The organism is Chthonomonas sp. (assembly GCA_016788115.1).
Lineage (GTDB): Bacteria > Armatimonadota > Fimbriimonadia > Fimbriimonadales > Fimbriimonadaceae > UBA2391.
Genome location: JAEURR010000008.1, coordinates 1 through 57671 on the forward strand (window position 1 = coordinate 1; position 57671 = coordinate 57671).

Annotated in this window: 52 protein-coding genes and 2 tRNA genes (1 of these 54 running past the window's edge); 26 read left to right on the forward strand and 28 right to left on the reverse strand. The window is 58.8% G+C overall.

The annotated features are described in order from the left end of the window. Positions 1–179 precede the first annotated feature (179 nt). From JNM85_09420 to JNM85_09430, 3 genes are all read left to right on the forward strand, one after another. Complete coding sequence (locus JNM85_09420) at positions 180–1178, forward strand: PEP-CTERM sorting domain-containing protein (protein ID MBL8088270.1); 999 nt, start codon at positions 180–182, stop codon at positions 1176–1178. Positions 1179–1332: 154 nt separating this feature from the next. Next, a tRNA-Thr gene (locus tag JNM85_09425) sits at positions 1333–1407 on the forward strand. A gap of 126 nt (positions 1408–1533) precedes the next feature. Next, the gene (locus tag JNM85_09430) at positions 1534–2145 is read left to right on the forward strand and encodes a hypothetical protein (GenBank protein MBL8088271.1); all 612 of its coding nucleotides are present in this window, start codon (positions 1534–1536) and stop codon (positions 2143–2145) included. A 65-nt stretch (positions 2146–2210) separates the two neighbouring features. On the opposite strand, the gene JNM85_09435 is transcribed toward JNM85_09430, so the two are convergent. Beyond that, a complete protein-coding gene (locus tag JNM85_09435) occupies positions 2211–3503 on the reverse strand; it encodes a phosphotransferase (GenBank protein MBL8088272.1) in 1293 nt (430 codons plus the stop codon). A gap of 75 nt (positions 3504–3578) precedes the next feature. On the opposite strand from JNM85_09435, the gene JNM85_09440 reads away from it, so the two are divergent. Then, entirely contained in the window at positions 3579–4184 is a 606-nt protein-coding gene (locus tag JNM85_09440; GenBank protein MBL8088273.1) for a hypothetical protein, read from the forward strand. Position 4185: 1 nt separating this feature from the next. Here JNM85_09440 and JNM85_09445 read toward each other — a convergent pair whose 3' ends face one another. The 3 genes from JNM85_09445 to JNM85_09455 form a co-directional block, all read right to left on the reverse strand. Then, positions 4186–5142, reverse strand: coding sequence for a rhodanese-related sulfurtransferase (locus JNM85_09445; GenBank protein MBL8088274.1), 957 nt, complete (start codon positions 5140–5142; stop codon positions 4186–4188). Between the two features lie 83 nt (positions 5143–5225). After that, positions 5226–5375 carry a hypothetical protein gene (locus JNM85_09450; protein ID MBL8088275.1) on the reverse strand — a complete coding sequence of 50 codons (150 nt, stop codon included), beginning with the start codon at positions 5373–5375 and terminating at the stop codon, positions 5226–5228. Then, positions 5375–6208 carry a prepilin-type N-terminal cleavage/methylation domain-containing protein gene (locus JNM85_09455; protein MBL8088276.1) on the reverse strand — a complete coding sequence of 278 codons (834 nt, stop codon included), beginning with the start codon at positions 6206–6208 and terminating at the stop codon, positions 5375–5377. Before JNM85_09455 ends, JNM85_09450 begins: the two co-directional genes overlap by 1 nt. 224 nt (positions 6209–6432) lie before the next feature. On the opposite strand from JNM85_09455, the gene JNM85_09460 reads away from it, so the two are divergent. From JNM85_09460 to dnaN, 3 genes are read left to right on the forward strand one after another with little or no spacing between them, the layout of a single operon-like run. Beyond that, the gene (locus JNM85_09460; protein MBL8088277.1) at positions 6433–6978 is read left to right on the forward strand and encodes a sigma-70 family RNA polymerase sigma factor; all 546 of its coding nucleotides are present in this window, start codon (positions 6433–6435) and stop codon (positions 6976–6978) included. Then, positions 6975–7259, forward strand: coding sequence for a hypothetical protein (locus JNM85_09465; protein MBL8088278.1), 285 nt, complete (start codon positions 6975–6977; stop codon positions 7257–7259). The genes JNM85_09460 and JNM85_09465 overlap by 4 nt, the downstream gene beginning before the upstream one ends. 37 nt (positions 7260–7296) lie before the next feature. Then, the gene (gene dnaN / locus JNM85_09470; protein ID MBL8088279.1) at positions 7297–8397 is read left to right on the forward strand and encodes a DNA polymerase III subunit beta; all 1101 of its coding nucleotides are present in this window, start codon (positions 7297–7299) and stop codon (positions 8395–8397) included. A 27-nt stretch (positions 8398–8424) separates the two neighbouring features. On the opposite strand, the gene JNM85_09475 is transcribed toward dnaN, so the two are convergent. The 7 genes from JNM85_09475 to JNM85_09505 form a co-directional block, all read right to left on the reverse strand. After that, the gene (locus tag JNM85_09475) at positions 8425–8895 is read right to left on the reverse strand and encodes a MerC domain-containing protein (GenBank protein ID MBL8088280.1); all 471 of its coding nucleotides are present in this window, start codon (positions 8893–8895) and stop codon (positions 8425–8427) included. Between the two features lie 100 nt (positions 8896–8995). Continuing rightward, positions 8996–10543, reverse strand: coding sequence for a hypothetical protein (locus JNM85_09480; GenBank protein MBL8088281.1), 1548 nt, complete (start codon positions 10541–10543; stop codon positions 8996–8998). Between the two features lie 219 nt (positions 10544–10762). Beyond that, the gene (locus tag JNM85_09485) at positions 10763–12256 is read right to left on the reverse strand and encodes a hypothetical protein (protein MBL8088282.1); all 1494 of its coding nucleotides are present in this window, start codon (positions 12254–12256) and stop codon (positions 10763–10765) included. Between the two features lie 149 nt (positions 12257–12405). Then, positions 12406–13611: a trypsin-like serine protease gene (locus JNM85_09490; GenBank protein MBL8088283.1), complete on the reverse strand. Its 1206-nt coding sequence runs from the start codon at positions 13609–13611 to the stop codon at positions 12406–12408. Positions 13612–13767: 156 nt separating this feature from the next. Next, positions 13768–14616 carry a 6-carboxytetrahydropterin synthase gene (locus tag JNM85_09495; GenBank protein MBL8088284.1) on the reverse strand — a complete coding sequence of 283 codons (849 nt, stop codon included), beginning with the start codon at positions 14614–14616 and terminating at the stop codon, positions 13768–13770. A 4-nt stretch (positions 14617–14620) separates the two neighbouring features. Next, a complete protein-coding gene (locus JNM85_09500) occupies positions 14621–15103 on the reverse strand; it encodes a hypothetical protein (protein MBL8088285.1) in 483 nt (160 codons plus the stop codon). Continuing rightward, the gene (locus JNM85_09505; GenBank protein ID MBL8088286.1) at positions 15090–15806 is read right to left on the reverse strand and encodes a VanZ family protein; all 717 of its coding nucleotides are present in this window, start codon (positions 15804–15806) and stop codon (positions 15090–15092) included. The genes JNM85_09500 and JNM85_09505 overlap by 14 nt, the downstream gene beginning before the upstream one ends. Positions 15807–15841: 35 nt before the next feature. Between JNM85_09505 and surE the strand changes: the two genes are divergently transcribed. Further along, positions 15842–16630, forward strand: a complete 789-nt coding sequence (gene surE / locus JNM85_09510; protein MBL8088287.1) for a 5'/3'-nucleotidase SurE — start codon at positions 15842–15844, stop codon at positions 16628–16630. Here the strand turns inward: surE and JNM85_09515 are convergent. Both JNM85_09515 and carA read right to left on the reverse strand, forming a co-directional pair. After that, entirely contained in the window at positions 16580–17239 is a 660-nt protein-coding gene (locus JNM85_09515) for a hypothetical protein (protein ID MBL8088288.1), read from the reverse strand. The genes surE and JNM85_09515 overlap by 51 nt on opposite strands. A gap of 37 nt (positions 17240–17276) precedes the next feature. Next, on the reverse strand, positions 17277–18386 hold the full coding sequence (gene carA / locus JNM85_09520; GenBank protein MBL8088289.1) for a glutamine-hydrolyzing carbamoyl-phosphate synthase small subunit: 1110 nt from the start codon (positions 18384–18386) through the stop codon (positions 17277–17279). A 158-nt stretch (positions 18387–18544) separates the two neighbouring features. On the opposite strand from carA, the gene JNM85_09525 reads away from it, so the two are divergent. From JNM85_09525 to JNM85_09560, 8 genes are all read left to right on the forward strand, one after another. Further along, positions 18545–20350, forward strand: a complete 1806-nt coding sequence (locus JNM85_09525) for a hypothetical protein (protein MBL8088290.1) — start codon at positions 18545–18547, stop codon at positions 20348–20350. A 29-nt stretch (positions 20351–20379) separates the two neighbouring features. Then, positions 20380–21876: a DUF853 family protein gene (locus JNM85_09530; GenBank protein ID MBL8088291.1), complete on the forward strand. Its 1497-nt coding sequence runs from the start codon at positions 20380–20382 to the stop codon at positions 21874–21876. Positions 21877–22010: 134 nt separating this feature from the next. Then, entirely contained in the window at positions 22011–26738 is a 4728-nt protein-coding gene (rpoC, locus tag JNM85_09535; protein ID MBL8088292.1) for a DNA-directed RNA polymerase subunit beta', read from the forward strand. Positions 26739–26854: 116 nt separating this feature from the next. Further along, entirely contained in the window at positions 26855–29080 is a 2226-nt protein-coding gene (locus JNM85_09540) for a bifunctional (p)ppGpp synthetase/guanosine-3',5'-bis(diphosphate) 3'-pyrophosphohydrolase (protein ID MBL8088293.1), read from the forward strand. Then, positions 29077–29538 (forward strand): D-tyrosyl-tRNA(Tyr) deacylase, encoded by a 462-nt coding sequence (locus tag JNM85_09545; GenBank protein MBL8088294.1) that lies wholly within the window; start codon positions 29077–29079, stop codon positions 29536–29538. Before JNM85_09540 ends, JNM85_09545 begins: the two co-directional genes overlap by 4 nt. A 4-nt stretch (positions 29539–29542) precedes the next feature. After that, entirely contained in the window at positions 29543–30289 is a 747-nt protein-coding gene (locus tag JNM85_09550; GenBank protein ID MBL8088295.1) for an SDR family oxidoreductase, read from the forward strand. Beyond that, a complete protein-coding gene (locus tag JNM85_09555) occupies positions 30267–31412 on the forward strand; it encodes an insulinase family protein (GenBank protein ID MBL8088296.1) in 1146 nt (381 codons plus the stop codon). The genes JNM85_09550 and JNM85_09555 overlap by 23 nt, the downstream gene beginning before the upstream one ends. Beyond that, on the forward strand, positions 31409–32605 hold the full coding sequence (locus JNM85_09560) for an insulinase family protein (protein MBL8088297.1): 1197 nt from the start codon (positions 31409–31411) through the stop codon (positions 32603–32605). The genes JNM85_09555 and JNM85_09560 overlap by 4 nt, the downstream gene beginning before the upstream one ends. Here JNM85_09560 and JNM85_09565 read toward each other — a convergent pair. After that, positions 32565–33374 (reverse strand): PD-(D/E)XK nuclease family protein, encoded by an 810-nt coding sequence (locus tag JNM85_09565; protein MBL8088298.1) that lies wholly within the window; start codon positions 33372–33374, stop codon positions 32565–32567. The genes JNM85_09560 and JNM85_09565 overlap by 41 nt on opposite strands. Positions 33375–33498: 124 nt before the next feature. Between JNM85_09565 and JNM85_09570 the strand changes: the two genes are divergently transcribed. Beyond that, positions 33499–33696, forward strand: a complete 198-nt coding sequence (locus JNM85_09570; GenBank protein ID MBL8088299.1) for a hypothetical protein — start codon at positions 33499–33501, stop codon at positions 33694–33696. Positions 33697–33774: 78 nt separating this feature from the next. On the opposite strand, the gene rpoB is transcribed toward JNM85_09570, so the two are convergent. From rpoB to JNM85_09615, 9 genes are all read right to left on the reverse strand, one after another. After that, a complete protein-coding gene (gene rpoB, locus JNM85_09575; GenBank protein ID MBL8088300.1) occupies positions 33775–37824 on the reverse strand; it encodes a DNA-directed RNA polymerase subunit beta in 4050 nt (1349 codons plus the stop codon). Between the two features lie 63 nt (positions 37825–37887). Beyond that, the gene (locus JNM85_09580) at positions 37888–38205 is read right to left on the reverse strand and encodes a hypothetical protein (protein MBL8088301.1); all 318 of its coding nucleotides are present in this window, start codon (positions 38203–38205) and stop codon (positions 37888–37890) included. Then, the gene (locus JNM85_09585) at positions 38202–38477 is read right to left on the reverse strand and encodes a hypothetical protein (GenBank protein ID MBL8088302.1); all 276 of its coding nucleotides are present in this window, start codon (positions 38475–38477) and stop codon (positions 38202–38204) included. The genes JNM85_09580 and JNM85_09585 overlap by 4 nt, the downstream gene beginning before the upstream one ends. A gap of 40 nt (positions 38478–38517) precedes the next feature. Continuing rightward, positions 38518–39240, reverse strand: coding sequence for a 1-(5-phosphoribosyl)-5-[(5-phosphoribosylamino)methylideneamino]imidazole-4-carboxamide isomerase (gene hisA, locus JNM85_09590; protein ID MBL8088303.1), 723 nt, complete (start codon positions 39238–39240; stop codon positions 38518–38520). Further along, positions 39234–39824 carry an imidazole glycerol phosphate synthase subunit HisH gene (gene hisH, locus JNM85_09595; protein ID MBL8088304.1) on the reverse strand — a complete coding sequence of 197 codons (591 nt, stop codon included), beginning with the start codon at positions 39822–39824 and terminating at the stop codon, positions 39234–39236. Before hisH ends, hisA begins: the two co-directional genes overlap by 7 nt. 2 nt (positions 39825–39826) lie before the next feature. Continuing rightward, positions 39827–40432: an imidazoleglycerol-phosphate dehydratase HisB gene (hisB, locus tag JNM85_09600; GenBank protein ID MBL8088305.1), complete on the reverse strand. Its 606-nt coding sequence runs from the start codon at positions 40430–40432 to the stop codon at positions 39827–39829. Positions 40433–40532: 100 nt separating this feature from the next. Continuing rightward, a complete protein-coding gene (locus tag JNM85_09605) occupies positions 40533–40940 on the reverse strand; it encodes a DUF4332 domain-containing protein (GenBank protein ID MBL8088306.1) in 408 nt (135 codons plus the stop codon). A 59-nt stretch (positions 40941–40999) separates the two neighbouring features. Further along, the gene (locus JNM85_09610) at positions 41000–43576 is read right to left on the reverse strand and encodes a hypothetical protein (protein MBL8088307.1); all 2577 of its coding nucleotides are present in this window, start codon (positions 43574–43576) and stop codon (positions 41000–41002) included. Continuing rightward, on the reverse strand, positions 43537–44685 hold the full coding sequence (locus JNM85_09615; protein ID MBL8088308.1) for a hypothetical protein: 1149 nt from the start codon (positions 44683–44685) through the stop codon (positions 43537–43539). Before JNM85_09615 ends, JNM85_09610 begins: the two co-directional genes overlap by 40 nt. Positions 44686–44718: 33 nt before the next feature. On the opposite strand from JNM85_09615, the gene JNM85_09620 reads away from it, so the two are divergent. Beyond that, a complete protein-coding gene (locus JNM85_09620; protein ID MBL8088309.1) occupies positions 44719–45453 on the forward strand; it encodes a polysaccharide deacetylase family protein in 735 nt (244 codons plus the stop codon). On the opposite strand, the gene JNM85_09625 is transcribed toward JNM85_09620, so the two are convergent. Then, positions 45444–45809, reverse strand: a complete 366-nt coding sequence (locus JNM85_09625) for a DUF393 domain-containing protein (GenBank protein MBL8088310.1) — start codon at positions 45807–45809, stop codon at positions 45444–45446. The two genes, JNM85_09620 and JNM85_09625, sit on opposite strands and share 10 nt — an antisense overlap. A 51-nt stretch (positions 45810–45860) precedes the next feature. Between JNM85_09625 and JNM85_09630 the strand changes: the two genes are divergently transcribed. The 5 genes from JNM85_09630 to JNM85_09650 all read left to right on the forward strand — a co-directional run bounded on the left by JNM85_09630 (position 45861) and on the right by JNM85_09650 (position 49627). Beyond that, a complete protein-coding gene (locus JNM85_09630; GenBank protein MBL8088311.1) occupies positions 45861–46898 on the forward strand; it encodes a hypothetical protein in 1038 nt (345 codons plus the stop codon). 18 nt (positions 46899–46916) lie between these two features. After that, entirely contained in the window at positions 46917–48002 is a 1086-nt protein-coding gene (locus tag JNM85_09635; protein MBL8088312.1) for a glycosyltransferase family 2 protein, read from the forward strand. An 18-nt stretch (positions 48003–48020) separates the two neighbouring features. Beyond that, entirely contained in the window at positions 48021–48476 is a 456-nt protein-coding gene (locus tag JNM85_09640) for an OsmC family protein (protein ID MBL8088313.1), read from the forward strand. 1 nt (position 48477) lies between these two features. Then, the gene (locus tag JNM85_09645; GenBank protein MBL8088314.1) at positions 48478–49281 is read left to right on the forward strand and encodes a triose-phosphate isomerase; all 804 of its coding nucleotides are present in this window, start codon (positions 48478–48480) and stop codon (positions 49279–49281) included. Positions 49282–49550: 269 nt separating this feature from the next. After that, positions 49551–49627: transfer RNA gene (locus JNM85_09650), tRNA-Glu, on the forward strand. 120 nt (positions 49628–49747) lie between these two features. Here the strand turns inward: JNM85_09650 and JNM85_09655 are convergent. From JNM85_09655 to JNM85_09670, 4 genes are all read right to left on the reverse strand, one after another. Beyond that, a complete protein-coding gene (locus JNM85_09655; protein MBL8088315.1) occupies positions 49748–50854 on the reverse strand; it encodes a hypothetical protein in 1107 nt (368 codons plus the stop codon). A 36-nt stretch (positions 50855–50890) separates the two neighbouring features. Beyond that, a complete protein-coding gene (locus JNM85_09660; GenBank protein MBL8088316.1) occupies positions 50891–51970 on the reverse strand; it encodes a nitroreductase in 1080 nt (359 codons plus the stop codon). A 327-nt stretch (positions 51971–52297) separates the two neighbouring features. Further along, positions 52298–53485, reverse strand: a complete 1188-nt coding sequence (locus JNM85_09665; protein MBL8088317.1) for a HAMP domain-containing histidine kinase — start codon at positions 53483–53485, stop codon at positions 52298–52300. 26 nt (positions 53486–53511) lie between these two features. Next, positions 53512–54183, reverse strand: a complete 672-nt coding sequence (locus tag JNM85_09670) for a response regulator transcription factor (protein MBL8088318.1) — start codon at positions 54181–54183, stop codon at positions 53512–53514. A 115-nt stretch (positions 54184–54298) separates the two neighbouring features. Between JNM85_09670 and JNM85_09675 the strand changes: the two genes are divergently transcribed. The 3 genes in view from JNM85_09675 to JNM85_09685 are tightly spaced (each overlapping or abutting the next) and all read left to right on the forward strand, a layout consistent with a single transcriptional unit that may run on beyond the window. After that, positions 54299–55783, forward strand: coding sequence for a metallophosphoesterase (locus tag JNM85_09675; GenBank protein ID MBL8088319.1), 1485 nt, complete (start codon positions 54299–54301; stop codon positions 55781–55783). After that, complete coding sequence (locus JNM85_09680; protein MBL8088320.1) at positions 55780–57120, forward strand: YHYH protein; 1341 nt, start codon at positions 55780–55782, stop codon at positions 57118–57120. The genes JNM85_09675 and JNM85_09680 overlap by 4 nt, the downstream gene beginning before the upstream one ends. Continuing rightward, positions 57117–57671, forward strand: partial view of a metallophosphoesterase gene (locus JNM85_09685; protein ID MBL8088321.1) — the 5' end (the start) only. 807 nt of this gene lie beyond the right edge of the window; 555 of the gene's 1362 nt are visible here — the first part of the coding sequence; its start codon is at positions 57117–57119; its stop codon lies beyond the right edge, outside the window. The genes JNM85_09680 and JNM85_09685 overlap by 4 nt, the downstream gene beginning before the upstream one ends.

Consider the following 57671-nt stretch of genomic DNA (forward strand, 5'->3'; position numbering starts at 1 on the left):
TGCGTCGCCGACGTCGCGCCTGAGACTGGGTCGCTCTTTCTGGATCGCCGAGGCGACGCGACGCGGACCGCCTCGGTTTTCTTCAGCTCTTGACGGTAGAACTTGACACAGGGGTGAGATACTCATTGAAAATTTCTCTGCCGAATCATCAATGATGAGTTAAACTGAATGACATGGAGATGAGGCAGCTTTCCGTTTTTGTCGTTCTCGGGTCTTTGACTACCGTTTCTATGGCGAGCTACGAGCTTGCGATGTTCACGAACGGATCCCTTGGGATCAGCCGATATGATCCGGTGAATCGGGTATCGCTTGGTACCTTTGGTACCAATTCTTTGGGGCAGTACTCAGGCCCTGTGATAGGCACCGACCCGCTTCGTCCAGGTCGGCTGTCCGTTTTCAATGGAGACGGTGCGGTACGCATCTTTAACTACAGCACGGGCATCTTGACGGGTCAATTCGGCACGGTGGATACCACGTACTATGGAAATGGTCCCCTGCGTTTCACTGCGATGACCAATGGCAACTACGCGATCACGGGGTACAGCGGAGCGTCTCCTGCCCAAAAGACTAGAATCTTGACGACCGGTGGTAGCCTGATCAGCACACTGAGCCCGTTCGGTTCATTGTACTTTCCCCTCTCCACGGCTCAGGGCACGGACAATCGCATCTACCAACTGGTTCGCTACGATCTTTCAGGAGGCAACTACGCTTACTACAGCTTTGTCTTTGATGCCGTTGGAAGCTATCAAGGGTACAACGATCTGGGAACCGTTGCCGATGCAAATGCCTACGGAAACGTCGTCGCGGCGAATGGCCGGGTGTACTACTCCTCCGGAGCGGGAACTAGTAGTCTTAACTTCAAGTGGCATCCAAATGGTGCTTCCCAAACTGTCTCCGGTTTGAGCGGATATAACTACTTCATTACGAACGGTTGGACCAATATGGTGGTGGGTCACAACGGAAACCTCCACCTTATCCAGTCCAGCTACAACGGCACCAACTATACTAATCGCTGGTACACCTATGATGCTGGAACCAACTATATGAGTGTAAATCACCAGATGGCTTCGACGGAGTACATCGGATCGCTTGCGATGGTGATAGCTCCAGAACCTGCGACCTGGGGAGCCCTGGCCCTCGGCTCGCTTGTCCTCATCCGTCGCCGCAAAAAAGGGTGAGATAGATAGTGCCGTTGATATTAGGGGAGGTGCCTTGCAACAGGTGCCTCTCTTGCTGCAAGGACCGTGTCTCGGACCCGCGGGCAGGGAAGTGAGCCTCGTACGGCCCCTTGAAGAATTGGCCGGACTTTGCCCATAATAAGGTTCGAAAACCGCCGATGTAGCTCAGTGGTAGAGCAGCTGTTTCGTAAACAGCAGGTCACCGGTTCGAATCCGGTCATCGGCTCCAGCCCATTCTTGCACCGCATTCTTCGCTTGCTGAAGAGGGCGGTGTTGTTTGTGTTCGGTGCCGCTGCAGGGAACTCGGTGAGTCTCTGCGCATTCCTGTAAAGTAGAATCAGGGAAGGAGCAATCTATGATCACCACACTACTCGCAAGTTCTGCCATCCTCTTGGGCGGAGTTACCGTCAAGCCGACCACTTGTCCTGTGATGGGCCATGGCGATGCCAACGCTTCCGTGTCCACTGTGGACTTCCGCAGCACCCGGTATTCGTTCTGCTGCAACGGTTGCCCGACCGCTTTCGCCGCGAACCCTGACAAGTATCTGAAGAACCCGGAGCTGAAGGGCAAGACCATCGGGACCTTCCTTTTCGACCCGGTAAGCCGCACTGCAATCACCGCCGGCACGGCCTCGGCTTCGATGGAGTACCAGGGCGTTCGCTATCTCTTTGGAAACGCCGCGAACCTGGCGAAGTTCAAGAAGAGTCCGGCGACCTACACCGCGATGCCCGCAAAGGAAGTTCTGCAGTGCCCGGTCGCCAATGAGAAGCTCAATGGCTATGCTGGCGCCTACGCGTACCAGGATGTGAAGGGCGTTCGCTACTTCATCTGCTGCCCCGGCTGCGTGCCGAAGTTCCAGAAGGAGCCGGCCAAGTACACGGCTGGCGTGGCGAAGCTGATCTCCGCGGCGAAGCCGTTCACGCTCAAGGCGGGCGAAGTTCCTGCTTCTGAGTGCGTCGAGAAGTAACTCAACCTCTCTGAACCGACGACGGCCCCGAAGGAATCCCCTCGGGGCCGTCTTGTTTAGATCGGTTAGGCGATGCTTGGACGCGCCGCGCGCGCGATGAGTTGTCGCGCTTCGCTCTCATAATCCATGAGCGATTGAGCGAGGGTGAGTTGCACAGCCGCGCGGGTGAGGTTGAGAATGCGCTTGCCCTCGGGGACGCGGAAGTACGTGTCGCCGCGCAAATAGTCGGTCAAGAATCGCGCGCCAAGCTCAAGCGTGATCGAGATCACCGCGTCAACCATCAAATCAACTTCTGCTTGGGAGATGAGGGAGCTGGCGCTCAAGAAACCCTTGGCCACGTTTTCGTAAGTGTCGCGGCAGACCTCGACCTTGCTGAGGTCGGACTCGCACTCGCCCGCGTGGTTGACCATGGACCGAACCATGTCCCCCCAGTCCGACAGCCATGTGCCGGGGACGATCGTGTCCAGATCGATCAGAGACTTGACCCGAAGCGTGTCCTTGCAGAAAAGGAAGTTCTCGATCTTCGTGTCGCCGTGAATCATCATGCGGCGGACGTTGCCCTGCTCCAAGTTGTGGAACAGCGTCATCGCGCGGCCTCGATGGGCATTGAGAAACTCGATCCACGGGGTCGCCATTTCGCGCCTAGCGGCTGCCTCTTCTGGCGAAAGGTGGATCATGTAGTGAAGACCCGTTGCTTCGCGCAGCTCCTCGCTCTCGGGGAGGTAGCTCATCGCTTGGTCAGGGCTGCGAACACCTTGCAAAACCGCATCGAGCTGAGCGAAATAGATATCGGTGTGCCGGTACCCGGGCAGAGGGCTCGCGAGCTCGGTCGGCATGGCCGAACTCAGGTCCCCGTGCAGCGCGAGGCCACGCCCCACCTCAAAAGCCACCTTAGTTCGCTGGTCTTCGGCGACTTCGCCCAGGCTCTTGAACGAAACGACGTCCTGGATCCGGTGCATGAGCCGCCAGACGGACCAGCCGTGCTCATCGCTAATGTCCAGATAAGAGCCACCTTGTCGATTCGGGACAAGGGTAATCGGTTCCCAGAACTCGGGTCGGTCGTTGAGTGCGCCGCGTTGCGCGGCGATACACGCCAGCATGGAGTCCATGACTCGGTACGGCCGAGTGAAGACGCTGCTGTTGACCTTCTGAAGCAGGAACTCTGAGCCGGTCCCATCTTTCACCCAATAGGTGTGAAGGTTAATATTGCCTTTCTGAGGGAAGTCGTCGAGATGGATCGGTAGTTCCACCTGGAATTGGGACACGATGTACGCCATGTCGTCCGGGGAATAGCTAAGGGTCCCGCCGTTGAGTGCCCGCGGCCGCGGGGGCGCATCGTGAATGAACGTTAAGGCCATATGAACCTAAGTTCAGAAAGTATACGCCATGGGGACACCGGGAAGAAGCGTATTGAAACCGGGTTTCGATTCTTCATGGGTAACCTCGCCCGCATGGAGCTTGTCGTCCGCGAAGGGCAGGGTGCTCAGTTGTCGATCAAATCGTATGCGTGGCAGCCTACGGAAACTTGGCGTCCAGACACTCAGGTGCTGCTTGCGCATTCGCCAGTGGGTGTGTTGGTTGCATTTGAAGTCCACGATCAGTTCTTGCTTGGACGGTATCAAGGGTACGACGATCCGGTCTATCAGGACAGCTGCGTCGAGTTCTTCTTCAACCCACTGCCTGGTCGATTGGAGGGGTATTACAACATCGAAGTTAACGTGTCTGGCGGGGTCAAGTTCAACTACCAGCGCAGCCGTGGTGTTGATCGCCGCACGATGCCGGAGGGGCTGCTACGAGACTTGCGGGTGGACCCGGGAGTGATCATCGACCCCGAGCACGGAGAACCTATGGTGTGGCGGGTGAGCTACGTCGTGCCGTGGGAGGCAGTGAGCTCGGAGGACAGCCGCGATTGGCGGGCGAACTTCTACAAGTGCTGTGAGGACAATTCGCATCCGCACTTCGGGAGTTGGTCACCTATCGAAACGGAATCGCCGGACTTCCATCGACCCGAGTTCTTCGGCACGCTCCGATTCGAGTGACTTACGATGAAAGCAGCGGACTAATTCGTGTCGCTGGCGCTCGCTTTCGCGCTCCCTTCGGCTTGGGGAGCTTCGCCCCTGGCTCACGGCGGAAATCGGCCTCCTGGCATGCGGGGCTGCATGACGCATTGCATTCGCGTTCGCACGCCTCGCAACAGGCAAACAGCCGATTGCACTCGACGTTGAGGCAGTTCACGTATCGCTCACAGGGCTGGTTGCAATGGACGCAGTGGGTCAGCGGCTGGGCGTTTTCGGTGCGGTTGATCGGCACGGCGATACGGTCGTCGAACACATAGCACTGGCCGACGAATCCCTTGCCCTGAACTTCGGGGTCTTGGCCGTACGTGACAATTCCGCCTTGAAGCTGCCAGACGTTCGTGAATCCTTCCATTCGCATCCAGGCCACCAGCTTCTCGCAACGGATTCCTCCGGTGCAGTACGTCAAGATCTGAGCGTCCTTGGACTCGGCTAAGTGGCTCCGGATCCAGGCGGGGAAGTCGCGGAAGTTCTCGACCGGCGGGCACAGGGCCCCTTCAAAATGGCCGATATCGGACTCGTAATCGTTCCTACCGTCAATTACGATCGTGCCAGCTTCATGCAGTCTGCGCTCAAATTCGACGGGAGACAGGTGGTTGCCGAACGCATCGGCGGGTGGCTGCTCACCGAGCGAGATGATCTCGGGGCGAACTCGGACGAAGAGCTTCTTGAACCGGTGTTCGACGTCGGCGTCCTCTTTGAACACCATGGTCTCGAACCCAGCCTGCGCCCATAGCTCGGCCTTATAGGCATCGCACGCTTCGGCGGTCCCGGAGCACGTACCGTTGATCCCTTCACTGGCGACGATGATACGCCCGCGCAAGCCTAGGGATTGGCACAGATTGAAATGCTCATCGCGAAACCGCTCGACATCGTCGATCGGCGCAAAGTGATAGTACAGCAGGACGCGATAGTCACCCATTCGATCCTATTATGAAAGAAGTTCAAAGCACGTACGGCCCACCCTGACGGATGAGCCGTACTGCGCGTCGTGACGATGCGGAGTTACTTCTGCTGGCTTGCGCCACCGGGAGTCCCGGAGTAGTCGCCTTCGTTCACGCTCTGACCGGCCTTCGAGTCCCCTTTGCTGCAACCAGCGAGGGAGACCGCGAGGGCCATCGCGAGGATCCAAAGAGCAAGAGTCTTGTTCTTCATTAGAATCCTTGTGCTTGACTGTCGTAGCCCGTCGGACACGTGGTCGTCGTCGTTGCTTCGGGCTTGGTCTTCGCAGCGGGAAAAGCGGCCATGTAGAGGCCGTTTGGTCCTGCGCCGGAAACCGGATCGTTGCCCTTGGTCAGCTTGGCGTACGCAGCGTGCCCATCAACGTAGTTGAAGTTTGCACCACCGGCGTAACCGCCGCCATCGATGCCGCCCCAGAACTCGTAGCCCCACTGCCATGAACCGGCCGGTGGCTTGCTGACGTTCCAGACGAGGTCGGTCGTCGTGGCGTTGCGTCGGCAGGTGCTCCAGTTGTACCAGTTGGGTGACGGGCCCATCAGGACGGTGCCCGCGACGTTTGGGATGGCGGTCTGCGAAGCCGACTTTGGAGCGGTAACCGGAGCGTCCGAGTGCGTGATATACGCATTGAACGTGTAGGTCACGCGGTAGAGCCGCGAAGCGGTGGTGTCGGTCAAGCTCGTTGCGCCTGGTCGCCAGTAACCATCATCTCGGTAGAGAGTCTGTTGGTTCGATGCGTCGGCCATGATCTGCTTGTTCTTGATGAACGGTTGCAGCCGGTCAGCCCAGTGCGGGCCCATGTCGCGGCCGGATCCGCTGGCGAATGGGATGGCAGGGAAGCGGTCGTCGTCGCCGTCAATGTACATCATCGAAGCCAAGCCTATCTGCTTCATTCCGCTCAAGTCGGCGGTCTTCTTTGCAGCGTTCTTCGCCTGTGCGAAAACCGGGAAGAGGATGGCAGCGAGGATTGCAATGATGGCAATGACAACGAGGAGCTCGATCAAAGTAAAGGCGCGTCGTCGCGGGGTCATGATTTCACCTCAATATATCAGGATGCCGGAATTATGCGGCCTCCTACATATTAGACGCTTGTTGGCCTGGCATCGTTGGCAACGGTTGCGGGGTTCGCCTCAATCTTGCACGTGCAACTGCCAAGTGTACGATTTCAGCACAATGGCCCGGTGGCACCGGTGCTGGCAATTCTCACGGGATATAATGAACGGCGCGTCGTTTGACCGACCCGCAACGTCATCTTATGTCGAGCGATCAACTGCAGGACACACTGGCTGAAAAGCGGTGGCTCAGCGCCTTGGCCAAGGGGGATCCCCAGGCCTTGGGTGCGATCTATGAGATGTACGGTGAGCGGATTTTCCGCTACGCATATCGAATGCTGAGCAACCGATCGGATGCCGAAGATGTCACTGCAGAGACGTTTTTGCGGGTCTTGCGACGATCGAGCGAGTTGCGTGCCGATGGCGCGTTTCGCACTTGGATTTTTCGGATCACCCGTAATCTGTGCATCGACAAGATGCGGCAACACAAACTGATTGAGTTGCCACCCGATGCGCAGTACAATAGTTCGGAAGACCGGACGGCTCTGCGGCTGACCGTGCAGCAAGCATTGCGCGACCTGCCTGCGGAATACCGTGAACCGCTCGTTCTCTGTGACCTAGAAGACATCTCTGCCAAGGAAGCGGCGGAGGTACTGAATATCAGCGTACCGGCGCTTAAATCGCGCTTGTACCGGGGCAGGAGAGCCCTAAGAGACAAACTCGGAGGAACGCTAGAGCACCGACCATGAAGAATCTGTACGACAAATTGGTTGACCTCTACGCTGGTGACGAGTTGCCGGCCGAACTCAAGGAAGAGTTGGAAAGCGCGGCAATGAAAGACCCTGCGTTGAGTCACGAAATGACATCCCTGAAGCTCACTGTGGATGCGCTACACAACGCGGATGACCCCAATTTTAACGAGGAATCGTTCCAGCGCGTCTTGATGAAGATGTATGCGCGGGGCGCGACTCTCGAAACGCGCGAGCCCGAATCAAATCCGTGGCAACTCAGATTGCCCTTGAACGGCTAACGCGATCGTATCCTTCTAAGGAGATCCCTGAACCCACGTGAAGCTCGAAATAAACCGCAAAGACATCTCCGATGCGTTGACCCATGCCGGGGCCGCTTCGACGACCCGCTCGGGCGTGCCGCTGTTAAAGACCGTGCTCCTGGAAGCATCAGACTCGGCCTTACGGATGCTGGGATGCGACGGCGAGATGTGGGCCGAACGGACCGTGGCCGCGAACGTCCACCAACCAGGGAAGGTTTGCGTCGAATGTCAGGTGATGCAGCAACTCGTTGGGGCACTCCCCGATGGCATGGTCGAGATCGAGACCGTCGAGAATCAGGTGGTACTTCGTCACGGGCAGTCTGACTGGAAGCTGATGCCCTACTTGGCGGACGACTTCCCGCCCATTCCCGAGAACACAGGCACCGCAGAGCTACGACTTCCGATGAAGAGCGTACGCGAAGCCGTGGATTCAGTCTCGTACGCGGTCGCCGATGATCATTCTCGTCCCGTGTTGACCGGAGTGCTCATGCGATACGATGGCGCGCGGCTCACCCTCGTCGCCACCGACACGCACCGGCTCGCAGTTCGGCACATCGATCGCGAAGGGATCGGATCGCACGTGGACGCCATCGTCCCTGAGAAGGCGCTTAAGGCGGTGAAGTCCTTGCCGCTGAGTGACGACGATGAATTGACCATTCAGTTTGACGAGCAGCGACTGTACGTCGATGCGGGCTCCGCGAAAGTGGTTTCGATGCTCTTGATGGGCGTCTATCCCAATTGGGAGCGCGTCGTTCCGAGCGAATTCACGAGGTCTTGGACCTTGGATCGAGAAGAACTGATGTCGAACGTAAACCGCGCCATGATTCTGGCGCGCGACAGCGCGAATCGCGTGCGCTTCTCTGGTAACGGCGAGATGATCGTCATCTCTGCGCGCAGCGACGAGAAGGGCGAGGCCAAGGAAGAGGTTGCCACGATCAGCAAGAACGGCGACATCGACATCGCCTTTAATGGTCGCTACGTCCTGGATGCGCTCAAGGCGATGAAGGGCGAGGGGATCTGTGCCGAGCTAACTGAATCCACGCGGCCTGCCGTTTTCCGACCCATCGACGAAGTGGGTGAGCAGTTCTGTGTGATCATGCCGATGGCGCTCAGCTAAGACCCGGAGGCGAGATTGGGAAAGCCGTCAATGCGAAAGCGTTGACGGCTTTTTTGCGACTTCGTGCATGTGCGCGCATGCATGCGAGCAAACGTGAGCACGGGCCAGTCGCAGATTCCAGACGTGGAAAGTGACGAGCAGAACGCCGCCCAAAACTGAGGCAAACACCTTGGCGATGTGTCCCGCTTGCGTTGGGTGAGACACTGGCCCGTGAGAGTGGCCGAAGAGGGTGTGCGCTCCTACGATGAGGCTGAGGCCGAGCACAAAAACGATGGCCGGCTTCCAAGAGTGGTGTGCGCGGATGCCCCGAAAAATGGCCATCGGGCCGACGACGAGCGCGATCCCGAAGAAGAGCACGTCGGTCCACGTGCTCGAGAGGAACGACAGTCCTACAAATGGGAGAATGCTCGCGACGAGGCCAAGCAAGACGCAATGGATGGCGCAGGCGGTGCCTGCGATCATCCCGATCTTGTCAGGGTCCGCGTAATGCTTCCTCATAGTTCTATTATTGCATCTTTATTGCAGAAATAGAACCGAGCAAAAGAAAGTGGGTCGGACCTTCAAAAAGTCCGACCCACTGCAGTCCTCAACGGACGAGTTAGAAGTCGCCGTCCTTTTCGTAGTTGTCGTTCAGGATCAGGTAGTCGAAGAAGTCAATGGTGGTGTCACCAGTGAGGTCTCCGCCTGGGTTCGTGTCGTAGGCCGACTCGCCCTGGCTCGCCTCGTAACCTGCGTTCAGGATCAGGTAGTCGAAGAAGTCGCAGGCCTTGTCGTCGTTGCAGTCGCCGTTGATGAGCGTTGCGTTGACGGTCACCGGCGATCCGCTGAGCGAAACGCCGCCCACCAGCTTGCCGAGCCACAGTCGGCCCTTGAAGTAGATGCTTCTCGTGCCTGATGCGGTCGTGGTGAACGAGTATGCGCCGCTGGTCGAGACGGACACGGTCTTGGTGTCAACCACGGTTCCGCCATTGCGGACTTCTACCGTGAAGTTACCGGGAACCAGCGGGCCTGCAAACCCGTTGAGATTTAGGGTTCCGCTAACCGTCGTGGAACTCGATCCAGAGGCGGTGATCACTCGAATACCGCGCATGCGCGAGTTCGTCTGAACGGCGCTGTCCGAAGTCACGATCTGGCTGAACGCAGACGCTGCGCCCGTGTCGGTCGCGGTGAAGATCTGTGGTGCGGTCGCTGCGCTGGTCACGTACAGGACGTTGTTGTTCAGGGCATCCTTCTTCAGGGTGATGGCTCGGACGCCGTTGGGCAGACCGGTGTTCATCACATAGTCCAAGACCCAGGTGCCTGCCACGAGGCTGTACCGTCGGACGCCGCCGCCCGAAGCGGTCGTGCGCTCGTCCGCGAGGTAGAGTCGGCTCGTACCGTCGAAGACGAAGTCGTACGGCGGGTTCGTACCGGTCGCAGTGCCACCGAAGGTGGAATCCGGGAAACCAGGGAGAACCGTGATCTGCTGGCCACTCGTGGTCGGAAGGCCGGTGCCTACGGAGCTCACACCCTTGTACACATCGGTCCCAGCAACGATCGTGCTCGAGCAGACGTAAAGCTGGCCGTTGTAGACGCCGACGACGCGAATGTTTGTCGGGATGTCATCCAGCTGGGTGCTCGTGCTGGCACCGACCGCAGCCGATCGAACGCCGCCCGTCGTGAAGACGCCTGAGGTACCAGCGGTCCAAACCGTCGTACCGTCCGTGACAGCCGATCGGAAGTTGCCCGCGTCGTACGCGTCCGTCAGGACGGTCGAAAGGTTGACCGTGCCCGCGTTGTTAACGAAACCGACGACGCGGGCGTTTGTGGCAACGTTCGTTGACGCGACGGCACCGGTGCCTTCTTCCGCATCGTAGCCAGCAAAAGCGTAGTTTCCGTTGAGTGCACTGAGGAAACCTTCGCTCGTGGCGGTACCGCTGTTAACCAGCTTCGTCGCCGCGCCCGTGTAGTTGATCGGGAACGACTGAACGAGCGTACCGGCGGGGGTGTACTCCTTCAGGATCACGCGCGTACCGGCGGAGTTGGGTGCGCTTGCATTGTTGTCAGCACCGAGCTGAACGACGAGTAGGTTGCCCGGGGTGAGCGGGGCGGCGATTGCGCTCGCAGCCGCAAGGCTGGCAAAGGCTAAGCTGTAAATCTTTCGCATGAATTCCTCCAACTGGCATAAGAAAAGCGGCGCAAAATTGCCCACTCTTCTCTTACCCCTCTATTGTGAGGCATCTTGGTTAAGTTCGAATTAACCAGTTCCTGCTAGAAATACGGGTTTTAGGCCACGAAGTGGATGATCCCCGCAAATGCTCCAGATGACACGAGAAGCGCTCCATGCATGACTATGCATGGAGCGCTCATACGATCGCGTTTGGTCTTAGTTATCGCCTTCTTTTTCGTAGTTCTCGCTGAGGATGAGGTAGTCGAAGAAGTCGATCGTTGCGTCCCCGTTCAGGTCGGCCATGGCATTCGCCGTATAGGCCGCTTCGCCGAACAGAGATTCGTACCCATCGCTGAGCTTGAGATAGTCGAAGAAGTCGACCGAATTGTCGGGGACGATATCCCCGTTGAGCACGGCCGGGTTGAGGGTGACGGTGCCGGAGATGGTTACCCCGGTGACAAGCTTGCCCAACCAGTGGGAGCCGCGGAAGTGCACGTCATAGACACCCGCCGGAACGTCCGTGGCGAAAGTATAGCGACCTTGGCTGTCCACCGGAATCGATCCGGAATCTTTTACGACCCCACCTTGGCGCAGTTCGATGTCGAAGTTGCCCACGGGCACCGCGCCCGCGAACGATCCAATGTTGATCTTGCCTTGGACCGTTGTGCCGATGGGGCCCTTAATCTTGACGCTTTTGAACTGAGTCGTGCCAGCGCTGGTCGTGACCAGCGAGAAGGGGCTGCCCAGGCCGGTATCCACGCATCGGTAGATGCTGTTCGTACCTCCGCTGGATTCGCTCACCGCGAAGATCATGGGTTCGCCCGCGCTCGTGGAGCCTACGGCAATGCTGCGAACTCCTTGCAAGGTAGGCAGCAGCAGGTCGTAGCTCACGGCATAGGTGGAGCCGTTCCAATCGTAGCGAGTCACCCCGTGACCCGGAGATGGCGTCTGGTCGCTCACGTACAGAGTCGTCGGGCTGAAGAAGCCGAAATCGGTCGCCGAAATGGCGAAGTCGGGGAATCCAGGCTGGACCGCTCCGATGGCCACGGTGGAAGGCATGCCGACGCCGAACGAAAGGATGGCGGTCGAGTTGCTCCCGTACAGCTGGCCGAAGTACGCACCCATGGTGCGTCCTTGGCCGGTTGACAAGATCGAAGAGCTCGTCGCACCCTTGAGCGCAGTTCGATAGCCAGCGCCGACCGCAACGGTGATCGGGCTCGCTTTGCCCGACATCCAGATGCGGCTGCCATCGGTGACCGCGCCGTAGGGGCCAGCGACCCCCGCATCCTCGCTCGGGAAGCAGTTCGTGATCCGGGTCGTGAGGTCTACATTGCCGCTAGGATCAATGACCGCGAATGTTCTTCCAACGACCGTCGAGTTGGTCTTGGAAATGTTGGCGGTTCCGGCAGCGGCGTCAAACCCCGCAATGCAGAAGTACCCGTTGAGGTAGGTGATCATCCCTTCGAAGGGATTGTTTCCAGAAATCGTCAGCTTGTTTGAACCGCCGGTGCTTGGGAGCGTGATCGTTTGCACCAAGGTGCCGGTCGAAGTGAACTCCTTAAGCAGGACGGCGGTCGCCGAACCGTCAAGCGGCGTTGTTCGTCCGTTCGCGCCGACTTGGACGGCAAGGATGTTCTTTGCACCGATCGGGGCAGCATTGGCAAAGGGGACAAGCGTGGCCATCAGGGCCAAAAATGCGCATTTTCTCATAAGGGTTCAGGACTCCTAAGCTGGGACGTCGTCAGCGGCGACCGAGTTCGAAGAAAGTGTGCGCGATTCCAGCCACCGCTACTACTGACAAGGATACCCGTCCACTAGTCTATTACTTGCGCATACGGTGCATGAATTCCCACAAATGACTAGGGTGCACCCGAAATCTCATAGCTTTCGCTGAATACCAGGTAGTCGAAGAAGTCCACCATGTTGTCGCCGTTGAGGTCGGCGCTCGTCGAGAACTTGGTATCGCCGACGGACGTGTCAAAGGCGTCCGACATGAGAAGGTAGTCGAATAGATCGACGTCATTTGAACCGTTCACGTCTCCATTTCTGAGGCTCACATTGACGGTAGAAATACCAGTCTCGTTGATGTTAACGGTTGAAACTGAGCGCAACCAATGCGAAGCTTTGAATGCGACATCGTACGTGCCTCGCAAAGCGGTGGTGAAGGAGTACGTGCCCGCGATGTTTGGCACCACCGTCTGGGTTTCGAGCGGAGTGATGCTGCCCACGTTTCGTAGTTCAACGGTGAGCGGGTGCTTGGTGATGTCTCCCAAGAAATCGTTGTACTGGACTTCGCCAGCTACTCCGCCCGCCTCGAGCGCAGTGGTGTCAATCCAGTCCTTACTGGACGAGATGCGCATGAATAGGTTCGCAGTCCCGTACAGGTTGTAGTTCGTCCCGCTGTCGAACCGGAATCGTGCCGACGTGATACCAGCCGTGTAGGCGACGCCGCCGATGTTGATAAAGAGGCCGCCTCCGCTATCGCCGGGGGCAATATTCGATTCCATGCTCGTGGCCCAGATGTTCCAGAACGGCGATCGGCTCGAATTCAACGCATTGTTGGCGGTGCTGCTGTTGTCGAAGTCGGTGACGAGGCACTTCGGCCACTGATCGACGAGCACATTGAGCTGGTTCTTGGCATAGTTGCCTTCAATCAGGTTGGTGCCCCCACGGAGCTTCCAATCGTACGTGTAGGCGGTAGGGAATCCTCCCGCGCCGTAGCCCGCGATGGTCCCGATTCGGCCTCGCTCATCTGGCTGCCGGTAGATGCGAGCCACGGGGACCGAGGTTACGCGCTGGTTCAAGCGCCCCAGCATCAGGTCCAAGCCGTTGGTGGGGTCCGCGGAGTTGTAGCCCGCGTTTCGAAACCACTGAACGACTGTCCGGGTCTCGTTGCCAAACTTCACGTCGCGCGGAGCAGAGCCGCTTGGTAAGTTGTGTCCCGCTGTGAGGATCCACTTGTCGGCGATGAGCACGCAGCTTCGGTAATCGCTGGGAGGTGTAAACTCAATGCGCCCGACAAAAGGGTGCTGCGCGCCAAGATTCAGTGCGTCGGAATCCAGCATGCCATCGACGCGAATGAGCGCGTGCGATACACATGAAATTACTAGGGCCGCATGGATTATTGCGGCCCTGGCGATAGGAATCCGGGCTGTCATGGGATCAGTGTACATTGATTTAGTTGCAACAGCAAGCTCGAAAGCATGCGGGGCAGTCGCAGATCATGCCCCGACGCTGATCTCAAAGATGTTCCGGGCAGTCTCGTGAAGCCTTACCCGGACTAGCTTCGCGGGCACGGAGTTTTGAAGCGCTTTGAAGATGTGATGGGCGACTACTTCGCTGGTCGGGACCAGACCGTGAAACTCCGGTAGATCGGCGTTCAGGTTCTTGTGGTCGTACCGATCCACGATCTCGGTGTTGACAACGTGATCCAAGGCGGTGATGTCCACGATCATGCCGGTCGTCGGGTTGGGCTCGCCTCCCACCGTCACCTCCAATACGTAGTTGTGGCCGTGCCCCATGGGGTTGTTGCACTTTCCAAAGAGCTCATCGTTCTGAGCCTGAGTTAGCTGGTCGCTATGCAGGCGGTGGGAAGCGGCAAACTCGTAAATTCGGGTGATCGTCAACATGTCTTTGAATTCGTCACAGTACAGCTCGCCGTAAAGGAGCGGCGTCTCTTCCAGCTTCAACCGCGTCAATCGGACTGCTGGCGGCAGCTGCTGTAGTTGACTACGAATATAGGCCAGGATGTTCTCCACGGTGGGGCAATGGTCCCGGAAATACTCGACCTCGTCATTGAGACTGCGCAGGTCCATGGAACCGAGCACGCGCTCATGGAGGATTGCGTCCAGATCCTTGATATTGATGACCATGCCCGTGACGGGATCGATCTGCCCCGCGAAGGACGCTTCTAACGCATAGTTGTGCCCATGGGAAAAGGGTGAAGCGTAGAGACCGAACAAGGTTCGATTCTCCTCGGGGGTGCGGTCGGCCAACCAGTACCGATGGCCGCAACTGAACGTCACCCGGCGGGCGAGGGTGACGGTGGCTTGGGACCGATCGGTGAGCATCAGCTCATTCTACGCCTTCGGTGTGGGGCATGTCCGCGACCCAGAGCGACTCGTACTCCTCGGGATCTTCGCATAGCTCAGCGGTCACGGGGGACTCCAGGATTCGCAGCCAGTAAGTCTCGTACTCGGAGTCGTCGCGCAGGATGCGATCGAAGCTCTCATGATAGAAAGGAGGGAAGCGCTCCCCCGACTTCTGGACAATCGACTTCCCGGCGCGGACCTTTGCCTTCTCGATGAAGTCGGCGAACTCGAAATCCGCCTTCGCGCTCGGGTGAACGCGGAAGATCATTTCTGTCAGGCCGGGGAGGATGCACAGCAGGTTGAATTCGATTTTGGATGTCTGGCCGCGGAGCAGCTGGCGCATGAGGTCGTTGCGCTCGCGTTCATCCAGCTCCCGTCGGTGGCGGAAGGTGACGTAGTATGTGACGTCATCGGCGCGCCAATGGGGAAGTCGCCCGCGCCACATCGAGAAGTTACGAAATGCCACGCGCCCTCCAGGTGCAAAAACCCACGAAGCAAAGCGCTCCGCCGCTGTCGATGAGTACGTCCCAAGGGCTGCCAGTCCGGTCTCGGTGGAATGACTGCCGCACTTCATCAAAGGTGCCGAGGCTCGCCGACCACAGCACCGCAAGTAGCGCGATACGGCGCAGGTCCAGGTTTTGCGTCCGCAGCCAGAGCCAAGCAAAGAGCCCCACGAGTCCGAAGAATGCAAAGTGAATCCCTTTTCGCCCGAAGTGGACAATCAGCTCCGCCTGGTCGAGGGGCAGGTGAAACCGCTCGACAAGCCACTCGGCCCAGCCTCCCGCCGAACCTGCGCCCCCACTGATGAATGCGACGATCACCCCGGAGAACAGGACGGGTAGTGCTCGAACTAGGTGCTCGCGAGTACCGATGAGGCCGATAGCCACAAGTGCCAACGCAATTCCGGCCAGCGCCATGGCGGCGGTGAGATGAGCTGCATGGGGTCCTCGATGCGGGTAACTCCACAGGAATGCGACAATGACCGCGAGCTGGTACGCAGCGACATTCGCCTCCCACGCCGTGGCGAATCGGGCTGCGCGAACCAAGAGCAAAGCGGCGACGCCCGGGATGAGTGTCACCCAGATCGGCGATCCGTACGGGAGCCCAAAGGCGACCAGAGCGATGGCTAGGCTCGCGAGGGTGAGGGCTTGGGTTCGAGGGTGGCGCACGCTGGCTGCAATTATGCCAGGTACGCTACGCGGCGATGCGAATCCTGGTGACGAACGACGACGGCATCCGCGCCGAGGGCTTGAAGGCGATGGTCGAAGTAGCGCAGGAACTTGGCGAGGTGTGGGTCGTTGCGCCGGATCGAGAGCGCAGCGCGTGCGGACACTCACTGACGATGCGTGATCCGTTGCGTGTGAAGCCCCATCCATGGGAGAGTGCGCACGCGTTCGAGCTTTCCGGGGTGCCGACGGATTGCGTGAACGTTGGCCGCGAACTGATGGATCAGCGGGTCGATCTCGTACTCAGCGGTTTCAATCACGGGCCCAACCTGGGATTCGACATCACTTACAGCGGCACGGTCGCAGCAGCGATGGAGGGTGCGCTGAACGGTATTCGCTCGGTTTCGGCGTCGATGGCCATGTTTACAGAGGAGGCACCCCTCCACCTGACGACCGGCAAAGCGGCGTTTCGCGAGCTCCTGCCGCGGTTGCTGCAGCTAGAGTGGCCTGCGCTCGCCTTCTTCAATGTCAACGTTCCCGCCATCGACCGAGCAGAATTGAACGCACCCGTGTTCTGCTCCATGGGGCGGCGAGTGTACGAGGATCGAATCGAGAAGCGAGAGGACCCGTGGGGGCGGACCTACTACTGGCAGGGAGGGGTCGTGGCGATGCACCGGGACCAGCCGAACACTGATGTTGAGGCCATCAATCGTGGCCACGTGAGCGTGACTCCGATCACACTTGATTGGACTGACCGCGCGTTATTGGATCGGCTTCTAGTCGCTGACCGTGACCATCCAGCGGTCGATCCAGCCCTTGAGCGGTGACTGCTCGTTCTCGACGAGTAGGTTCGCGATCGAATCGTCGCCACGCACCCAACGCAGGATCAAATGAGGAAGCGCACCGACGTCTTCCAGGATCGGTTGCGAAGGCCAGCCTAGCTCGGGCAGATGGCTGAGCACATGGGGACCAGGCCCGAGGTTCGTACCTACCATAACGAGCATCTCTGGGCCACCGGCCAAATGGACCGCTTCGGCAGCTCGGGTTCGGGCCTCTTCTTCCGGGAGCTTGGGAAGTTCGTCCTCGAGCGGCTGTTCTTCGAAAGACCATTCGTTTGGCAGCCGTTTCTTGAGTGGCTTCGAATGGGGACGCGGGCTGGCGATTCTCTGCGCGCCATTGTCATCGAGCGCACCGAGGAGCAGGCTCGTGTCCATGAGCGCACTTTCGAGATCGACCGTGTCCATGATCGGGTAGCGCGTCGTCCCGTGTTCGGCGAGGAATCTGGCCAAGCGTGCATGGAGGTCCAGACGCTCGGGGTCCGGGTCGTAAAGGCAAACGTCCAACGGACGTTCTCCGAAGTACGTGGCGAGGGCCGCCAGTACCTGCGGCGAGACGCAGGGATTCCCAGCACCGAGGAGGGTTATCTTGATCGCCACTTCTTAAAGAATAGTCGATTCTTTGGGCCGTTAGGTTCTACCTGTCAGCGAGTTGGTCGACAAACTGGGCAAAGTACTTGCGGCTGTCCCAGGGGCCAGGCGCGGCTTCGGGGTGGTACTGGATGCTGCTGGCGCGCAGCTCAGGCACCCGGATCCCTTCAACCGTCTCGTCGTTCAAGTTGATCTGGGTGATCTCGCCTCCGGTCCCGTGCAGCGAGTCCGCGTGGACCGCATAGCCGTGGTTCTGCGACGTGATTGTCACGGTCCCATCAAGCAAGTCCTTTACGGGATGGTTGCTCCCACGGTGACCGAACTTGAGCTTGTAGGTCCTGCCGCCGATGGCATGGCATAGCAGCTGATTGCCGAGACAAATCCCGAAGATCGGGCGCTTGCCAAGGAGCTCTCTGACGGTTTCAACGACGGGCTGTAGCCGAGCAGGGTCTCCGGGGCCGGGGCTCAGCAGAATCCCATCCGGGTTCCACTCTAAGACTTCTTCAGCCGAGGTGGTAGCGGGTACGACCAAGCAACGCACTCCTAGCGCAGCGAAACGCCGGAGGATGTTGTACTTGAGCCCGCAGTCGACCACAACGATCTTATGCTTGAACGACTCTTTCTCGTGCCAGGCATCGAGGTTGTCCCGGCCCGAGTAGCCCCAAGCGTAGGGTCGCTTCGTCGTCACCGACATCACGAAGTCGGTCTCGTCGTAAGACTTCGAGGACCGCAGCGTCTCCAGTGCCTCGCGCGGATCGCCCGTGGTGATGCAACCCATCGTCGCGCCGCCGTGACGGATCCGCTTGGTGATCACGCGGGTATCCAAGCCCTGAATTCCAACCAGCCCTTGCTCTTCCATGTGAGCGTGGAGCGTCTTGGTGCTTCGCCAGTTACTCGGATACTCGCACGCTTCGCGGACCACCAGGCCCGAGGGTTGGATGCGCGCGGATTCTACGTCGTCGTCGTTGATGCCGTAGTTCCCGATGAGCGGGTAGGTGAGCAAGACGATCTGCCCGGCATAGCTGGGGTCGGTCAGGATCTCCTGATAACCGGTCATACCGGTGTTGAACACGACTTCGCCGGTCGTCACGCCCTGTGCGCCAAGGCGGGTGCCTTGGTAAACGGTCCCATCGCTCAACACGAGACTTGCGGTCAAAGAGGTGATCCTGGTGGGGGCTCAGCCCTCGCTAAAGATACCAGCCTGCCCATCGGAATGTCTTCGGCTCGCCGGGTTCTGATGTACAGTGAAAGCCAGGGAAATTTATGAGCCGTTTCGTGCGTTCGTCTTTGCTTTTTGCGTTTGGATTGGGTTCGATGAGTCTTCTTGCGGTGCCGGTGTCGGCAACCCCGAGCGAGGAGTACATGGAGAAGGAGCTTGGGTCGGTTGATCCACCGATGCCGCAAGCATTCCCAACATTCTCGAATGCCCATCGCCAGTTCAATGGGCCTTTCGTGATCCGACAGGTCAACGTCAACAGTTCCGGCCTCAACATCGTGAACGACGCGGCCAACGAACCCTCCATCACGGTGAACCCAGCCAATCCGAACCAAATTGTGATCGGCTGGCGGCAGTTTGACAACAAGACCAGCAATTTTCGCCAAGCGGGATACGGGTTTTCGGCGGACGGCGGGGTGACGTGGACCGCCTCGAAGCTAACTCCTGGCCTGTTCCGGAGCGATCCGGTGCTCGCGGCGAGCTCGACGGGGATCATCCACTACAACAGCCTCCAGAACACCTTCTATTCCGACCAGTTTCTCTCTAGCACCGGTGGGTCTACTTGGGGCAGTGCGAACTTCGCGACGGGCGGCGACAAGCAGTGGATGGTGGTCGATCCGGCGAATCCATCTGCGGTGTATCAAGCCTGGAGCCGGGCGGGGAACAACTATAGTGGGCGGCAGTTTAGCCGGAGCCTGAATGGCGGCATCACCTGGGCCGATCCGGTCAACATTCCCAGTCAGCCGTACTGGGGGACCCTGGACACCGACGCCTTGGGTCGGGTCTACCTCGGTGGCTCTGACGGTGGCAGCACCATGATCTTGGCTCGCTCGTCCAACGCCTCGAACTCGGGGCAGACGCCGACTTTCGCGCTTGTGACGAATCCGAACATGGGCGGGCAGATCGACGCCTTCGCGACGGTGAATCCGGGCGGGTTGAGCGGTCAGATGTCCGTTTGCGTAGACAAGAGCAATGGATCGACTCGGAACAACGTCTACATGCTCTCGACTCTGAACACGGGCACGTCCAATTCCCTCGATGTCATGTTCGTGCGAAGCCAAGATGGGGGTTCGACTTGGAGCACCGCGAAGAGGGTCAACGATGATCCGACGGGGACGGGTCGGCAACAGTGGTTTGGCGCACTCGCTTGCGCGCCCAACGGTCGGCTCGATGCAGTGTGGCTCGACACGCGAAATGATCCAACTTCGAACATCCGCTCCGCGCTCTATCGGTCGTACTCCCTCGACGGAGGTCTGACGTGGAGCGCGAACGAGAAGGTCACCGAAACGTTTGATCCGCGGGTGGGATATCCCAACCAAAACAAGATTGGAGACTACTTGGGGGTGGTGAGCACGGCCACAGGAGCTCACGTCGCGTTCCCGGGAACCTTTAACAACGAGCAGGACGTGTACTACGTTTTCCTTGACGCACCCCCGATTCCGGTCACGGGCACGGTGAGCTACGGCGCATACACACCGGACCTGGCCAGTCGGACCCTCCAACTGCAACTGCGACGCAACTCGGACAATTCGGTGCTGCAATCGCAGACCGTGACGGCGACCGCAGCGGGCACCTTCGTCGCTACGCTTGACCCTTCACTCGTTCATGCAAATCCTGGTGTCCACTGGTGGGTCAAGGTGGATCACTGGCTTGCAGACTCGGTGATCTCCGCGAGCCTGCCGCTGACTGGTGTGAGCGGTTTGAGTTTCACGTTGCGAACCGGCGATTGCAACGGCGACAACGTCGTGAATCTGTTCGACTACTTCGTGCTGAGCAATGCGTACGATTCGGACTTGGGAGATCCCGCCTACCTCGCGGGCGCTGATCTCAATGACGACAACACGGTCAACTTCTTCGATTACCTGGCTCTGTCCGACTTTTATGAGCAAGCGGGCGAGGAGTAAGAGCCTGCCGCAGGTAAATTAGCCCCGGCATGAGCGAGTTTGATTCGATTCTGATCGGCAAGGGTGAGACCGAGGCGCGGCTGCTGGCGAAGTTTGGCAACCGGCATGGCCTCATCGCGGGCGCAACTGGAACGGGAAAGACCGTCACGTTGCAGAGGATCGCCGAGGGGTTTGCGCGCATGGGCGTGCCCGTGTTCCTCGCCGATGTGAAGGGCGATCTGAGCGGCATGTCCATGATTGGCGGCGGCAAGGAAGTCTTCGAGAAGCGCGCTGCCGACCTTGGGCTGACCAATTGGACTCACGAAGCCAATCCGACCATTTTCTGGGACCTTTTCGGTCAGCAGGGCCACCCAATCCGCGCGACCATCAGCGAGCTCGGTCCTGTCTTGCTCAGCCGATTGTTGGACCTGAACGATGTCCAAGAAGGCGTCCTCAATATCGCTTTCAAGGTCGCAGACGACAACGGCCTCTTGCTCTTGGATCTCAAAGACTTGCGGTCGATGCTGGCTTACATCACCGAGAATGCCGCTGAGTTGACGGCAAATTACGGCAACGTGAGCGGCGCGACGGTTGGGGCTATCCAGCGACAGCTCTTAGTGTTGGAGCAGCAGGGGGCCGAGCACTTCTTCGGCGAACCGGCATTGGATTTCAGCGATTTCATGCGCACGACCATCGATGGTCGGGGGCTGGTCAACATCCTTGCCGCCGACATTCTCATGCGCAGCCCGCGACTCTACGCGACCTTTTTGCTGTGGATGCTCAGCGAGCTCTTCGAGAACCTGCCCGAAGTGGGTGATGCCCCAAAGCCCAAACTGGCCTTCTTCTTCGACGAGGCTCACTTGCTCTTCAACGATGCTCCTCCAGCGCTCCTGGAGAAGATCGAGCAAGTCGTGCGGCTCATCCGATCGAAAGGGGTCGGTGTCTACTTCATCACGCAAAACCCGATTGACATCCCAGACACGGTGCTTGGGCAGCTCGGCAACCGGGTGCAGCACGCTTTGCGAGCCTTCACGCCACGGGATCAGAAGGCGGTTCGATCCGCAGCGGAGACCTTCCGACCAAATCCAAATTTTTCGACGGAAGAGGTCATTACTCAGCTTGCGGTCGGCGAAGCGCTCGTCTCGACACTAGACGAGAAGGGTACGCCCAACATCGTGGATCGGGTGTTGATTGCGCCTCCAGTGAGCAGGATTGGTCCGGCCACTCCAGACGAGCGAACGACCGTGATCGGTCAGAGTCCAGTGCGAGGCAAGTACGACACCGCGGTGGACCGGGAGTCCGCTTATGAAGTGCTCCACGCTCGGGCGGTGCAGGCCACCCAGGAGCAAGAGCGCATGGAGGCGGAGCAGGCTCAACAGAAAGCGGAGGCGCGTGAAGAGCGGGCTCCCGCTCGGCGCAGCGACTCGGTGTTTGAGTCGATGGCTAAGAGCGTAGCGCGGGCCGCAGGGTCACAGTTGGGTCGAAACTTGGTGCGCGGAATCTTGGGCGGATTGCTCGGTGGGAGCACCTCGCGCCGCCGACGTTAACTCGTTAAAAAACGGTTCCTGAATGTGGCGACACAGCAGGTGTCGCAGGTATAATTATAAGTTCGGACGAAACCACCCCACCCCCTAGCATGGTGTCTCGGGGCAGTTCTTGTGTCCGTGAACCTAATAATTCTATGGCAGACGTCAGCCTCTTCGATAAAATCCGAGTTGGAATTGCCAGCCCCGACGACATCCGCAGTTGGTCTTACCGCAAAGACTCTAACGGCCAAATGATCCATTACGAGATCAAGAAGCCTGAGACGATCAACTACCGAACTTTCAAGCCCGAGCGCGACGGACTTTTTTGCGAGCGCATCTTCGGTCCGATGAAGGACTGGGAATGTGCATGCGGCAAGTACAAGAAGATTAAGTACAAGGGCATCATCTGCGAGCGGTGTGGCGTTGAAGTCACCCGTAGCAAGGTGAGACGAGAGCGCATGGCGATCGTCGAGCTCGCCGCGCCCGTGTGCCACATTTGGTACCTCAAGGGTATCCCTTCGCCTCTCGCGCTGATCCTGGACATCGCTCCGCGACAGCTTGAGAAGGTCATCTACTTCGCCAGCTTTATCATCATCGACATTGACGCCGAGAAGATCGGCGAAATGATGCCGGAGATTCGCCGCGCGGTCGAGGACGAGAAGCTTCAGATCCAAGAGAGCATGCGCGAGCTTGAACTCGAGAGCGTCGAGCGATTGACGACCGAGATGCGCAACAACCCCGACGAGTACCTCGACGAAGGGTTCGTTCGCGAGCGCATGAAGGCCAACTTTGACCGCATCCGTGCGGAATGCCGAGACGCCGATGACCGGTTGAAGGATCTCGATGTTGCTGTTGATTTGCTTGGCAAGCTTGAGCGACACCAATTGATCGACGAAGACAAGTGGCGTGCCGTGAGCAAGATGCTCGATTCGGTGAGTCGCCGACTTCGCAAGGACCTGGACGGCCTCGTTCGCGCCAACATCGGTGCCGATGCCGCCAAGGAGCTCCTGCGCAAGGTCGATCTCGACCGGATGTATCGCGAGCTGCGCGAGGAGATCGTCCGCACGACGAGCCAGCGCCGCGCCCGCGCGATCAAGCGGCTCGAAATCATCGAAGCCCTGCTGAGCTCGAAGAGCCGACCGGAGTGGATGATCCTGGACGTCGTGCCGGTCATCTCGCCAGAGCTGCGCCCGATGGTACAGCTCGATGGTGGTCGCTTCGCGACATCGGACTTGAACGACCTTTATCGTCGCATTATCAACCGAAATAACCGCCTGAAGAAGATCATGGAGATCCAGGCGCCGGAATCGATCATTAACCACGAAAAGCGCCTGCTGCAAGAAGCGGTTGACGCACTGATCGACAACGGCCGACGGTCGCGACCGGTCGTGGGCAGCAACAGCCGCCCGCTCAAGTCGCTGTCCGACATGCTCAAGGGTAAGGAAGGTCGCTTCCGCAAGAACCTGCTGGGTAAGCGCGTTGACTATTCCGGACGTTCGGTCATAGTTGTTGGCCCTCACTTGAAGCTGAATCAGTGCGGTCTCCCCAAGGAGATGGCACTGGAGCTCTTCAAGCCGTTCGTCATGAAGACGTTGGTTGAGCGAAAGATCACCCAGAACATCAAGACGGCCAAGCGGATGATCGACCGAATGCACCCGGCGGTCTGGGATGGACTTGAGGAAGTCATTAAGGAGCATGCGGTCCTTCTGAACCGTGCTCCGACCCTGCACCGACTCGGGATCCAGGCTTTCGAGCCAATCCTCGTCGAGGGCAAGGCGATTCAGGTTCACCCGTTGGTGTGTTACGCCTACAACGCTGACTTCGACGGTGACCAGATGGCCGTTCACGTGCCGCTCAGTACCCAAGCTCAGGCAGAAGCCCGAGTCTTGATGCTGTCGACACAGAACCTGTTCTCGCCCGCAGACGGACGTCCGACGGTTTCGCCGATCCAGGACATCGTTTTGGGTGCGTACTCGCTTACGTTCCTCAGCCAGGCTGGAAAGGCCCGACTGGAGGAGATGGAGGCGAAGCACAAGGCAAACCCCGAGAAGAATCCGGCTCCTACGATTTACTCAAGCCCCGACGAAGTACGGTTCATCCTGGAAGTCCCGGGCGGCGATCGCCCGTTCGGTTTGAACGATCCGGTCAAGGTGCGCTTGCAGCGACCGAAGTTCCGCCCCGATGCCGAGGTGGACTATCGCGATGCTCGAACCGGCGCTGAATACGCCTACGAGACCACGGTGGACGAGGAAGGCGAAGAGAAGCGAGATCTGAAGGCGCTGGACATGGAGTGGGAGACGATCGTCGCCACCATGACGCCGGGCCAGCTCATCTTCCACGAGGTGCTCCCGTGGCCGATGCGCTACAGCGATCGGTTCATGCACACCGAACTCGGTAAGAAGCCGATTGCGGAAGTCATTGTGAGCTGCCACCGAACCGTGGGCTACGATGCCACCGTTCGACTTCTGGACGATTTGAAGGACCTCGGATTCCGATGGGCCACGAAGTACGGTATCAGCATCGCGCTCACCGACATGGACCCGCCGGAGCGACGAGAGGAATTGCTTGCCGAAGCCGAAAGCCGAAGCAACCGCATCAGCGAACAGTATCGACGCGGTCTGCTGACCTTTAACGAGATGCAGCAGAACCTGATCAAGCTGTGGACGGAAACCTACGACCTGGTCGGTAAGGAGATTGTCAACGGCATGGAGCAGTTCAATCCGTTGTCGATCATCACGGTCTCCGGTGCACGCGGTTCGATCAAGCAGCTCGCGCAGCTTTCTGGTATGCGCGGACTGATGTTCAACCAGTTCAACGAAGTTATCTATGAGCTCCCGGTTAAGAACTCGTTCCACCGCGGACTCTCGATGCTTGAGTACTTCGTGACGACCCACGGTGCCCGCAAGGGACTTGCCGATACCGCTCTGCGAACTGCGGACGCGGGATACCTCACGCGACGTCTGTGCGACGTCGCTCAAGAGGTCATCATCCGCAAGGCCGACTGTGGCACCACCGAAGGGATTCTCGCGCACCGCATCTTGGAAGAGGGAGAAGCGATCGAATCGATCGCCGAGCGCATCGCCGGACGCATCTCGATGGCGACGATCACCGCGCCGACCGGCGAAGTGTTCGCCACCTACGATGAAGTGATTCGAAGTGAAGAGGCGGCCAAAATCAACAAGCTTGAGCTGGCGTACGTCTCGGAGGTCGAGGATTGTGCAACCGACGCCGAGAAGGCCAAGGTGGTCACCAAGTACGAAGCGATGGGCTTCATGGTTAACGAGCACGGTCACCTGTGCTTGAAGACGCGCAGCCCGCTGTACTGCGAACTCGAGCAGGGGATTTGTGCCAAGTGCTACGGTCTCGACCTTGCCTCGAAGAAGCTCGTCGAAGTGGGTGTTGCCGTCGGTATCATCGCTGCACAGTCGATCGGTGAACCTGGTACGCAGCTTACGATGCGTACCTTCCACACCGGTGGTGTTGCGGGTGCGAAAACGATCGCCGCGACCAACCAGTACAAGACCGGTAAGTTCATCAAGCAGTTCTTGGAGGACTTCTCGCAGGCAACGCAGACCGACCTGAAGGACTTCGACGCCAGCAAGCTCCTCGAGAGCCAGGAGAGCATCGTCAAGAGCCTCTTCGCCGGCGCGAAGGAAGCAGAGGAAGGCGAGTCGGGCGAGAAGAAGATGACTGCCCGCCAGACCAAGGCAGCCCAGAAGGCCGCCGAGCGCGTGGACAAAGAGAGCCAAAAGCTTTGGGATCGAAGCCGAAAGACGTTCTTTGCTACCTGGACGGGTGAGTCGAGCGGTATCGTCCGCGTCGAAGAAATCTTCGAGGCTCGAAAGCAGCCCCGAGGTAAGGCCATCATCTGCCCGGTCACAGGCACGGTCGTCCAGATCGAGAAATCGAGCTTTGGACGGTTTGTGGTAGTCGAATCGACGGTACGCACGGATGCCCCGCTCCGCGATGCCTACATCTCGGACAAACAGGATTGGGACGCGAACGAGGACGGCTACAGCACCTTGGAGCGACTCATCGGCCAGAAGCTGGTGGCCGCCTCGCTGACCACGCTGCGCAAGTACAACAAGGAGACGGTCAATATCTTCTTCCCAGTACTTGTTCCGCCATCGGGCAACCTGCCAGTCTCGGTAGGAAGCCGCGTCATCAAGGGCGATCCGCTCACCGATGGTCCGCTTGATCCGCACGAGGTTTTGGAACTTGCCGGCGCATCTGCAGTGCACGACTACTTCGTCGAGAACCTGCAGCGCGTTTACAAGAGCCAAGGCGTCGACATCAATGACAAGCACATCGAAGTCATCATTCGACAGATGATGCGGAAGCGTCAGGTCAAGGAGCCGGGCGATAGCCCGTTCCTGCCGGGGCAGATCGTTGACCGATTCCGGTTCGTTCGAGAGAACGACCGTGTGCGACACATGATCGCCGCGGGCCGAAAGGTCCGTTACAACGACCCGATCTCAGGAGACATGGTGGAGCGTGATCCGAAGGAGGCCAACGCCAACTGGATCTTGCTCGGTATCACCGAAGCGTCGCTTGCAACCGAGTCGTTCCTGTCCGCTGCATCGTTCCAGAAGACCACTCGAGTCCTCACCGAGGCTGCTGTTCGCGGTAAGCACGATAGTTTGATCGGTCTGAAGGAGAACGTCATTATCGGTCGGCTGATCCCCGCCGGAACGGGTGTCGCCACGTACCGAGATGTCAGCATCGAAGTGGATCGCAGCGCTCCGACGTGGGCTCAGCAGTCGCTTAAGGCACTGGTTGACGCCGACGAATTGGATGAGATCGATGAACTTGGGTTCGACTTCCCGTCTCTCAGCGAGATGGCCGAGTCGCCGGAATTCAAGATCGCAGACGACGAGCAATAAGCTCGATTCGAAGAAGAGTGCACCCCTCGTTCGCTAGTCGGACGCGGGGTGTCTTCGTTTTCAGAGTCGGTCTGCGGACCTAGAAACCGATATACTAGTGGTTTCCAACCACTGCGATGATGGCGCTCTACGACATCCCTCATACATGGGAAGAACCGGAGGGGCTGGTCGAACTCCTGAACATGATTCGGGACAGCCACCCTCAGGCCAACTTGCGCAAAATCCGGTACGCGTACTACGTAGCGGAAGAGGCCCATCAAGGGCAGATGCGGCAATCCGGCGACGCGTACATCACTCACCCCTTGGCCGTGGCGCATAACATCGCAGAGCTGCGCATGGACGACGACACCATCTGCGCAGCTCTGCTTCACGATGTTCTGGAGGACACTGACGTTACGCCCCAGTTCCTTGAGGAGAAATTCGGTCCCGACGTCGTGGCACTTGTCGAAGGGGTCACCAAGCTAAAATTCCGTGCCCAGGACGCGCTCACCGAGCGCCAGCGATTGGCTGCCAAGAGCGAGCAGGCCGCAGAGACGCTCCGAAAAATGCTGCTCGCCATGGCCGCGGACGTGCGGGTCATGGTCATCAAACTTTCGGACCGGCTGCATAACATGCGCACGCTTGATGACATGCCCGATGACAAGCGGTTGCGCATTGCTCGTGAGACCATCGACATCTACGCTCCGTTGGCTGCTCGGCTCGGAATCTGGCAGATCAAGTGGCAACTCGAAGATCTGTGCTTCAAGCACCTCCATCCGAAGGAGTACCGCGAGATCCTCGACCTCGTCGCCAAGAAACGAGACGTTCGCGAGTCCGAGCTGCAGCATGCGATTGTTGCGCTGAAGGAGCAGCTGGAGTTGCGCGGCGTGAAAGGTGCGGAGGTTTACGGGCGGCCAAAGCACCTGTACAGCATCTTCAACAAGATTCGGCTCCACGGGTTTGCATTCGAGGAGATTCTTGACCTCCTCGCCTTGCGCGTGGTGGTCCAGACCTCGCCCGAGTGCTACTTGACGCTTGGGATCGTGCACGACCTTTGGATGCCGATACCGCAGTACTTCGGCGATTACATCGCGAAGCCGAAACCAAACGGCTATCGCAGCCTGCACACAAAGGTGGTGGGGCCGCATGGAGATCCGCTCGAGGTCCAGATTCGCACTCAGGAGATGCACCAGATCGCCGAGTTTGGCGTGGCGGCGCACTGGGCATACAAGGAGGGGACCGCAGTTTCTCCGGGCGGTGCGATCAATACTCTCCGCAAACAGCTCTTCGACTGGTCCTCGGACCACCGCACCTCGAGTGACTTCCTTCGATCGCTCACCAGCGACCTCTTCAGCGAGCAAGTCTTTGTGTTCACGCCGAAGGGCGATGTCATTGACTTGCCGAGTGGATCGACTCCGGTCGATTTCGCCTTTCGCGTCCACACAAACCTTGGTCTGACCCTGGTGGGAGCGAAGGTCAATGGTCAGATTGTCCAGCTGAGTAGGGCACTTGAAAACGGCGACGTCGTAGAACTGATCACTCGATCGAATGCGCAGCCCAGTCTCGACTGGCTTGAGTTCACCAAGAGCGCCCACGCGCGAAGCAAACTCCGCCTGTACTTCCGCAAGCGCAACAAGACGGAGAATGCGGCTCGGGGGAAAGAAGCGCTTGAACGCGAGCTCAAATTCCACGGATTGGATCCGAAGGACTACATCGGAGAAGAGAAGCTCGAACGCATTTTGCCTGATGTTCGCGACTGCGAGACGGCGCAAGATCTTCTGGCACGGGTGGGCGAGGGGCAGTTTAGCGCCGCATCCATCGTCACGAAGCTTCGCGGGATTGTTCCGCAGCAGATGGGCTCGGACGTGCTCCATGCAACCAATCGAACCCGTGAGAGCAACGTCATGCAGGTCGGGGGCGGCGTCGACAACGTCATGTACCGCCGGGGGAAGTGCTGCGACCCACTGCCGGGCGAGGACGCCGTTGGATACGTTACGAGGGGCAGGGGCATCATCATCCACCGGAACCTGTGTCCCAATGCGCTTGCCCTCGAACAAACAGATGGGGCGCGCCTGCAACCGCTGAACTGGCCGCCTGACGGCAATTACTACTCCGCGCACCTGAAGGTGATCTGCGTGAATCGTCAGGGGCTGCTCATGGACATTACGACCATCTTCGGCGAGGCAAAGATCAACGTCGTCGCGGCGAAGGTCCAAACGCTCCCGAATCAAACCGCCGAGATCGATGTGACGATCGACGTCACGGACATCATGCACCTGACATGGGTGATGAACAAGATCAGCAACTTCTCCGACGTGATCAGCATCCTCAGGATCTTTGGCAGGGGCACAGCGAAGAGTTGAGAGCGGTCGTCCAGAGGGTAAGTCGCGCACATGTTGCGGTCGGTGGTGAGGTGGTCGGTGACATCGGAGCGGGGCTAGTGGTTTTCGTTTGCACGCACCGAGACGACACCGAATCCGAGGCAATCAAGCTTGCTGATAAGGTGATTGGCCTACGCATCTTCAATGATGAAGCGGGCAAGTTGAATCTCGCCCTGGCCGACGCGACCGCGGAGGAAGTGCTCGTCATCTCCAACTTCACTCTTTACGGCGACACCCGCAAGAGCCGTAGGCCTAGTTTCACAGAATCGGCTGGGGCGGAGCTCGGAGAAGCTCTTTACGATCGCTTCTGCCACGAATGTGCGGTGCGCGGGGCGCGCGTGAGCCGGGGGCAGTTTGGTGCAATGATGCATGTTGTGGTCGAGAATGATGGACCAGTGACGCTGATCGTCGAGGTTCCGCCAGCGAGCATGTCAAACTAGACCCATGGCGGCGAAGCGAGTCTTAGTTACGGGTGGTTCACGCGGCATCGGTCGAGCAATTTCTCGACGGATGGCCCTGAACGGTTGGCAGGTCGCGATCCACTATGTCCAGGATCGGGCCGAGGCCGAGGGCTGTCACGAGGAATTGGGCAGCGCCTCCATCGGTGTATTTCAGGCGGACCTGGCTCAGCCCGACGCAGCGGCGAACCTCTTCCGGGCCGTGCGGAGTCTCGGCTCGCTCGACGCAGTTGTGAACAATGCGGGCGTCTACATGCCAATGAATTTCCTTAAGGCCTCGGATGCCGAGCTGGAAGCGACCTTGCGCAAGACTTTCGCCGTGAATTTTGAGACTCCGGTTCGGCTGGCGAAGCAGGCCGCGAACCTCTTCGAGTCGCAAGGCCGAGGCGGCAAGATCCTGAACATTTGCAGTCGCGTTGGCTTCAAAGGCGAGTCGGGCGCGTCGCTCTATGCGGCGAGCAAGGCCGCGCTTATCAACCTCACGCGCTCATTGGCGATGGAGCTTGCTCCTGCGCAAATTCAGGTGTTTGGGCTTGCGCCCGGTTGGGTCGATACTGCGATGGCACGCGAGGGCATGCAGGATCGCCTTCCGACGATTCTGAAAGACATTCCGCTCGGGCGGATGGCCTCGCCTGAAGATTGCGCGGCGGTCGTTGGATTCTTGCTCAGCGATCAAGCGTCGTACTTGAGTGGCAACGTCATCGACATCAATGGCGCGAGCTATTTCCACTAGCCTCGCACTCGCGCTCATGGCGCTGTGCATCGCGGATTCGCCGATTGTCGATGCGCCGCGGCGCGTCAGTACGCTCAGCGGAGGTACACGCGTTCTCGTTGAGCGGATGCCTGCTGCGAAATCGTTGTCCGTTCAGATGTTCTGGTCAGCTGATGGTGTTTCCCCGAGCATCGAGCGAGCGGGTTGGCGTCATTTGCTTGAGCATCTGGTGGCGATCGGGCGCAATGGGCAGCTTGATCACACGCTTGAGATCCGCGGGATGTTCCTGAACGCCGCGACGCTTCGTACAGCCAATCGATTTGAGATTTTGGGTGCGCCGGAGGACTTAGAGACCGCATTGGCCGCGTGTGCCGAGCTTCTGGCACCGCCCTCCATCACCGCCGATTCCATCGCGGCAGAGCTCAGGACACTGGCTCAGGAAGACTTGATCACGGAACCTGAACGCGCACCGCTCAGGGCGGCCAACTCCGGAATCGATGTGTTCGGTGATCCTAATGGATTCACCATTGCGACGAGCGACTCGTTGGCGGAGTTGCACCGGTGGTTGACCTCTGCTCCGCGCGTCACGATTGCCATCGCGGGCGATGTGGACTTGGACAAGACGCTCGCGATGGTCCGACAGGTGCTCAGTCCGTTGCTAGTCCCTGAACCTGCGTCGCCTCCCGCTGCGATCGAGTTCGCATCCACCCCTCGGGCGAATAGCAGGTCGTTCGTCGCCATGGAACTGCCAGAGTGGGGAAGCGATGCACATGCTGCCCGGCTGGCAATCGCGCTTTTCGTCGCGGATGCGTCTCGGCTGAGAGTCGTCTTTGACCCTACGGTCGGCACGAGTACGTTGACATTGGTCGGCGCGGACGAGGCTGGAGTCTCCGAGCAGTTAGAGTTCCTTCGGACGGCTGGATTCAATGTGCCCATTGCCGCGCGTCGGGCAGCGACCAAGTGGCTGGGGGCAGTAGTGGCAAATCCGAGCGCAGCTGCCAGCGTCCGCGGGCAATTGCTGATGCGCTCCCTGAGGGTCAGACCCGAGAGCTTTCTCGACGCGCTCCAGAAGGTGCCCGACTCGGAGTTGGAGGCGGTGTTCGACACCCTCCTCGTCCAGAAACCCGGGGGTAAGGTCCGTTGATCTCGCTGGCGCTTATTGCTTCGATGACATTGACGGCGGCGATCCGCGTGGATGAGCGGCCGATGACCGACTCAAAAACCATTGCCGTAGTCGCCACCGTCACCTCCGGTGGTACGGGTGTCGAACTCGACTCCCGCTGGCGAGTGCTCAGTCGGTCGTTGCTCGGAGGATCTCGAAGCTACACGAGGCGGCAGCTGTACGAATACGGTTCGCAGGCCGGTCCGGTGCCAGACGTTGTGGTGGGAGAGGGTTTCATGCAAGTCCGAATGGAGGTTCCAGCAGGGAAGTCGGGGCTCTCGCTTGCATCGGATTTCTTGTTCGAGTTTCTCACGCAGCCGACCCTGCGCGAGGAGGATATCGCGCAAGCTCGCCATGAGCTCGCGATGGAAGTGCCCTCGGCCTGGTCGCGTCTGCCATTTGTGGAGGCAAGCGTAACCCCTGAATCGGTGCGCGCGCTTCACCGAGCGACCTTCAAACCGAGCTCGGTCAGGTTCGCAGTCGTGGGGGGATTTGGAACGGGCGAGGCCGCCTTCGAGTTCAATCGCCGGTTTGGCGCATGGACGGGAACGCGCGCGGGTGTGGTGCCCATCGGTAAGCCAACCGCGGCGGTAACTCGGCCGGACCAGAACAGCGTCTTTCGGTGGGAGACGCGCACGCCGGTGACTTCGGCCGCGGCATGTGCGCGGGGGTTACTGGTTGCGTGCTCTTTGGGGGCGGGGAAGGACGCCTCGCTGTTCCGGATCGTGCGCCAGCAGCATCGATGGGGATATGAGCAGGCGGCAGGATGGCGGGCGAATGGCAGCGATTGGTCGCTGACCGCCGTCACCGTCCAGCCCTCGCAGGCTGAGGCCTCGAAGGTCGCCGAGGCGATGCGCGCCGAAGTTGCGAAGGACATCGAGCGCTGGGACGCATCCACTCTGGAGCGTGCCAAGCAGGTCGCACTGGCGTGCCTTGCAGGGAGGTTTCCGATGAACCCGATTGGGATCGGCACGGACACGCGGTTTGGTTCGGGCCTGATGTCTGAGGCGAGCCTTGTCGGGATCAGCGCGCTTCACGGTCGCCCCTTTGGGCGCGCGGAGGTCGGCTCGGCGTTGGGTTTGGTGGACCTTGCGGAGATTCAGGCGGATGCTAAGAGGCTCCTCGCCAGCCCGGTCACGATTCAGGCGGGGCGGCCGCCGGTTCGGGCAGAGTGAGACCCCGCTTCTGACACAGGCTTAAGAAGTCGCAACTCGCACAAAGCGATTTTGATTGCGGGATGGTGCTCGGCTCTTTGGTCCCCGCTTCGCGGGACTCAAATTCTAGGATGGTTTGGCCGATCTTGAGAATGTCCTGCTCGAACTCTGCGAGCCTCGCGTCATCCAGCGATGCGCTCGCCTTGGCAAGGGTCCGCAAGGCGATGATTGTCGCGGTAACTGGCCGGTTTGGGTAGTTCCGCTTGACGAGGAGCTGGTAGACGCTCATCGCAAGATCGTCCTCAATCTCATCAGCGGTGACTTCGGTGCGACCGGATTTGTAGTCGACGATCTCCAGCAACCCGTCCGGATGCTCGTCCAGCCGGTCGAGCTTGCCGCGTAGGACGAAGTCGCCCATGTCGTAGCGGAGCATCTTCTCGATCAGCAGGGGAGTTGCCTCTGGGTTCAGCGCATTAAAGTTCTCGATGTAGCTCTCAAGGATAACCTTGCCTTCACCTTGAGCTTCCATCATTTGCTCGGGGGTCTGGTAACCGGCGTCGATCCAGCCCTCTTCGAGCGCAGCCGCGGCTTGGCTCGCGGTCTGTACTCCGCTGTCGCCCGAGTCATGGAACCTCTGCAGCACCCGGTGGAGGCTGGTTCCGAAGCTGAAGTACGATTTTGAACGCAGGAAGTACCGACCCATTTCGTTCAGATAAGTCCAATAAAACTTGTGGGGGCACGCGAGGAACGTGCTGATCTTCGATGGACTCAAGGTTGGCTTGCGGGGCATGGATGCGGACCCGAAGTATATCTGCTCGCGAAAGGACAGCGATCTTCACCGGGAACCCTGAGCCGTGGATGTCGTCCTTCCGATGGAAGTGATAAGCGGTTAACAACCAATGGAACTCGAATCAATGAAGAACTCGAAATCACTGTGGTGGGGATGGGGAATTGGGGCAGGGCTCTTGGTCGGCGCAGGCATTGCGGCGATCATGCTGAAGGGACGTCGGTCAGAGCCCAATGTGGTGACCGACGCGATCTCGGACCTTCTTTCGCTCTGCGAATCCGCGTCCTGCAAGCTCGAATCGAGCGCTCGCGAAATTGCTAGCTAGCGTTCGACTCTAGGCAGCAAACATAAGAAGGGACCGCAGGCATCTGCCCGCGGTCCCTCTTGTTTTCGTTGTCTGAGCTTAGTTAAAGAAGCCGACACTCTTGGCGAGTCGGACATCTTCACCCTGGCCGGGGGACAGCTCGTCAAGGTCCTTCAAGTTGAGTTCCTTGTTCTGCTTGTCCTCGACCGAGACCTTTAGACACAGCGATCGAAGCTCGTTGACGAGGATCTTGAACGACTCGGGGATTCCCGGTTCGGCAATGCTCTCGCCCTTCACGATGCTCTCGTAGGCTCGAACACGACCCATCACGTCGTCCGACTTGATCGTCAGCAGCTCTTGGAGCGTGTACGCTGCGCCATAAGCTTCCAGCGCCCACACTTCCATTTCACCGAATCGCTGACCACCGAACTGCGCCTTACCACCCAGCGGCTGCTGCGTGACGAGCGAGTATGGGCCAATCGATCGTGCGTGGATCTTCTCGTCGGCAAGGTGCTCAAGCTTCAAGAAGTACATCACACCGACCGTGATCGGGTTCGGTACTCGGTCGCCCGTGAGTCCATCGCGAACGATCGACTTGCACGACTTGGGATCCAAGCCCGCGCGGTCGAAGGTGTTCGCCTGAATCCGGCTCATGATGTCGGCGTAGAGTTCGTTCGAGGCCTTTGCCGGTGCGCCCATCGCCTCTTCGAGTTCCTCGGGAACCCAAGTCTCGAAGTCGACCTCAAGCAGGTCCGAAGTGGACTTGGCAGGGGCGGCGGCGACGATGCGAGACACCCGCTCCAGATGAGCGTCATCCAGCGAGCGGATGCGCGCTTCGATGCGCTCATTCATCTTGTCAAGCGAATCGTCCTTCTCGAACGCGATGTTTAGCATCAGTTCGGTGTTGACGTACGCAATCAAGACCTGGCGGCGGAAGTGCTGCGCAAGCTTATCGATTTCACCCAGAATCTCGTGCTCGGTTGCACCCTCAAACGCGGGGCACTCGTACCGGATGCCGAGGTGGCGTCCGACATAACCGAGATGAGTCTCGAGGATCTGGCCGATGTTCATGCGGCTCGGAACACCGAGTGGGTTCAAGACGATGTCAACCGGAGTGCCGTCGGCGAGCATCGGCATGTCCTCGACGGGCAAGACCCGCGAGATGACCCCCTTGTTTCCGTGCCGTCCGGCCATCTTGTCACCGACCATCAGCTTGCGCTTCTGGGCGATGTAGACCTGAACCGTCATGTTGGTACCAGCTGGGAGCTCGTCACCGGGGATCTGGAGCAGCGCTTCCTCCGTGCGATCACAGATTAAGCGTTCGCGCTTCTTCGATTCCTTATAGACGTAGTTGATGCTCGGCGACAGGTACTTGAACCGACTGAAGACCTTAACGTCGATGATCGTGCCCTTCTCGCCATGCGGCAAGCGCAGCGAGACGTCGCGGGTCTCTTCGGCCTTCTTGCCAAAGATCGCGATGATGAGCCGCTCTTCAGCGGTCATCTCTGTCTGGCCCTTGGGTGCGACCTTTCCGACAAGGATGTCTTCAGGACGAACTTCTGCGCCCACGCGGATGATGCCGTTCTCGTCGAGATCCTTCAGCGCGTCTTCACCCACGTTCGGGATGTCGCGCGTGATCTCTTCCGGGCCGAGCTTCGTATCCACGGCCTCGGTCTCGTGCCGCTCGATGTGGATGGACGTATACACGTCGTCCTTCACCATGCGCTCGGAGATGAGGATCGCGTCTTCGTAGTTGTAGCCACCCCAAGGCATGAATGCCACGAGGACGTTCTGACCCAGAGCCAAGCGGCCATTGTCGCAGGTTGGGCCGTCCGCAAGCGGATCACCCTTGAGCACGCGTTGTCCAGGTGCGACCACCGGTCGGTGGGTGAAACACGTGGACTTGTTGCTCTGCACCATGTGCATCAGCTCGTAGTGCTGAACGGTGCCGTCGTCAGTTCGAACAGTGATCTCGTGCGACGTAACCCGCTCGACAGTGCCCGGTCGGTGAGCCACAACGGCTGCGCCCGAGTCGACGGCGGCAATGCGCTCGTACCCGGTACCCACAATCGGGGCATCGGATCGAAGACAGGGAACACCCTGACGCTGCATGTTCGCACCCATCAGGGCGCGGTTAGCGTCGTCGTTCTCAAGGAACGGAATGAGCGCGGTGGCGACCGAGATGATCTGCACCGGCGAAACGTCGACGAGGTCTACGCTCTCACGCGGCACGATTGGGTAGCTTGCGCCACCGAATTCACGGTCGCCGCCTGGGCAGCGCACCTGAACTCGTTCGGCGGCAATCAGACCGGTCTCGTCCGTGGCCAAGTCGGCCGGGGCGATTCGGTATGTGAAGTCCTCTTGTGCGGTGAGGTAGATGACATCTTCCGTCACTCGGCCCGCGATGACCCGTCGGTACGGAGTCATGATGAAGCCGAACTCATCCACGCGAGCGTGGGTCGTGAGCTGGCTGATCAGACCGATGTTTGGACCTTCTGGCGTTTCAATCGGGCAGATACGGCCGTAGTGCGAACGGTGGACGTCGCGAACTTCCAGCTTGGCGCTGTTACGTTGCAGACCGCCTGGGCCGAGGCTTGAGAGACGACGCTTGTTCGTCAACTCGCTCAGCGGGTTAGTCTGGTCCATGAACGTGCTCAGCTGGTTGCTGCTGAAGAAGCTCTTGATGCTCGCGCTCACCGGCTTCACCGATAGGATAATGCCGGGCAGGAGGTTCTCCTGGTCTGCGCTCGTCATGCGTTCGCGGGCCACCTTCTCCATGCGGACGAAACCGAGGCGGAGTTGGCTCTGGAGGAGCTCACCTACGCTGCGGACGCGCTTGTTGCGCAGATCATCAATGTCGTCGCGCTCGGCATCTTTGAGGATGAACGGTTCCATCGCGCGGACGATGTTGAGAAGGTCGTCGCTCGTCAAGTTTCGAACATCGATGGCGATGTCCGCACCGAGTCGCTTGTTGAGGAAGCGTCGTCCGACCTTACCAAGGTCGTACCGCTTCGGCTCGAAGAACTGATTGTACAGAAGTTGCTTTGCCGATTCCTCGGTTGCAGCTTCACCCGGGCGCAGACGCTTGAAGATGTCGAGAATGGCATCTCGCATCGTGTTCGTCTTGTCGGTTTCAAGAGTGGCCTCGATGAGCTTGCTCACGCGAAGCACATCCAGGCTAGCGAGGCCCATGCCCTCAATCTTCTTTGCGACTTCACGATCGATGCGCTGAAGCTTGCCGATGACGACTGAGCCGCCTTCCTTGATATCATCGAGCGGACGAGTCCCTTCCAGGACGTCCGCAGTTGGGTTCTCCAGCGTCTCTTCGACACTTGCAGCCCACAGCATCTCCTCGTTCGTCGCCAAAGGCGTCTCGCAGTGGATGGTCTGGCCAAGGGTCGCACCATTCAAGCCTGCAAGGTGCTTCCGAGTAAGGATCGTTCCTCGCTCGATCAGCACCTCACCCGTCTCTGCATCGACCACCGGCTCGACGACCTTCTTGTGGAGGGCGTCCTTGACGAGCAGGTTCTGACGCACGCGGCCGCGGAGCTTGTCCGGGTTGTTCGAGTCGAAGAAGGCGTGGAGTGCCTTGATCAACTGGGTCAGCGGGAGCTTCTTGGTCTGGCTGATCTGGGTATGGACAACAAGGTTCGAGTCGGATTCGAACTCCAGCCACGGTCCTTCGGTCGGGATGACTCGGGCCGAAACCAAGACCTGCATCGAGGCGTCGACGCCTTCTTCGAAGTACAGACCCGGCGAACGGCTGAGCTGCGACACGATGACCCGCTCACGTCCATTGATGATGAACGTGCCCTTGTCGGTCATCAGAGGCAGATCGCCCAGATAGACCTCGGTCTCCATCTCCTCGCGTTCCTTTCCGCCGAAGCGGACAGTCGCCTTGATTGGGGCCTCAAATGTCATGTCTCGATCTCGACACTCTTGCAAGCTGTATTTAGGCTCGCCAAGGGTGAATGAGACGAATTCGATGTAGTTGCTTTGGGTGAAATCCCAAATAGGGGAGAATGTTTTAAAAAGCTCCGGAAGTCCTTCTTCTAGAAACCATTTATAACTATTGAGTTGAAGTTCGATGAGATTGGGTACTTCTAGGAATCGACCGATTCGCTTAGAAGACGGTTGAATAACCTTCATCCATGCCTCCGGGGGAATTTGCGCGAAAGGTAATGATACCTTGTTGCCCCCCGCTTTTCAACCCTAAAGTGCTTCTGACGCCTTCGATTGCGCGATTTCTTGTAATTCGTTCGTCCCTTGGGTCAGCGTGTCGTTCTTGGCCGCCGCGGTTTGGCTGTCCATCATGATCATTTGCTGCCGGACGAGGTCCTTCAGATCCTGGGTTTCAGCCCGCAGCATACGGATCTCTTGCTGGAGCGCGTCGTTGTTTTGGTTGTGACCGGGCATCTGCTGGCGCATTAGCTCGGCCATGCTGCGCTGGTGCTTGGAGAGAATCGCCACGAGCGGGATGGCGAAGACAAGGATGACCGAAGCCAGCCCTACAATCGAATCGCCGTTCATACTTTGAGGTCCTCGCGGATGGGCTCTATTGAAGCGGTCGTACTCGTCCGAATCCCGTCGATCATGATCATCTGCTGGCGCACCAAATCCTTGAGCTCGCTGATCTCAGATCGAAGCATCTGGATTTCCGGCGAGTGCGCTTGCGGCTGGCCCTGAATTTGGTGCTGTCGGGCGACGATCTCGGCCATTCGACGCTGATGGTTGGTCAGGATCGCGACGATGGGGATGCCAAACATCAGCAACGGAACAAAGAACTCAGGACCGAAATTCATGCTTGATCTCCGCCTCATTGTACGCCATTTTGAGGTCGTCCTAGGACTGTTCGCCTGCGGCGAGGGCGATGGCTTCGGCCAGCGTGAATCGATTCTGGTAGATCGCCTTGCCGACGATGACGCCTTCCACACCCGTCTCGCGCAATGCGTCGATGTCTTCCAGTGAGCCGACGCCGCCGCTGGCGATCACGGGAATCGAGAGCGCCTGCACCATCTCGCGCGTTGCCGAGAAGTTGGGACCCGACAGGGTGCCATCGGTCGCGACGTCGGTGAAGACGACCCGCTTGCATCCCATCTGCTCCATGTGCTTGGCGAACTCGGTGCCATTCAACGTGGAGTCTTCCGTCCAGCCGTGGGTCGCCACTTTGCCGCCACGAGTATCCACCCCGGCGATCGCTTTGCTTCCCATCTGCTGGAAGAATCCGGCCGCGCACCCCTCGTCTTGGACCAGGCGGGTCCCGATCACCACGCGTTTGACGCCCATCTCGGTCATCATCCGAGCGCATTGGACGGTCCGAATGCCGCCGCCCATCTGCACCTTGATCGGCAAACTGGAGCAGATTTCCGCGATCACGTTCGTGTTCACGGGGACACCCTGCTTTGCGCCGTCCAAATCGACGATGTGGAGCCACGCTGCACCCTCGTCTGCGAACTTCTTCGCGATCTCTAGCGGGCTACCGTAGTCGGTCCGCTGCGCGTAATCGCCGCGTATGAGGCGGACTGCGTGTCCATCCAAGATATCGATCGCTGGGAAAATTAACATTCGACAAAAGCCTTGATCATTCTGAGACCCACTTCGCCGCTCTTCTCCGGGTGGAATTGTGTCCCCCAGAGATTTCGACGCTGGACACTAGCGGCAAATTCTATGCCGTGGTGGCTGGTAGCGGCCACGACTTCGCTGTCGGTGGGATCGCAATACAAAGAATGGACGAAGTAAACCTGGTCGCCGCGGAGTGTCGTTGCGCCCAGCCCGGTCGTTTGACGCGGGTTGAGCTCGTTCCAACCAACGTGCGGAACTTTGATGCTGGGTGAGACGGGCAAGTAGCGCACGTGTCCTCCCAGGAACCCGAGTCCGCCTGCGCCTCCGTGTTCATCGCTCGCTTCGAAGAGCAACTGTTGTCCCAGGCAGATCCCAAGCAACGGCTGATCAGTCTCGACAAAGGCGCGCAAGTCTCCTTGGACCGTCTTCAGACGTTCCATGGCAGCGGCGAAAGCGCCGACTCCGGGTAGGACGACCTTCGTCGCTCCCCGGAGGTCATGCTGGATCGTTGGTTGAGCGCCAACGTGCTCAAGCGCTCGCACGACACTCTTTAGATTGCCCATCCCGTAGTCGAGTACGACGAGCATGCTTAGTCGATCAGGCCTTTGGTGCTAGAAAAACTGCGTGCATCCGTTCGCTCGACCGCGCGACGAAGCGCTCGACCGAACCCCTTAAACGTCGCTTCGGCGATGTGGTGATCGTTGTTGCCCCGTAGCATGTCGATGTGAAGGGTGATCCCTGCGTGCTGGCAGAGCGCGCGGAAGAACTCCTTGATGTTCTCGGTCGCCATCGCTCCGATCTCGGTCCGCGTGAACTGGAGGTCGTAATGAAGTTGGCCCCGGCCACAAATATCCAAAGCAATCAGAACGAGCGCTTCGTCCATGGGCGAGGCAACGTCGCCGTATCGCTCGATTGCATTACTCTCTTCCAGTGCGATGCGGATCGCTTTGCCGAGGACGATGCCCACATCCTCGACCGTATGATGGTCGTCGACATGCGTATCGCCTTCGGCTTTTACGCCCAGGTCAAAGTGCCCGTGGAACGCCATCAGTTGAAGCATGTGGTCGAAGAACCCGACTCCGGTGGAAACGTCGCGGCGGGTACCGCCGTCGAAGTCCAACACCACTTGAACGCGGGTCTCCTTGCTTTCGCGTTCGACTTCGGCGTAGCGGACTCCGGGTGTACCTTTGCTCATGAAGTTCAGAGTTTACTCGGGTCCCTTGGCAGAACGGAGAAAAGAAGCGGGCCGCATCGCACGAGGTGCGCCGCGGCCCCAGAGAATTGATCGAGGCCTCTTAGTGGTGAACCGCTCGACCTAAAGTCTTGGCCTCTTCGATCCAGCGCGTGACTTCCGACTCGGACGGAGCTCGGTTGCTCAGGTTCTTAGCCTCGTTGACCTCGGACATCTTGGCCGCGAGGTTGGCGGCGTTGCGCTGAGCCAGCTCGGGGACCGAGTCAACACCGGATGCTTCGAGCAGCTCGGCAAACTGGCTGGCCACGCCGTTGATGCGGAAGAGGTCAGCGTGGTTCACCCAGCGCAGAATGTTCGCTTCGGGAATGCCGGTGGTTTCGGCCAGCGCGGTGCGTTCGGCCTTGGTCCCAGCGACTTCCAGGAGCCGCTCGACTGTGTTGATGCCGGCTTCTACGAGCTTCGCAGCGTATGCAGGACCGATCCCTTCGATTTCATCAATCTTCTTTGACATAGTAAAAACCTCCTGGCAATGCGCGTGTCTCGCGCCACCCTCGCAAGTTTAGCGCAGATTTACGAGCGTGGCTTCAGGTTTCCGTACCACGCACGGATTTCCGGGCTGGGGTCGGTCTGGAGCCTTTGGAAGTCCTGTACGTACTCTTCCGGACAACGGCCGATCAAGCCGATGGCAGCCTGGAGCCGCACACCGACGGCTGGGTCACGCAGGTAACTGCCCAACCGCTTGAGCGAGGCAGGGTCGCCAGTCATTCCGAGGAGTTGCAGCGCGGTTCGTCGTGGCTTTTCCTCGCGATCGCCTAACAGCCGCTCAACGACCGCCGAGGTACGCGCGGGGAACTTGGCCAAGTAGTCCAACGCCGACCGCCGAATGTCCCACTGTGAGCTCGTGATCAGGACATCCATCGTGGAGAACGCCTCGGGCGAGCCGATGCGCGCAAGTGCGTCCGCAGCGGCAGCTGCCAAGTATCGATTCGTATTGGCGGCCAGGGGCAACAGGGCAAAGGTGCACCCGCTGGCGTTGGAGAGTCCGGCCGCGCGGCACGCTTGGATCTGGAGGATCGGGTCCTCCAACAGCGGAGGGAGCAGTCCCCCGATGTCGGGGATGCTCGTCAGCGCCGCGACGGAGACCGCGAAGGGTAGGGTCTCTTGCTGCAGTCCGAGCGTGGCGATCGCGCCTTGCGCCTCCGGCCCGAGCACTTCGCAGAGCATTGCTGCGAACTGCGGTGCGCCTTCCTCGGCTCTCATGCGCGGGCTTTGGATCAGGTGGAGCAGGGCTTGCTGGCCGATCTCAATCACTTTGAACGCGGCTTCCGAGGAACCGAGCATTGCCTGCGACAGCAGGCGTTCGAGTTCGGCGGTGGCGGGTTTCAACGCCGAGTTGGGACGCGGCACCGGGACGTGTTTGCCCTCTCCAAAAGATGAGACGAGTTCGCCGGAAAGAAAGACCCCTGAGGTCACAGCGGGAGCGTCACTCTGGTCGAAGCCGCCAAGATCGGCAACTACTGCCAGCGTGTCTGAGGGAGCGCGCGCCGCGTAGCGGTCGTTTCCCGCGGAGTCGATCTGAATCGCGAGACCGTGCTGGGTGCTGTGAGCCGAACCAGAATATCGGTCGTTTCCCGCACGGTCCACGAGGACGCCAACCCCGTCGCGCTGGCCGCACGCGATGCCATGGGTTCCGGAGAGCAAGTACTGATCGTCTCCGGCGATGTCGAACAAGTATCCCGCCCCAGACGCCTCGCCCATTGCCTGCGCATGGTCGGTGGCGACCAAAGTGTCGGTCTGGGTGCCAGTCATGAGTGTCCCGAGCCCGAGCGCCCGGCCTGCTCCTTGGCCACGCGAGCTTAGACGAAACTCGTTGCGACCGCTAAAGTCGGTGCACAGCCCGATACCGCCTTCGCCGTAACCTTGGGCCCACGAGACTTGGCCCAAGGGGGTAAGCGCTCCGCCAGACACGTAGAGATCGTCACCGCGCCGGTCGATCATCCATCCGATGCCTGAACTCGCGCCGCTTCCTTGCCCCCAGGAGCCAAGCTGGTAGCGGTCGTCTCCGCTGTGGTCGACGAAGCATCCGACCCCTTCGAAGCCGTATCCGAACGCCATACCGCCAGCGCGATAATCGTCGTCGCCCATCTCGCTTGCGAACGCCCCCAAGCCTGCAACGCCTGCGCCAAAGCACAGGGACTTGCCGTCGAATCGACCATCGCCGGAACCAAACTTTGCGATTCCCACGCCAAGTAGCCCTGCTCCCATGCTCAGCTCTTCGACCCTAACGGTGTCGGTGCCACCCACGTCGATCACGACACCGCATGCGCCGACACCGGATCCGCTCCGCCCGGTATAGGTATCGTTCCCGCCGAGATCGATCAGAAGAGCGACATCGCTGTCAGGGTGAATATCGTTGCCCCGGCCCGCGAGTTTCACCACGATGTCACCGGTTTCGATCCTGAGCGGGGTGGAAAGATCGCTCTTGGATGCTCGGAGCAAGCCATTGGCCCGCTCGACCGCCGCGGCCATGTCTGCGCCCGCCTCGCAGATCCGCTTCACGTCGACCTTTTCGAGGATCTCACGAACCTTGGATTCCGGTGCGACTGTGCCTCGTACAAAGCTGAAACGAAGCGGGGCAGAGCCGGCTCCGAGCGTGGGGAGCCCCTCGATGAGCATCCGTTTTTCCTCGGGCGTTAGCGGCTTGAGCGCCCACCGAATCTCAGCGTTGGTCCGCTCCATCCAGTTCACTAGCGACTGGACGGCGACGCGCAGGTCTTCCGGCAGCGAAGCCAGCTCTGCGCGAGGCTGCGACTTCGGATCGGACAGCTGCGTCTTCTCGGGCGAGCGTAGGCGATTCGCACGCTCAAGAATCGCCGATAGCGAAGCCGTCCGAGGGAATTCGTGCAGCTGCATGAGTTGCTCGGCGGCCTGAAGAGGTTGCTGCATCGCAAGCGTAACGAGCGGCAAGCGAACCTTGGCCGGATCGGGAATACGCGAGAACTCAAGGTCCGAAAGTGAACAGTTCTTGATGAACAGCGCGCGGTCGACGGCTTTCCACTCCTCGGTCGAGAGCTGTGCATGTGCGCCGACAACCCGTAAACCCAGCGCTAAGAGAGCAAGGCCGCGGATGACAGAAACTCGTCGCAAGCTTCCCATAGTGTGCGTACCGGCAGTCTCCGTTCCTCAAGCATGCGCTCGTCGAACGGGATTCCGTTCGATTGACGATACCGCGAATCGTAGTCCAGCGCGAGACCAACAGGGGATGCAGATGCTGGCCGGTCCCGGGTACCGGGCAGCAATAGCCGTAACTTCATCGGGTGAGCGGCGTCGATCTGCCGCATCAGCGGGGCAAGTAGCTGCTGGTCAACCTGTGCCAAGAGCCAGGCCATTTCCTCTAAGCGCTCGTGAGCGCGTAGAGACGTGAGCCCATCGAGCAGTAGCACGGTGGGTAACGTCGAGCGCGTGCTCGCCAGCGCCCGGTCCAGATCGACGTTGAGCCCATTGCCGTGCCATGCGCGTTCGCCGGGCAGGTAGCCAGCCAAGCGGGCTAGCCCTGCAAGTCGCGTGGAGCCGGACTCGATGCGGACCGCTTGACCTCTGTTTAAGGCGAGATTGGGCACGCGCTCGCGGAACCCCTGCCCCCAGGGCCAGAGTAAGTTGAGCTTCGGAAGTTCCTGGTCCACCCGCCGCTTGTTGATATCGAGGCCGCCCAGCAGCTCAACCGAGTCGTCGATGTACCGGCGCAGCATTTTCTCGCCGTCTCCCTCGGGCAGGACCTTGTGTACTGGGTTTCCGAAGGCGTTCGATGCCGCCACCGTTCCCATGTCGATCGAGCCATCTTCCCAGACTAAGCCGTGGTCGAGTTCTTCTCCGGGCACCAGCGTGAGGCGCGGCGTGTTCAGGCGCTCTGCCGCAGCCAATAGCTCTTTCAGATCGGAGTGATTCGGGCGTTGGGTGGTCGGTCCGATAACTCCGTCGGCATTGACCGAAAGCAGTGATAAGTGAAAGTGGACGCTACGGTCCGGCGGGTCGACTCCCAACGCTGCGACCGTTAGGACTCCATCAGAAAGTCGGATCTGCGTAGGTTCAAATCCGAGGTACTCCGCCTCTGGAACCGCCGACTCAGGAGCCTCGCGAATCAAGAAAAGTTCGGATTCCTCAGCAAGACGCGCAAAATGGGGTAGCTTTGTACGAAGGACCGATTCGTCCTCTCGCAGGGATGCGCCATTCGGCAGGATGAGGAGGATCGTGGACACTAATCGGCATTATGCTCGAGGCGAGGACTAAGGATGGTCAATACACTCATTGCAGCACTCAGCATCATCTCTCACTCTGGTGAGGTGATTGCAAACCGTACATCGACGCTGGAAATCTTGCGCGCCAGCCGCGACGCCCGATCCAGTGAGATCGAGCGCGGGGCGCGACCACGCATCGTCACGCAAGGTTCGACCCGATCGCGCCGTGTCGCGCTAACTTTTGATGACGGTCCCCAGCCCGAGACGACGGACAAGATTCTCGCGATCCTACGGAAGCGAAATATCCGCGCGACCTTCTTCATGATCGGTGCCAAGGTTCAGGCGGATATGAGTATCGCACGCCGGGTTCTGGATGCGGGTCACGAGATCGGCAATCACACCCAGATGCACCCGAATCTAACCAAGCTTGATCCAAGCGCAGTGTTCGAGGAGTACGGGAGCGCGAGCCAACTCCTGGAGGAGACCTTGGGGATATCGCCGTACCTGTGCCGCCCTCCCGGGGGGAACTACGATCGTTCGGTTGTAGATCAGTCGACTGCGTTGGGAATGACGACCGTGCTGTGGACCAGCAACGCCGCCGACACACGGCTGGAAACACCCGCGGATATCGCAAAAGTCGTGCTCGCCAAAGCCAAACCGGGCGGCATTCTGTTGCTCCATGACACGGTGGAACTCACGGTCGAAGCCCTTCCGCTCATCCTGGATGGGCTGCAGAAGAAGCGGCTGAAGCCGGGCACGGTTGGCGAGCTCTTTGGCCTTCAGCCCTGACGGCGGGGTAGCTCGCACGTACGGGTTCCGAACCACTTGAGCCGGTAGCGGTCTACGACGGCGTACCCGAGATGAATCAACTGGCGCAACCCGGGAACCCGCGCGAGGCTGTACAAGAGTCGCAGGGGCCAAGGAGCGATGCTGAGAAGCTTGATCCAGGCGTCCCCGGCCGTGTACACCCGGTCCGCTTCTAGAACCATGGCGCCGGTGTCGTAGCCTTTATCTTGCGCTTCTGCGGATTGGAGCGGCATGGCCACGAGTTCTTGGCCATACCGTTTCGCCCAGCGCTCGGCGCGCAACTGGCTGGTGTGGCACAAGTTGCATCCTCCGTCGTAGTAGAGTCGCCAGGGGGTCATGTCCGCTACCATTCTACGCCCGCGGCGCGGAGTCTGTCGTACAATGCCCTCATGAGACTTGCCCTGCTGTCCTTGGCTTGCCTGATTCCACTTGCTGCACGGGCAACACCCGTCTCCGATTTTCAGGGGGCTGTGGACTACGCCATGCAAGATCTGGCCTCGCCGTACACGATCTCGGGGTTCGTGAGCCAGACCGGAATGACGGACACCAACGATTTCGAGGCGATTGCCAAGCCAGCGGGCTCGTTGACGGGTACCGCGAGCCTGGCGACGCTGGCAGGGCAGCTTGGACTAACCGACCAAGCGACGATGACAGGCACGGCGACGGGTAGCGACAGCATCAAGTGGATTTTGTCAGCCCCCACCGCGATCGGGAAGACGGTCAACGTCACGGTGAATGGATCGACCGTGGCGGTCAAGATTACGGGAATCACCGGCGAACTCAACGGGCGGCTGACGAATATCGTGCCGATTCCGGACCCCAAGTCGGGTGTGGGCCGCAATGTCCGCATTGAACCTATCGCAGCAGGGCCGAATTTCGTCCAGGTGAAGGGTACGGTTTCGATCTTCTTTCCAGTTACGTACCGGATTGATCCTGCGGCGTACATCGGCTATGGCGGTTCGGGAACCGTAGTGTCCACCGTCTCGGGCACCGTATCGCTGGGGTCGATCGGGGCCGATAGCCCAGCGGGAAAGACGCTTACGCTCCAGTTCTTCGACGCTGGCTCGAACCTTGTCCGTACCGAGAACACACCCCTGAACGCGAGCGGAGGTTATTCGGTGACCGTACCGCTTTACGGAGACTATTCGGTAGTGGCGCGGGTGTCGCACTGGCTGAGTGCAGTGCACGTGAACAAGAGCGTGCGGACCGCGGCGACGCTGAACTACGCGATGCTCAACGGCAACTGCAACGGCGATGATGAGATCGACTTCTTCGACTATCTCGCCATCAGCGCAAGTTACGATTCGAACGTCGGAGATCCGCAGTACTCGGCGAGCGCGGATCTGAACGAAGACGGCACGGTTGATTTGTTCGATTACCTAATCTTGAGCTCGAACTACGAGCAGTCTGGGCCAATTCCGCAGTGAGCGGGTATGGTTTCAGCCGTGTCCGAGCCTACGCTTTCGCTCGCCGTCATGGTCAAAAACGACGCCGTCCGGTTGCGCCGGGCGATCGACTCGTGTAGCGACTTTGTGGATGAGGTGGTTGTCCTCGATACCGGCTCCAGTGACGACTCGGTCTTCGTGGCCAAGGAGTGTGGGGCGGGGGTCATCGAGCGGTCTTGGCCCGGTGAGTTCGACACCGCGCTGAATTGGCTACTGGACGAAATCAAGACGGACTGGGTGCTGCGATTGGACTCGGACGAGTGGTTCGAGGAGAGCCCGGGATCGGAGATCCGTGGACTGATCCAGAGGCCGGACATCTTCGTGATCCAGATCATCAGGAGGGACTACCTTCCCGAGGATCGGCACTCCGACCTAACCATCCCACGCATCTGGCGCAACCACCCGCAGATGCGCTACCAGGGGATCATTCACGAGCAGTTCACCGGTCCGACGCTGCATGAGGTGGGGCAGGGAAGGCTGATCTACGACTCGGCGATCTTGCTACATCACGACGGTTACCGGACCGGTTCGCGAACAGATCGCCTGCGCCGCAATGAGGAGCTGATTCGCCAGGAACTGGAGAAGCGCCCAGGCCAACTCTACTACGAGATTTGCTTGGTGGATACGCTCGCCGAACTCCAGGAGCCCGAGGCTGAGACGGAGCGCGAAGCACTCTTTGACCGCGTGGTGAAGACGCAGCGGCCGCCCGAGCAAGAGCTCTTCGCCGTCCCCCTCGCCAAGTGGATGATCGAAGTCGGACCCGACCGATTTTTTCACCCCCAGACCGGCAAGCGGATCCGCTACGCGCTGCAGCATTTTCCCCGTGTCCCTGGCATGCTCTGGGCTTGCGCCGACCTGGAGCAGAGGAGGGGCAACTTGCGCGAGGCGCTGGAGATTTACCTCGCGCTGGACCGCATGGGGGAAACGGGCGAATACGATCAGACGCTTTCCGTGAACCGGCATCTGATCTCGGACGAGTGTTGGATGCGCATCGTGCAGCTTGGAACCCAATTGGGCCGGCATGACGCGGTGGCCATGGCCAACCACAAGTTGGAAACCTGGGCGAGGATGCATAGCGAAGGATAAACCCGATACACTTGCTCCATGGCACATTTGCATGAGTATCCGGTTCGCGTGGAATGGACCGGCGGCCGCGAGGGCGGCGGTACCGTCACGGCAGAGCGATCGTCCTCCAGTCAAGCTTTGAGCGTCCCTCCCGAATTCCAGGGTCCTGGCGCGGGCACCAATCCGGAAGAGCTGCTCGCGAGCGCGATCGCCTCTTGCTACACCATCACGCTGGGCATCATCACCGCCAACCAGAAGGTTCCGGTCATGAACGTTGTGACACAGGCGGTCGGAACGGTCGAGCAGAGCGGCATGCAGTTCAACTACAAGTCGGTCGTGATCCGTCCGACGATCACACTGGCCGCCGACGCGGACGATGCTGCCGAAGCCAAGGCGCACGATTTGGCCCACAAGGCCGACGGCTACTGTATCATCACGAATGCCGTACGCGGCAAAGTCGAAATCACCGTCGAACCAACCGTGCTCCGAGGCTGAAATGAAGAAGCGCAGACCGCTCGTCGCTGGAAACTGGAAGATGAACTACACTGCCGCCGAAGCCGCGGCGGTAGTGCAGCAGCTGCTGCGCGCGGTCGCCATGCGTGAAGACGTGGATGTAGTGCTTTGCCCATCTTTCCTGTCGCTGTGGCGCGTGCACGATGTGCTGAAGGGCGAGCGGGTGCAGCTTGGGGCGCAGGACGTATTCTGGGCCGCTTCGGGTGCGTTCACGGGTTCGGTCAGTGCGACCATGCTCGCCGAGGCGGGCGTGAGCTACTGCGTCGTGGGGCACAGCGAAACTCGCGGACGGTTTGGCAAGCTTGAGGTGCCCGAAAACGCCGTCGGCTACTTCGCGGAGACGGATGAGACGGTCCGGCTGAAGATCGAGGCGCTACTGGGTCATGGCATCGCACCGATCTTGTGCGTGGGCGAGACCCTGGCCGAGCGCGAGGCAGGGCAGACTGACGAAGTCATCGCCGCGCAGCTGCGGGGTGCCCTGGCGGGGTTCGATGAGGCCGAACTGGCTGGGTTGGTGATCGCCTATGAACCCGTTTGGGCCATCGGCACGGGAAAGGTGTGTGAGGTCGATGAGGCCGAGCGCGTGTGTGCAACCTTGCGCCACGAACTTGAGGCGATGCTGGGCGAGGAACTGGCCGAGCGGACCCGAGTCCTATACGGCGGCAGCGTGAAGCCGGATAATGCCCGTGCGCTCTTCGACCAGCCGAACATTGACGGTGGCCTAGTGGGTGGCGCGAGCCTGAAGGCGGACGATTTCAGCAAGGTGATCGCGGCGGCAAACGCGTAGGCCGGGACGGCCCGGTGGGTGGTGCTGGCCTGTCGCCGTGATGGGGCTATGAAAACCCGTGCAACCGCGGCAGCTTGGTGGGTGGAGCAGTTGCGGAAATTTTTGATTTCCGCAGCTTGATCTAGGCCTAGAGCCCTGCATTTCACTCTCAGGTGATTCCGTGCATCGGTGGCGGCCAAGTGGGGAATCGTCGGACTTTGGCTGGGTGGACGGGCTTGGCTGGCTCTTGCGCCCGCCCGCCGCCCGGGGTAGAATCTCGACTCTAGCGTGCTCCCGTCGTCTAGCGGTTTAGGACATCGCCCTCTCACGGCGAAGATCGCGGGTTCGAATCCCGTCGGGAGTACCAGCCTCTTTAGGTTCAAAATAGACCTGGAACCGAACGGGATTGGAACCAAAACATCCACTGATTTGCCCCTTATGTTCTCTCTTGCTGGTCACCAAGTTTCGTAAATGACGAGAACGAGATTCAGCTTTCCCTGACATTGTATTGGATGTCCTGCAGGTTAAACTCGCCGTAGACGAAGTCGCCGGTCGGTGTTTTCCACATTGCCGTCCCGAGGCGCGCAACCACATGGCCGCTGAACTCAAGATAGTCAGACAAGGGGGTCTCCCACCTCGCTGGAGTAAATGACTTGCCATCTTTGGAGGAGAAGAGCCGATCGTCAGACGAAAAGTTAACAAGGTCACCAGATTCATTGAAATCAAGAACTGCCGAAACAGTTTGACCCGAGTTTGAATAGGTGCCCTTAATCTTGTGATCATCAATCACTTCCCACTGGATGTCTAAAAACGGTAGGGCACCCGGTGCTAATACGCAGAAGTCGTTGAGAACGGTAACCGTCTCGGATTGGTACATTTCTGGCCCTCGCGCATCGGTGACCAGAATAGCCGAGGCAAGTCTTACCCTCATCAGTGCCGATGATCCCTCATATTGGTGAAATACATCAAATGGAACGCCGAACATCGAAGCCTTCATCAGAAACAAGCGCTTTGGATCCGCCACACGGTTGAGCTGAGTCACTGTGAAGTCCATCCATCTGGCTGATGGGCCGCTTCGAATACGTCCCTTAAAGCTCGCTTGGAAGTTGTATACTCTGGGTTGCCCAACTGCTCCGGAACGTCGAACGTACTTCTGCAGCGCAGGCGGCAAGTGAGCGAGGTCGGCTTCCTCCAGCAATCGTGGCTCATATCTCCTATCTATCTCCTGATCCACAGCTCGGCGAAACTCTGCTCGAAAACTCATTGGCCCCTCGGCGAAGAAACCATAGAGAGCACCGATCAGCAACAACATGTTGCCTATAGTGCCAACTTTGGCATCGCTCCACGAAGTCAGGATGACTCCCTGTGACACAAGGCTCGCCAAGATGCCAACCGCCCACCACCACCGAGGAAAGGCGTACATTCCCACGACCGAAGTGAGGATCAGAAGGCTTGCGACAAGCCAAACTGCACCCAGTGGCCTCGATATTGGCTGAACCAGGCCAGGAACGTTGGCAAGGCCAAAGCCTTTTACAAAGCCCATGAGATGAATAAGGCCATGTATGGCAATAATGATCGAAAAGGCAATCTTCATTGCGGGCGCTCCAATTTTCTAATCATCAAGAGTCACCTAGGCTTCGAATAACACTTGCTCAACCGGGCGTCTAAGAGAAACTGGCGTCGAGGCAGCATAACCAAAACGCAACAGTAGTTCTGCAGCGCTCTTCCCGAGCCCAAGCGCCGATTGAAGTTGCGGCCGCAACGAAGTCGTTTCGATTGGCTGGTTGAGTAACGCAGACTTGATATTCAGTGAGGTCATCTTCAGAGCGAGACGCTCGTACACCTGACCGGTCCGTACCCATTGTGTTCTGTCTTCGGACGTCGACGACGTGATGACGACAGCTCCAGACGAGCCAAGGAGCTTGCTGACGTCTGCTTCCGATTGGTTTGACGGTTTCGTCTTGGATACAAATAGCCGTCCTAGCCATCCAGGCAACACTGGGTTTCCTGAACAACTCGTGAAAAGACCGTCGTACGTATCTAAGGCTTCACGTTTGTTGAATCGTAACCAACTGATCAATTCATCAACGAAAGCATGGTCAGCCCATTGGATTAGGTTTCCTTGGCCAACATAGTCTGCTGTGGTTTTCAAGACCGAATCATCTAGTATCCAAGATAGTCCAATCCCAGGTTCTAAGGGAATCGACTGCAACTGGTCAACATCCTTCGATGGCACCTTCTTGCCGTCGTAAGCAGACCGTGTGTTTTGACGCAGGGCAATAGCATCTACCAAGGCACTCGAGACGGCTGTATCGTCAGTGAGACTAACTGCGATATAGTCCGCGGAATCTGGATAAGTCACATGGCAAGAAAATCCTGTTGCACTTGCGCCAATGATGAGGTTTTCAAGGGCACAGCCCAGGCTCATCCAGAGTTCCCTATCATTTGGATCAACAACTGGAAGACGCCTGCTGTAATCAGGATGAACTTCGATGGTTTTTTGTTTGACCGTGAACTTCCAAGGTTGCGAATTGTGGCTACTAGCTGCCAACGTTGCGTAATGGACAATCTTCCGCATCTGAGCTTGCAAGTCATCGCTGCCCAGGAGAATGGTACGAGACCGCTTTGCGGGGCCGTCATAGTCGAGCCACGGCCGTATATCAAAGAGTGTTGCGCCACTCAGAACCGTGATTCCGCTTGCTGTCGTCATTATTAGAAACTTGCGGCGACTGACCGTCGCAGGAGTCCCTTTTCCCATTGACTCAAATCCTCGCATTGCTCCTCGATGAATGCTCTTGGCTCTGGTCCCGACAACCGCTTCGGCGGTGGTAGGGTGTCCACACTCTATTATACGCACTTTATGGGAGGATCGAGTTTGATCCTCCCAAAGTCAGTCAAAAAGGTTCTAAGCGCGTACACTTCGGTGTACCAGCACCTTTTAGGTTCAAATCGCGATTTTGCTCAGGTTCAAAATCTGAACCAACCGAACGGGATTCGAACTTGATCGACTATCAAGGGCGAGCGCGGCTGTTTCTTATCAAAGTGCGTTCAATGTTAGGCACGCGCGGAACTTCCCGGAGTCCTCGGAAGCTTCTAACTGCCAGCCATTGACCCTGGCCACCTCGCGGCAGATGCGGAGCCCAAGACCGTTGCCCGCTAAGTGCGTGTTGCCATTTGAGGGATTGGTGAATCGCAAGACATAACCAGGTTCACTTTCGCTACTAGCCATTGAGATAATTGATCCCGAAGGAGAGTGTTTGACGGCATTCTCCAGTAGATTCCGCAATAGAAGAACGAGATGTTCTCTTGGCGCTGTTAGGCAAAATCCGTTGGGAGTCTGGACATCGAGCGTGGTCTCTTTCAGTTCCATCAAGGGCCGTAGATCGACCGCAATCTCGTCGATGATTTTCCTAACATCAACGGGTTCGCGCGTAACATTTGAAAGAGTTTGGGAGAGCCCCTGGAGTGTCAAGACAGCTTCGGTCAGGTTCTTGAGCCGATAGACCTGCTTTTGAACCTCAACCAGCGTGGCCTCTAGTTCATCCTTGTTCTGTTCGCTTCCCAGAGCCAAGTCAAGCTTTAGGAGCAAGGAGTGGATCGGCGTTCGCAACTCATGGGAGAGCGACGCGTAGCTTTTGATCCTCTCTTCGCTCTCAGTCCTCAAATCTTGGATAAGCGAGTTGAGGGTGTCAACCAAGTTAACGACTTCGCGGTCTGTTGATGGCGTGGAAACAGCAAGGTTCGGGTCGGTTCTAGCTCCGTTCACTCGACTTACCAGCTTTGAAATCGGCTTGAGCGTTGCTCCCACGAGGAACCACGCCCCTGCGCCATAAGCGATCAGCCCCAGCCCGGTGATGGCGAATGCTAGCCGCTTGAGATTGTCCGACGACTGCTTTTCGGGCATGACGAAGAGCAGGATTCCCTCGTCGAGAACCTGCTGTTGAGTACCTCTCCGCTCGTTGCCGGGGGAGCGGTGCCTGGACTCCCAGAGGACGTTGCCCGACCGGTCAACTAAAGCAGCACCCGCACCTAGGGTATCAAGGCCGCTCTGATCATAGAGCTCGGCGATTCGTGAACGAGGGTTCGAACCCTGCAAATCCCTCGCAAGCCGATTGAAGGCGCGCTTAGCAACCGATTTTCGCTCTTGCAGATTGCTTTGTTCCGAAACCAAGAGTAGCCCTTGCACTGACGCAATCAGAAGGGGAATCCCAAGGATCAGAACCAAGAGGGTCATCTTCGCCCGGAGCGACCTCAGCATTTCTTTGGTGACTCCTGAATTCGATAGCCCACGCCGCGATCTGTGAGGATCAGTTTGCCGCTTGCCCCCAGTTTCTTGCGCAAGCCGCTGACGTAGACATCAATTACCTTGTCGTCGTAGAAATCTTGCTTCCACACCTTCTGCATGATGCTCGCGCGGGAGACCGTTCGGCCCTTCCCAAGCATGAGGTGTTCCAGAAGCGCAAACTCAGTAGGTGATAGATCGACTACTTGATCTTTAACAAGCACCGTTCGCGCAATCTGATCCAAGGTGATTGAGCCGACCGTGAGTGTCGTGGCTGGAGCCGCGGTACGCCGGAGGTTTGCTCGAACCCGAGCGAGGAGTTCTGCAACCTCAAATGGCTTCGGAAGGTAATCGTCCGCTCCGGCATCCAGGCCAGCTACTTTGTGCTGGAGTTCGCCACGGGCAGTGAGGAAGATGATCGGAACGAGGTTGCCCTGGGCACGGAGTTCTCGGCAGATTGCTAAGCCATCGACCCCCGGCAGCATGATGTCGAGAAGGATCAGGTCATAGGCGGTCGAGGTTGCTCGAGCGAGCCCTTGAGTCCCAGTCGTGGTGACTTCCACCTCGAATCCGTCGGCAGACAGCGCGGTTGCCAACGACTGACATACGCTTACCTCATCCTCGACGACCAGAATCTTCACCTATATGTGTTGACGGTTTCGCCATCGAGCGGTTCGCTTGGTTAGAGTTTTCTAACCTTTCCGAACTAGGAAAGGGCTGATCCGTCTTTTGCTGTTGATGGAAAAGTTGAGCATATTGGGTATTGCCCTGCTGGTTACAGGCGGCGTTTTTGTACAAGCGACGCAACAAGAAAAGCTGGAACGGCGCGGCGGGCAGAACTCTGGACGCTCCAGGGACTATCCCTTGCCTACGAAGGCATGGGCTGAAGGCTCAATCATTCAAGGGAATGTGACGAACTCCTCGGCGGAGTTCGCGATCCACTTCAAGAGCGATGCAGAAGCTACGATCGAGTACGGTACAATCGGCAATCCTTTCCCTCAGAAGTCTCCCCAATTCTCCCTCAAGGCAGGAGTTCCGTTTCAAACGAAACTAACCGGCCTCAAGCCAAGCACCGCTTACTCCTATCGACTTCGCTTCACGAAAGCGGGGGAAGGTGCCTCGGAGACCAGCCCGACCTACCGAATTCAAACTCAGCGAAAGCCGGGCGAGGAATTCATGTTCTTTGTTCAGGGCGATTCTCACCCAGAGCGAACTCCCAAGATGCACATTCCAGCCCTGTACGAGCGCATCTTGTTGACTGCCGCAGCTCAAAACGCAGACCTCTACATTTGCCTCGGAGATGACTTCAGCGTTGACACTTTGCGTGAGCGAACCAAAGAGACAGTGGAAGGAGTTTATACAAAGCAGGTTCCTTATTTGGGGTTAGTTGGGCACTCCGCACCGATCTACTTGGTGAACGGGAACCACGAGCAAGCTGCAAAAGCGAACCTCGATGGGACCCCGGATAGCCTCGGAGTTTGGACGCAGAACGCCCGAAACAGAAACTTTGTCCAGCCCGCTCCAGACGGGTTCTTCTCCGGCAATACCGAGCCGGTGGAGTACATTGGTCTGCTCCGAAACTACTTCGCATGGACGTGGGGCGACGCCTTGTTCGTCGCGATTGACCCCTATTGGCATTCCGCTTCCGTAGTCGATAACACGGCTGGGAAAGGGCCAAAAGACGAAGGGGGCGGAAAGCGCAATCGAAACCTCTGGGACATCACGCTTGGCGAGGCTCAGTACAAGTGGCTTACCAAAACTTTGCTGGAAAGTAAAGCAAAGTACAAGTTCGTTTTTGCTCACCATGTGAACGGAACCGGGCGAGGCGCGATTGAAAACGCGACGCTCTACGAATGGGGCGGACGCGACCCCCGAGGCGGCGACCTCTTCAAGACCAAGCGTCCGGGTTGGGATTTGCCCATCCATCAACTCTTTGTCAAAGCGGGCGTCAGCATCTTCTTCCAAGGTCATGACCACATTTACTGCAAGCAAGAACTGGATGGCGTGATCTACCAGTCGTGCCCGTGTCCCGCTGATCCAACCAACAGCCTCATCAACGGCGACGCGTATCGCAGCGGCGAGAAAGTTCCGGGCGCGGGTCTCGTCCGAGTCACCGTCGGCCCAAATCAAGCGAAAGTGGACTATGTCCGCGCTTACGAGCCTGCCGCAGAAGTGGATGGCAAGAAGCACGGCGAAATCGCCCACACCTACTCTGTGAAACCCAAAGGAGCATCGAAATGATCAAGATCAACTCATTCCCAACCCTCGTGACGGCCCTTTTCGTAGGCTCAGGCGTCGCCGGAGCCATATATGCCCAGGATGCGAAGGCACGGGCGGCGGAAGTGGACAAGTCCTTTTCGCCATTCGCACCCGGTGTGAAGACTCGCTCCGATGACAAGAACTTCTACGTGGAATCCAACGGCCTGCCCGACCACGAGATGATGACGGGAATCACCGCCTGGCAACAGCAAGTTCCGCTTCCTCAAAAGTACACCGGAACCAACGCCTGGCTGTTTCCACTCTTCCCGGTTCCCGCAAAAGAGCCGATGAGCGCGAAGACGAACTTCTTCCGTGGAGCCATCGCTATTGCGGCCAACGGAGTGCCGATCTTCAACCCGATCAAGAACGACGGTCGCACGGATACATTCCTCGCAGGAGAGCTTGACAAGTGGGGCGGGCATAGCGGTCGAGGGGACGACTATCACTATCACATCCCGCCGCTAATCTTGCAGCAAAAACTCGGGAAGTCACTTCCGGTTGCTTACGCGCTCGATGGATACGCGATCTACGGGCTTACTGAGCCTGATGGGACGGTTCCCAAGGACTTGGACAGTTTCAACGGTCACGAGACTCGCAAACTCGGATATCACTACCACGCGACGAAGACGTATCCGTACCTCAACGGAGGCTTCCATGGCGAAGTAGTCGAAAGGGGTGGGCAGGTCGATCCCCAGCCTAGAGCGACCAGTCCCCGCGAAGCGACATCCCCTTTGCGTGGAGCAATAATCACTGGCTTCACTACTCTTGAAAAGGGAAAGAGGTACTCGCTGACCTACACGATTGACGGTCAGACAAGCAAGGTCAACTACCAAATCAACGCCGATGGCAGCGTGAAGTTCGACTTCGTTGATCCGTCAGGCAACGTCAAATCCGAGACTTACAAAGGTCGAGCTGAACGTGGCGGAGGCGGGGGGCAAGGGCGTCAAGGTGAACAGGGGCGCGGAGGCCAACTCGGACCGCCACCCGGACCGCGTAAGCCGTGGTTTGTCGACCACGCGAAGGGTCTTGATGCCAACAAGGACGGAGAAGTCTCTAAGGCAGAAGTCACCGATCAATGCAAAGAGGCGTTCAAGGGTTACGCGGGCACATCGGATTCCATCAAGGTAGGAGACCTGCCCAACCTGCGCACAGTTCGGAATGAGATCGGCGGGTTCATGAAGGTACATGCAAAGGAGCTGGATCAGAACGGCGACGGGAAGATCACCGAAAAGGAGACTATCGACACGATGCTCCGCATGTTCGACAAGCAAGACAGGAATGGAGACGGAAAGCTATCGGGAACGGAGTTGGAAGGATGAGGATTTCAGTTCTCAGCGGAATTCTCCTCGGAGCGGCATCGATCACTGCCTTTACCATGCAGGGGCGGCAAGATGGAGGTCAGCGGCAAGGTCCGCCAGCTCCGATCTACCGGACAGAAGTTCCGGTCAGCGAACTCGATGTTATCGCCGGAGCAACCACCGACAACAGCATCATCTTGAGTATTCGTGGCAAAAGCGAACCAACTCCCGCGCTAGTTATTCGTGAGGGCGGTAAGACTATCCCTTGCCCCAAAGTCACCCTGTCCGGTGGGAAAGCGGTCGAAGTTTCGGTGAAGGACCTCAAAGCAGGAACGACCTATGAATACACCCTGACTCAAGGAGCGTCGAAGGTTGAAGGGCGGTTTACGACGGCTCGGAAGACTGGGCAAGATTTCACATTTGCCATTCAAGCCGACAGTCATCTGGATGGGAACACTGACCTGAAAGTGCTGGAGCGAACCCTCGACAACATCGTCAAAGACAAGCCGGACTTTCTTGTCGATCTCGGCGACACCTTCATGGTGGACAAGTATCCGAACTTCAAGGATGCG

Bases quoted from the DNA above. Each gene is read 5' to 3' on its own strand.
- hisA (MBL8088303.1), bottom strand. From the start codon at position 39,240: ATGTTAATTTTCCCAGCGATCGATATCTTGGATGGACACGCAGTCCGC.
- JNM85_09630 (MBL8088311.1), top strand. From the start codon at position 45,861: ATGAGACTTGCCCTGCTGTCCTTGGCTTGCCTGATTCCACTTGCTGCA.
- JNM85_09565 (MBL8088298.1), bottom strand. From the start codon at position 33,374: ATGCCCCGCAAGCCAACCTTGAGTCCATCGAAGATCAGCACGTTCCTC.
- JNM85_09585 (MBL8088302.1), bottom strand. From the start codon at position 38,477: ATGAATTTCGGTCCTGAGTTCTTTGTTCCGTTGCTGATGTTTGGCATC.
- hisH (MBL8088304.1), bottom strand. From the start codon at position 39,824: ATGCTCGTCGTACTCGACTACGGGATGGGCAATCTAAAGAGTGTCGTG.
- JNM85_09450 (MBL8088275.1), bottom strand. From the start codon at position 5,375: ATGAAGAACAAGACTCTTGCTCTTTGGATCCTCGCGATGGCCCTCGCG.
- JNM85_09495 (MBL8088284.1), bottom strand. From the start codon at position 14,616: ATGCTCACCGATCGGTCCCAAGCCACCGTCACCCTCGCCCGCCGGGTG.
- JNM85_09640 (MBL8088313.1), top strand. From the start codon at position 48,021: ATGGCACATTTGCATGAGTATCCGGTTCGCGTGGAATGGACCGGCGGC.
- JNM85_09430 (MBL8088271.1), top strand. From the start codon at position 1,534: ATGATCACCACACTACTCGCAAGTTCTGCCATCCTCTTGGGCGGAGTT.
- JNM85_09530 (MBL8088291.1), top strand. From the start codon at position 20,380: ATGAGCGAGTTTGATTCGATTCTGATCGGCAAGGGTGAGACCGAGGCG.
- JNM85_09475 (MBL8088280.1), bottom strand. From the start codon at position 8,895: ATGAGGAAGCATTACGCGGACCCTGACAAGATCGGGATGATCGCAGGC.
- JNM85_09570 (MBL8088299.1), top strand. From the start codon at position 33,499: ATGAAGAACTCGAAATCACTGTGGTGGGGATGGGGAATTGGGGCAGGG.
- JNM85_09580 (MBL8088301.1), bottom strand. From the start codon at position 38,205: ATGAACGGCGATTCGATTGTAGGGCTGGCTTCGGTCATCCTTGTCTTC.
- JNM85_09645 (MBL8088314.1), top strand. From the start codon at position 48,478: ATGAAGAAGCGCAGACCGCTCGTCGCTGGAAACTGGAAGATGAACTAC.
- JNM85_09465 (MBL8088278.1), top strand. From the start codon at position 6,975: ATGAAGAATCTGTACGACAAATTGGTTGACCTCTACGCTGGTGACGAG.
- JNM85_09490 (MBL8088283.1), bottom strand. From the start codon at position 13,611: ATGCTGGATTCCGACGCACTGAATCTTGGCGCGCAGCACCCTTTTGTC.
- JNM85_09660 (MBL8088316.1), bottom strand. From the start codon at position 51,970: ATGACGACAGCAAGCGGAATCACGGTTCTGAGTGGCGCAACACTCTTT.
- JNM85_09460 (MBL8088277.1), top strand. From the start codon at position 6,433: ATGTCGAGCGATCAACTGCAGGACACACTGGCTGAAAAGCGGTGGCTC.
- JNM85_09655 (MBL8088315.1), bottom strand. From the start codon at position 50,854: ATGAAGATTGCCTTTTCGATCATTATTGCCATACATGGCCTTATTCAT.
- JNM85_09680 (MBL8088320.1), top strand. From the start codon at position 55,780: ATGATCAAGATCAACTCATTCCCAACCCTCGTGACGGCCCTTTTCGTA.
- JNM85_09420 (MBL8088270.1), top strand. From the start codon at position 180: ATGAGGCAGCTTTCCGTTTTTGTCGTTCTCGGGTCTTTGACTACCGTT.
- JNM85_09485 (MBL8088282.1), bottom strand. From the start codon at position 12,256: ATGAGAAAATGCGCATTTTTGGCCCTGATGGCCACGCTTGTCCCCTTT.
- JNM85_09625 (MBL8088310.1), bottom strand. From the start codon at position 45,809: ATGACCCCCTGGCGACTCTACTACGACGGAGGATGCAACTTGTGCCAC.
- JNM85_09605 (MBL8088306.1), bottom strand. From the start codon at position 40,940: ATGTCAAAGAAGATTGATGAAATCGAAGGGATCGGTCCTGCATACGCT.
- JNM85_09525 (MBL8088290.1), top strand. From the start codon at position 18,545: ATGAGTCTTCTTGCGGTGCCGGTGTCGGCAACCCCGAGCGAGGAGTAC.
- JNM85_09620 (MBL8088309.1), top strand. From the start codon at position 44,719: ATGGTCAATACACTCATTGCAGCACTCAGCATCATCTCTCACTCTGGT.
- JNM85_09550 (MBL8088295.1), top strand. From the start codon at position 29,543: ATGGCGGCGAAGCGAGTCTTAGTTACGGGTGGTTCACGCGGCATCGGT.
- hisB (MBL8088305.1), bottom strand. From the start codon at position 40,432: ATGAGCAAAGGTACACCCGGAGTCCGCTACGCCGAAGTCGAACGCGAA.
- JNM85_09480 (MBL8088281.1), bottom strand. From the start codon at position 10,543: ATGCGAAAGATTTACAGCTTAGCCTTTGCCAGCCTTGCGGCTGCGAGC.
- JNM85_09540 (MBL8088293.1), top strand. From the start codon at position 26,855: ATGATGGCGCTCTACGACATCCCTCATACATGGGAAGAACCGGAGGGG.
- JNM85_09440 (MBL8088273.1), top strand. From the start codon at position 3,579: ATGGGTAACCTCGCCCGCATGGAGCTTGTCGTCCGCGAAGGGCAGGGT.
- rpoC (MBL8088292.1), top strand. From the start codon at position 22,011: ATGGCAGACGTCAGCCTCTTCGATAAAATCCGAGTTGGAATTGCCAGC.
- JNM85_09455 (MBL8088276.1), bottom strand. From the start codon at position 6,208: ATGACCCCGCGACGACGCGCCTTTACTTTGATCGAGCTCCTCGTTGTC.
- rpoB (MBL8088300.1), bottom strand. From the start codon at position 37,824: ATGAAGGTTATTCAACCGTCTTCTAAGCGAATCGGTCGATTCCTAGAA.
- JNM85_09445 (MBL8088274.1), bottom strand. From the start codon at position 5,142: ATGGGTGACTATCGCGTCCTGCTGTACTATCACTTTGCGCCGATCGAC.
- surE (MBL8088287.1), top strand. From the start codon at position 15,842: ATGCGAATCCTGGTGACGAACGACGACGGCATCCGCGCCGAGGGCTTG.
- JNM85_09435 (MBL8088272.1), bottom strand. From the start codon at position 3,503: ATGGCCTTAACGTTCATTCACGATGCGCCCCCGCGGCCGCGGGCACTC.
- JNM85_09555 (MBL8088296.1), top strand. From the start codon at position 30,267: ATGGCGCGAGCTATTTCCACTAGCCTCGCACTCGCGCTCATGGCGCTG.